Genomic DNA, 45,128 nt, shown 5'->3' on the forward strand with positions numbered 1-45,128 from the left:
CCGACGACTGGGGCTGGACCTCGCCCGCCGTGCTGACCGCCCTCGCCCTCGCCGCGGCCCTCCTCGCCGCCTTCGCGGGCTGGGAGCTGCGGACCCGCGCCCCCGTCCTGCCCCCGGCCCTCTTCCGCGACCGGGGCTTCACCCTGCCCAACCTCGCGGGCATGGTCACCTTCTTCGGCATGTTCGGCGTCCTGCTGTTCCTCTCCGTCCATCTGCAGTCCTTCGAAAGGCTGTCGGCCTACGAGACCGGGCTGCGCTTCCTCCCGCTGACCGCCGCGACCGCGGTCGCCGCGCCCGTCGCCGGGTGGGTCACCGGCCGGTACGGCGCCCGGCTGCCGCTCGCCGCGGGCTGCGCCGTGTCCGCGCTCGGACTGCTGGCGCTGACCCGGGTGCCGATGGACGACGGATACCTGGAGTACGCGGGCCCGTTCGTCCTCATCGGCTTCGGCACGACCCTCGCCGTCACCCCCGGGACCATCGCGGTGCTCGGCGCGGTCATGGCGAACCGCGCGGGCATGGGCGCCGGGGCCGTCCAGACCTCGCGCCAGATCGGCGGCGTCCTCGGCATCGCCGTCCTGGGCACGGTGGTGATCCGGCACTTCCGCGACCGGCTGCCTGGCGCGCTGGCCGCGCTCCCGCTCCCGCCCGCCGAACGCGCCCGCATCGCCGACCGGTTGTCCTCGGGCGGCCGCCCCGACGTCTCCGGGCTGTCCGAGGCGGCGCGCACGGCGATCCTCCACCCGGCCGGCCGGGCCCTGGCCGACAGCATCCAGACGGCGATCGGCATCGCCGCCGTCTGCAACCTCGCCGCCGCGCTGCTGGTGCTCGTCGCCATGCCCCGCCGCCCGACGAACCCCGCGAAGGACAGGACCACATGATCGGACACCTCGGCATCAACGTTCCCGACCTGCGGGCGGCCGTCGCCTACTACGACCGGATCGTGCCCCTGCTGGGCTTCGAGACCTACTTCGGCGACGCGACCCAGCACGCCTACCGGCCCGTGGACGGCAAATCCGGCACCTACCTCTTCCTGTACGGGAGCGCGGACCCGTCCGGCGCGTACTCGCGGCACCGCACCGGGCTCCAGCACCTCGCCTTCAAGGTCCGCACCCGCACCCGGGTCCGGGAGGTCGCCGCCGCCGTGACCGCGCTCGGCGGTGAACTCGTCCATCCGCCACGGGAGTTCCCCGAATACCCGCCGCCCTACTACGCCACCTTCTGGACCGACCCCCACGGCTTCCTGCTCGAAGCCGTCTGCCACTCCGACAAGGAGTGACCGTGCCGGAGCGGGCCGCCCACGACTATGTGATCGTGGGCGCGGGTTCCGCCGGCTGCGTCCTGGCGAACCGGCTCAGCGCGGACCCCGGCACCCGCGTCCTCCTCCTGGAGGCGGGCCGGGACGACGCGGTCCGGGGCATCGCCGTCCCCGCGGCCTTCCCGACGCTCTTCAGGACCGAGGTCGACTGGGACCACCGCACCCGCGCCCAGGCCCGGCTCGACGGCCGCGAACTCTACTGGCCCGCGGGCAAGGTCCTCGGCGGCGGCTCCTCGGTCAACGCCATGGTCTACATCCGCGGCAACCCCGCCGACTACGACGGCTGGGCGGCCCGCGGCCTGCGCGGCTGGGCCCACCACGACGTCCTCCCGTACTTCACGCGCTCCGAGGACAACACCCGCGGAGCCGACGCCCACCACGGCACCGGAGGCCCGCTCGGCGTCGGCGACCTCCGCGACCGGCACCCGCTCAGCGAGGCGTTCCTCGCGGCGGCCGAGGCGGCGGGCCTGCCCGCGAACCCCGACTTCAACGGCGCCACGCAGGACGGCGTCGGCTACTACCAGACCACCGTACGGCGCGGCCGCCGCGACAGCACCGCCCGCGCGTTCCTCCGCCCCGCCGCCCGCCGCCCCAATCTGACGGTGCGTACCCGAACGACCGTCAGGCGCGTCCTGCTCGACCACGGCCGCGCCGTCGGCGTCGCGGCCGAACTCGACGGCCGCGCAACCGAGTTCCGCGCCCGCCGCGAAGTGATCCTGGCGGCCGGGACCATCGGCTCGCCCCGGCTGCTCCTGCTGTCCGGCATCGGCCCCGCCGCCGAGCTCGCCGCCCTCGGCATCGACGTGGCCGCCGACAGCCCGCACGTCGGCCACAACCTCCAGGACCACCTGACCGTCGGCGTCGGCTGGGAGGTACGGGGCATCCGTACGATGGAATCCGCCCTGCGACCCGTCAACGTGCTGCGCTACCTGGGCGCGCGCCGGGGCCCGCTGGCGTCCCACGTGGTCGAGGCGGGCGGCTTCGTCGGCGCGCTGCCGGACCTTCAACTGCACGCAGCCCCCGTCCTGTTCGACAACCACGGGCTGACCCCGCCGCCCTGCCCCGGCTTCACGATCGGGGTGTCCCTGCTGACGCCCCGGAGCCGGGGAACGGTCACCCTCCGCTCCGCCGACCCGGCCGCCGCGCCCGTGATCGACCCGCGCTACGGCACCGCACCGGGCGACCTCGCCCGCCTCGTCGACGGCCTGGAACTCGTCCTCGGCATCGGCGCGAACCGCCCGCTGGCACGGCACTTCGGGGGCCTGTACGAGCTGTCCGGCACGGACCGCGCGGCGCTGGAGCGGTGGACGCGTGCCCGCGCCCAGACGCTCTACCACCCCGTCGGCACCTGCGCCCTGGGCGACGTGGTCGACGACGGGCTCCGGGTCACCGGCGTCGAGGCGCTCCGGGTGTGCGACGCCTCGGTCATGCCGGTGATCCCCCGGGGCAACACCAACGCCCCCACCATCATGATCGCGGAGAAGGCGGCGGACCTGATCCGGGGCTGACGGGTTTTCGGCCTGCGGGCGCACCCTGACGGTGCGCCAGGTTCAGCCAATATCTGATGGTGTGTTACCTGGGGTATCCGCCCGTCCGGGCGGGCGGAGCCATTCCCCTGGTGGCGACTTGGCGCGCCGCGCCGCATGGGCGGAGCCCGATCCGGGCGTCCTGATACCTGCTTCCTCCGGTGTGTCTGCTGTTGCAGTGTTCTGTGGTGGCCAAAGGTGCCACTCCAGTCACTACCAGCCCACCCGGAGCCCCCATGACGAGCAAGGTCCGAATAGCAGCGGCGATATGCGGCACCGTGCTGGCCGGCACGGCCCTGACCGGCACCGCCCACGCGCAGTCCGGCGGCGACCCGAGGACGGTGACGGCCGAGGGCACCTGCTCGACACCGTTCGACAACAACTGGCTCCTCGGCGCGTCCGACCTCCCCGCCAAGGCCCCGCTCGGTCCGCTGCTGAAGGGCTGGACACGGACCGGCAAGGGAAGCCCCGCCCCCGACGTCTTCCTGAAGGAGTGGCGGAAGGCCGACAACTCGGACTGGAAGTGGCCCGGCAACGACGGCTTCGAGAAGGACAAGAAGGTCGTCAAGCTGTCGGCGGGCACCCACGTGGACCGCTTCGGCCAGCCCACGGGCACCTTCCTGGCCCCCACGAACGTCTCCTACGCCGCCCGCGCCATCCCGCCGTCCAACCTCCGCACCTACCCGGGCGGCCCCACCTGCAACTACCATGTCTACAACGTCAAGAAGCCGTTCGGCGTCTACGAGGGCGCCATCGCCCCCTGGTTCAACCAGCCCGGCAAGGGCCTGCAGATCAAGCTCGACACCGCGGCCGACAAGACCCTCCCGAAGGACGTGAACGTCAAGTGGCTGCTGGACAACAAGTACCTGGAAGAGCTGCCCACGACCGCGCCGCGCGCCGCCGCCCGCCCGTCGTTGTCCGCCCGTCCCGCGGCCGGGGCTGACGTGGACCGCCGCACCCTGCGCGCCGAGCTCCGCAAGGCGGGCGTCCCCGACGACTTCTACCGCATCGGCGACATCCACGAACCCGCCGCCCCCGCCTCCGAGTTCTACTCCCTGCACCGTTCGTCCGGGGCGTGGGAGATCTCCTTCACCGAGCGCGGCCAGAAGCGCACCGTGGCCACCTTCACCGACGAGTCGGCCGCGTGCGCCCGGCTGTACGGCGACTTGGTGGAGCTGCTGAAGTACTAGGGTCCGGGCAGGCGCGGCGGGCAGGCGCGGCGGGCAGGGCCGCGGCCCGCCCGTGACGGGCCGCCGGAGATGAGGCGTTACGCGCCCGGCAGACCCTCGGCCGCCGCGAGCCGGTCGAGGACCAGGGCCGTGGCGGCGCTGACGCGGTCGCGATCGCCCGGTGCCAGCCACGCCAGCTCCGCGATCTCGCTCCGAGGAGCCGGCTCACCGGCCCCCTCGGCCGTGAAGCACACCATCCGGACCACCGTGCCGGACGACTTCCCGTCCGCCGCCGCCTCGACGGTCAGGGCGTGCCGGATGCTCCCGGGGACGAGGGCGACGCCGAGTTCCTCCGCGATCTCCCGGACGAGGGCGTCCTCGTGGCCCTCGCCGGCCTCCGGCTTGCCACCTGGCAGGTAGAAGGCGGACTTGCCGTGGGAGCGCGCGGTGAGCACCCGGCCGTCGCCGTCCACCCGGATCCACGCCACCTTTTCGATCGTCCTGCTCAACGTGGACTCCTTCGGGCCGTGCGGGCGCTGTACGGAGCCATGATGCTCCCGGCTCCCGGGGCGCGTGATCGCGGGGGTACGGATACCGCTCCGGTGCGCCCGCCGCGGCATGCCCGGCCAACACCGTCCTGGTGTACGGATTCCGGTCGCCTCGATATGCCATCCCCATATGCCGGGGGCAGCGTAGCCGGGACCGTACCCGCGCCGACTCGTACACCCGTCCCGGTCAGGGAGGGGCGGGCGGCGGTGGGTCGTCCCACCCCCGTCGTGTGCCGCCGGCGCGCCCGCCGTACGGCGGGCCGCTCAACGAGCGGAATCCCCTGCGCCGCAGATGAGCCGCGCCGGGGGCGCGTAGCGCACGGACTAGTGCGGATGCCTATGCAGCACGGTCCGAGTGCGCCGCGTGCCCCAATACACCTATCGAATGTATGGTTTTCGTTTTTACGCTCGCGTCTAGAGGGCACCATCCTGCCAGGGCTCGGGCTGGGGGAGGGGGCGGGTCGTGAAACCACGAACCGCCGCCGGTGACACGGGGGAGGCAGCGGAGAACCAGCCTGGTAGCGACCGACCGTCCGGGGGGACACGGCGCAGTCGCGGCGGCGTTCCCCTTCTTCCGTCCGTAGAAGGCCCGAAGGAGGCCGGCCCCAGATGCCCCAGGACATTGCCCTCGACATACCATTTCCCACCAGGACCAACCCGTTGGTGGACACCGTCGCGGAACGCAACGAACGATGGCTGATCACCGAGGGGTTACTCAGCAGCCAGCAGAACATCGAGCGCTACCGGTCCTGGGGCATCGCCAAGCTCGCGGCCGGTTTCCTGCCGGACGTCAGCGAACGGGAGCTGACCTTCGGCCTCGCCGTCCAGAGCTTCTTCTTCTTTTTCGACGACCTCTTCGACGGTGCCCTCGGGCGCAACCCCGCCGCCACCTACGAGATCTGCCATGAGATGGCGGCCCTCGCCCGGCAGGGTTCCGGGACCTCCCTCGTCTCGCCCTCGTTCCCCCTGGCCCGCCTCTGGGCGAGCCTGTGGAACCGCTGCCAGCAGGGCATGTCGGCCGCCTGGCGGGGGCGCGCGGTACGGCACTGGGAGGAGTACTTCCTCACCTACGTCTCGGAGGCCGTCAACCGCAAGAGCGGCACCGCGCTCGGCATGGACTCCTACATGAAGCTGCGCCGGGACGGCATCGGCAGCCAGGTGGTCCTGGACGTCTCCGAGCGGTGCGGGCACTTCGAGGCACCCCCCGAGATCCACCAGAGCATGTGCATGCTGGAGATCAGGGACATCACCGCCGAAGTCGTCACCCTCACCAACGACCTGCACTCGCTGGAGAAGGACCAGGCGAACGGCGACCCCAACAACGCCGTCCTGCTGCTGGGCAAGGAGCACTCCTGCTCCCAGGAGCAGGCCGTCGTCCATCTCCAGCGCATGGTGCGACGGCGCACCCGCCGCTTCCAGCGGCTGGCCGCCGAGGTGGACCAGCTCTGCGACTCCTTCGGCCTCTCCGCCGACGAGCGGGAGAGCACCCACCGGTTCCTGGACGCCAACCGCGCCTGCATGCGGGGGAACCTCGACTGGAGCGACAGCAGCGGCCGCTACAGCGACATCGGCGTCTGGCACGTCATCCGTTCCCCCCGCATCGAGGACGTGATAGCCCAGACCGTCGACTGAACGGGCCCGCCGTCAGGGACGCGTCAACAGACCGTACGGCAGGGTCAGGAACGCATCAAGAGGCGTTCCCCCGTACAGGTGTGCGGAGCACGCTGGGGCCGCGGCGAACGTGCCGCGTTCTCGGGGGAGAGGCACGAACAGGATGGCGCACACAGCCGTCGGAGAAGAACCGGCCACTCCTGTCGTCCCCTCTCCTCCTCCGGTGCGGCCCCCCGGGCCGCCGACCGCACCGGAGGGCGCGCCGCCGGCCGTCGGCCCCCGGCGGCGCGCCCTCCGGCTCCGGCGTCCCCGCCTCCCCGCGGGGACGCCGACCCTGGTCCGCTGCTCCACCGGCGCCGTGCTGCTCTGCGCCGCCGCGCTCGCCGCCTGTGTGATGGTGTCCGGCGGCACCTCCCGCGACGCCTGGCGGGACATCGCCCACCGCGACGCGCCCCGCGTGGAGAGCGCCACCCAGCTCTACTTCGCGCTCAACGACATGGACGCGCAGGTCGCCAACCAGCTGATGGACGGCTCCTCCCCGGAACAGGCCGCGCATCGTAAGGAGTCCGGCGGCATCTACGACTCCCGGCGCGCCGAGGCGGGCTGGGAACTGGAGCGGCTCGCGGAGGCCGCCGCCGGGGACCCCGGGACGAGCGGGGCGGTGGCCCGGACGATCACCGACGTGGCGGAGTACGAGCGGCGCGCGGCCGCCGCGCTGCTGCTCGGCGACAGATCCGGCGCCCCCACGGGCAGGCCCGCCCGCGAGGCGGTCCTCGCCCACCGGGCGGCCACCGACTACATGACCGAGGTCGTGCTGCCCGAGGCCGACCGCCTCGTCGACACCAACAACCGGGCCTTCGAGGCGCGTTACACCGCCGAGCGGTCCGACCTGTCCGGCACCCGGCTCACCGTCTGCCTGCTCGGCCTGCTGCTGATCGCCGCGCTCGTCGCCCTCCAGGTCCTCCTCGCGATCCGCTTCCGGCGCGTCGTCAACATCCCCCTGGCCGCCGCGACCGTGCTCACCGCCGTCCTCCTCGGCCTCGGCATCGGCTTCCTCGACGGCCAGCGCGAGGACCTGCGCGTGGCCCGCCGGGACTCCTTCGACTCGGTCTTCGCGCTCGGCCGGGCCCGCGCACTGTCGTACGAGGCGAACGCGGACGAGTCCCGCTACCTCCTCGACGCCGACCGCCGCGACCGCTACCAGCAGAGCTTCCTCGACAAGAGCGAGCGCCTGCTGCGGCTGCCCGGAGCGGACGTCCACACGTACGACAACCGGCTCGCCGACGCCCTGGCCGCCTACGACGCCGACCACTCCGACCTGCGCTTCACCGGCTACTACGGCGACGAGTTCCGCAACATCACCTTCCCCGGCGAGCGGGCCGCCGCCGAGCGCACGGTCCGCGCGTACCAGGACTACGAGCGCGACGACCGGCGCATCCGCGCGCTGGTGGAGAGCGGACGGCTGGTGGAGGCCGTCCGGCTGTGCAACAGCTACCAGCAGGGCGGCTCCAACTACCACCTGGAGCTCTACAACAAGGAGCTGGGCAAGCTCATCGAGGTCAACGCGGCGGTCTTCCGGGAGCGCGCCCACGACGGCGCCGGCACCGCCGGGAGCGAGCCCTGGCTGCTCGGCGCGGGCGTTCTCACCGCCGCCGCCCTCGCCGTCCTCGGCGTACGCCCCCGGCTGGCGGAGTTCCGCTGACCCGGCACACCCCTCGGTCCCGGTGCGCGCGCTCGACCGCTTCGATGCTTATGCCGTCGCTTATATCGCCGCGCTGGAACCACGCCCCGATGTACGCCCGGCCGCCGACGGGAAGAAGTCGACGAGCAGCATGTCCCGGACGCCGGACCCGGCGCCCGGAACGGGCCGGATCGGCGAGACGCCGTGCAGCACGCGGCGGTCGTCGAGGATGATCGTCTCCAACGGCGCGGCGAGCAGCGCCCGGTGGACGGGCCGCTCCCGGAGGTCGTAGAGACACGACTCCGCGCCCCGCACGTCCTGACGGCGGATCAGCACCTGGGCGACATAGGCGTGACCGTCCCGGTGGATGCCCTCGGGGGCCGGGTGCCCCTCCGCGTCGGCCGTGGCCGTGACCCGGATCTGGTGGACGCCGCAGGTGTCGATGCCGTCCCGGGGGCCGGGCAGCCGCTCGTGGAGGGCGGACACCAGGGCGCGCAGCGCCTCGCCCGCCGCCACGGCGCCGTCCAGCGGGGCGAAGAGCCGCCCCGTCCCGTGCTGGAAGAACGCGGCGTGGGGGAGGGGCGTCAACCGGCCGCCGCGCACCCGGAAGGAGCCGTAGCGGCGGAAGCGGTACGGCCTCCCCGCGCCGAGGTGGGTGTCGGGCGGCAGGTCGTCCCAGGAAGCGGTGAATTCCGCGACGCCCTCCGCCGGTGCGGCGCGGAGCGCGGCGGTCAGTGGCTCGGGGCCGAAGTGGACGAAAGGGGGAGGTGGGTTCATGGCGTCCCTTGCCTTTTCGTCAGCGGGCCGGGGTGGCGGGTTTTTCCCCAGCCCCGCACCGTCCCGAAACCGGCTGGGGCGGACCACGGTACAACCCGGCGAGGGTGCCGCGGGGAATCACGGGAGCCGTACGACTTGGGCACCCCAGGTGAGGCCGGCGCCAAAGCCGAGGAACAGCGCCAGATCGCCGCTGCCGACGGCCCCCGATTCACGCAGCCGCGCCACGGCGAGCGGAATCGACGCCGCCGACGTATTCCCGGAGTGCACCACATCCCGCGCCACGGCCACATGCGCGGGCAACGACAACCGCTGCACCATCGTCTCGATCATCCGGAGATTCGCCTGGTGCGGCACGAACGCCCCGAGATCCGCCATCCGGATCCCCGCGGCGGCTATTGCCTCCCGGGCAATTTCCGGCATCTCGGCGATCGCCCAGCGGAATACCTCCGGACCCGCCATCCGCATCGTGGGCCAAGCGATTTCGGGGTGGTCGCGGTACTCCAGCCAGTCGGCGGAGTGCGCGATGAGATCGCCCCGACTTCCGTCGGAACCCCAGACGACCGGGCCGATTCCGCCCTCTTCCCGCGGCCCTACGACCACCGCCCCGGCACCGTCGGCGAACAGAATGGCGGTGGACGCGTCCTCGGGATCCACGATGTCCGTCATCTTGTCGGAGCCCACCACGAGCACATGGCGGGCCGACCCGTCGCGCACCAGCGAGGCCGCCAGCGCCAGCGCGTAGCAGAAGCCCGCGCAGGCCGCGTCGAGGTCGAACGCCGCTGCCCTGACGCCCAGCCGGTCCGCGATCCCGGCCGCGCCCCCGGGGGTCTGCCGCAGGCCGGACATGGAGGCCAGGACGACGGTGTCCAGCTTGCCGGGCGTGACCCCGGCGTCCGCCGCCGCCTTCCACGCGGCCTCCACCGCCATGTCGGCGACGGTCTCGTCCGGCGCGGCGTGGCGGCGCTCGACGATGCCCGTACGCCGTTCTATCCACTCGGCGGTACGCCCCGTGCGGGCGGCGATCTCCTCATTGCCCACGACGCGGTGCGGCCGGTACGCGCCGATCCCCAGAATTCCTACGTTCTGTACGGCAGTTCGCTCTATAGGCATGGCAATACCCACCTTCGGTCCCTCCTGGATGCCGGGCCGCGTCCGGTCGACTCCACCGGCCCGCTTTTCCGCGCCGGCCGCGGAGCCGGTCACCGGGGTATCGACGGGACCACCGGCCGGGACGGGCCGCGCCGGACGCCGTCGGGGCCCGCGTCCGGTGTTCCGGCCCCGCTCCGGAAAAGCGCGGGCCGACCGTTCCCGCCTGGGGCGACAATATGGCGCGCGGCTTCCGCCGTGGGGGAGTTGAACCGCAGGGGTGACCGCGGCGCCGCGCATACAGGCCCCCCGAGCCGGATCGTGAGCTCACTCGCCGGGGAGACTATCTCCGGGCGGGTTGGAATCCGCAACCCGCCCGGAGCGGGCCGTAGAGTGTTGAACATCACGCCGTCACCATGATTTACGCGCCCGTGACGCGGGTCACAAAAATTATTGCTTGCTTGGCGACATGGGCCCCTTCTACGGTCACCTGTGTGATCCAACTCATCGCAATGTCTGGCCTGTTGTCGACGATCGAGATCCGCCTCCGTTCGGAGTCCCCCGCGCCCGTCCGAGCCGCGTCAGCGGTGACCGGGACGGTGTGCGCATGACGAACGCTCCTTCGTCCCTGTCACCTGTGGAACTGCTGCGCCGGCCCGTGGGTGAGTGGATCGACGCCGGAACGCATCTGAACGGATTCGGCGGTTTCCACGGCGGACTCACGCTCGCGCTCATGACGGCCGCGATGCGGAGCGAAGTGCCCGACATTCCCCTGCGCAGCGTCACCGCGCGTTTCCAGCGGACGATCGGTGACGAATTCCGGGTGGAGACCTCCCTGGCGCGCGCCGGGCGGACCGTCACGGCGATGACCGCCCGGGCGGTGACGGCCAAGGGGACGCACGTGGAGGCCTCGGCGGTCTTCGGTGCCCCGAAGCCCGCGGAATGGCGGACGTTCGCGCCGACGGCGCCGACGGCACCGCCTCCGGAGGACTGCGAGATCTTCGCCATTCCACCGGAGTTCGTGCCCATTTCCCGCTATCTGGAAATCCGGCCGGTCGGCACCGCGCGGCCCTACGCGGGTGGCCCCGAGCCCGAACTCGTCGCCTGGATCAGGCTGCTGGAGGACGAGCGACCGCCGGACGCGGCCCGGTTCGTCCTGCTGATGGACTCGCTGGCGCCGTCCTACGCGGCCGTGCTGTCGACACTGGCGCTGGTGCCGACCATCGAGCTCACCGTCCGGCCCGGTGAGAACCTGGAACGGGCCGCCTCGCCTTGGATCCTGCTGCGCGCACGGACCCGGACGGCCGGCAGCGACGGCTGGGTGGACGAGGAGATCGACGCCTGGGGCCGGGACGGCGCCCACCTGGGATCGGCACGGCAGTTGCGCATCATCCGCACCGACTGACACGTCACCGCACCACAGCGCAAAAGCACCACAACGCAAAAGCACCACCGCACCACGGCAAGAGCACCACGGCACCACATGAACCACAGCACTACGGCACCACAGCACTACGGCAATCGGCACCACAGGAACGCGGGGCCCGGCATCGCAGGGATGACGGGCCCAGGTCTCGAGAGCGGTAACGGGGGGCGCGGTGGATCACATATCGGGGTGGGCTCGTGAGGAACGGCCCGCATCCTTGCCGGAAATACTCGAATACCGGGCGGGCCTCCCGCCCCGCCTCGCCTTCCGGTTCCTGCCGGACGGCACGGGCGACACGGCCGTCGACTGGACGTACCAGGACCTCGCGGAACACGCCGCCGTCATCGCCGCCGACCTGCTGCGGCGCGAACTCACCGGGCGCCGCGTGGTCCTGGCCCTCGACCCGGGACTCCACTACGTCGCCGCCCTCTTCGGGATCTTCCGGGCCGGCGCCACCGCCGTGCCCTCCTTCCCGCCCGCCGGCAGGAGGGCCCTCGCGCGCTTCGCCTCGATCGTCCAGGACTGTGCTCCCGACGTGATCATCGCGGATGCCAGGCTGGCGGAACGCGTGGCCCAGTTCGAGGACGGACTCCCGGCATCCGCGCCCCGCCCGCAGTGGATGTTCGTCGACGACACCACCTTCCCGAAGACCCCGAAGACCCCGAAGACCCCGAAGACCCCGGCGTCCTCGTCGCCCTCGCCGTCCTCGGCGGACGGCCCCCGCGCGACCCCCGTACGGATCGCCGAACCGGCCCTCCTGCAGTACACCTCCGGCTCGACCGGAGACCCCAAGGGCATCGTGCTCACCCACGACAACCTCGTCAGCAACTGCCGTGTCCTCGAAGAGAACATGGGCTACGAGCCCGACCGCGTCGGCTGCACCTGGCTGCCGCCGTACCACGACATGGGCCTGATGGGCACGATCATGCTCGCGGTGCACGGCGGCTGGCCGCTCGTCCTGATGCCCCCCGCGTACTTCGTGCAGCAGCCGTACCGCTGGCTCAAGGCCGTCACCGACAACAAGGTGACCATTTCGGTCGGCCCGAACTTCGCGTTCGACCTCTGTACGTCGCACATCACCGACGAGGAGCTGGCGACGCTCGAACTCGGCACCCTGCGCCAGGTCTTCTGCGGCTCGGAGCCCGTCTCGCGGGCCACCCTGGACGCCTTCCGCGAGCGCTTCGGCCCGCGCGGCTACGACGAGACCTCGCTCATCCCGTGCTACGGGCTCGCCGAGGCCACCCTCTACGTCTCCGGCAAGCGCACGGGCACCCCCGTCAGGACCGTGTGGCTGGACAGGGCGGAGCTGGAGAACGGCCTCGTACGGCAGCTCGACGCCGGGGACGGCGCGGCGGCCGGGGACGGCCGGGCCACCCGGATCGTCAGCTGCGGCGAGATCGCCGCCGGGCACGAAGTGATCGTCGTCGACCCGGAGAGCCGCCGGCCCGCGGCGCCCGGACACGTCGGCGAGATCTGGGTGCACGGCCCCAACGTCGCCACGGGCTACCTCGGCGAACCGGAGCTCACCGCCGGGACCTTCGCCGCCCACCTGGTGGGTTCGGAAAGTGAACGGACCTATCTGCGCACCGGCGACCTTGGATTCCTGCTCGACGGGGAGCTCTGTGTCACCGGGCGCCTCAAGGATCTCGTCGTCATCGCGGGCCGCAATCTCTATCCGCAGGACATCGAGCACTCCGTACGGCGCTGTCACGACACGCTGCGCGGCGCGGCGGCCTTCTCCGTGCCCGGGGAGAACGGCGAGGAACTGGTGGTGGTCATCGAATTCCGGGGCACCGCCCGGCAATTGGCCGCCGAATTCGACCGGGTGCGGGACGCGGTGGTCGCCGCCGTGACCGCGGAACACGGCGTGGCCCCGGCGGATGTGCACTTCGGGCCCGTCGGCGCCATTCCGATGACGACCAGCGGAAAGGTCCGCCGGGACGCGACGCGGCGGGCCTATGCCCAGGGCACGCTGAGGAGTTTGCGCCCGGCCGCCGACGACATGTCCTTGTCCGCGCGGTGACGGGAGCCTCCCATGACCTCTGTGCCCGAGACCTCCGCCGACGTCTCCGCCGGTCCGTCGCCCGCCGCGGCCGACGGCCCGCCCGCCGCCGACACCGACGCGTCGGCCCGCCGGCTCGCCTATGTCACCGTGGGGGTGCCCACCCTCGGATTCGCCGGGGCGGTGCTGTTCTCCCTCTCCTACGGATTCACCGCCGTCGACCTCGGTCTGCTCGTCGGCATGTACCTGTTGACCTCGCTGGGGGTCGAGGGCGGCTTCCACCGCTTCTTCTCGCACCTCTCCTTCGCGGCCCGGCCCGGCGTCACCGCCTTCTGGGGCATCGCGGGGTCCATGGCCGCCCAGGGCCCGATCGTGTTCTGGGTGGCCACCCACCGGCAGCACCACGCCTTCACCGACCGCGACGGCGACCCGCACTCGCCGCGGCCGGTCGAGGACGGCAGACCGTTCGGCAGGCTCCGCGGCCTGTGGCACGGGCACGTCGGCTGGCTGTTCACGGTCCGCCGGGAGAACTGGAGCAAGCGCGTCCCGGACCTGCTGCGCAACCGGCTGGTCATGAAGATCAACGCGTACTACTTCGGCTGGGTCCTGCTCGGCCTCGCGCTGCCCGCCCTGCTCGGCTGGGCGCTCACCGGCGGCGGCGCCCGGGGGGCCGTCGGCGGCCTCCTCTGGGGCGGGCTCGCCCGGATCTTCCTGCTCGACCACGTGACGTGGAGCGTCAACTCGATCGGCCACACGCTGGGCAGCCGCCCGCACCGCACCCGTGACAACAGCCGCAACGTGGCCTCGCTCGCGCCGTTCTCGGTCGGCGGGTCCTGGCACAACAACCACCACGCGCAGCCGTCCCTGGCGCACAACCGGCACGCGTTCTGGCAGATCGACATCGCGGGGGACTTCATCCGGCTGCTGGACCTGCTGGGTCTGGTGTCCGACGTCCGCTACCCGAAACGCGCACGGCCTTAGGCGGGCGGTGCGCGCGCCTCCGCCGGTCCGCCGGTGCAGCGCACAGTCACCGGCCGTACCGCCGCGCATCCCAGCAGTCGCAGAAACCAGCAGTCGCAGAAAGGAGCACCACGTGTCCGCAACAACCGTCGATCCCCTCGCGGCGGCGATCGTCAAGCTGGACCCCGCGAGCCGCCGCATCAAACGGTTCTCCGCACTGACCACGATGACCCTGCCGCTGCTCGGCACCGCGGCGGCCGGCTACTTCCTGTGGACCGGCAACTTCACGACCACGGACCTGGTCCTGTTCGCCGTGATGTATTTCGTGCACATGGGCGGCATCACCATCGGCTTCCACCGCTACCTCTCGCACAAGGCGTTCAAGACCTCGCCCTTCTTCGAGGGCGTCATGATGGTCACCGGCTCGATGGGCGCCCAGGGCCCGCTGATGTTCTGGGTCACGACCCACCGCCGCCACCACCGGTTCAGCGACCGCGAGGGCGACCCGCACTCGCCCAACCTGCACGGCCGGAGCCTGCGCGCCAGGCTGCGCGGCCTCTGGTACGCGCACATGCCCTGGATGCTGAGCGACGAGACCTCCAAGTGGACGGTCTTCGCCCCGGACGTCCTGCGCGACCGCCGCCTGATGTGGTACCACCGCACCTATCCCACCTGGGTGGTCTCCGGGGTGCTGCTCCCCGCGGTGATCGGCTTCGCCGTCGAGCAGCGGCCGATGGCCGCCCTCACCGGCCTGGTGTTCGGCGGGCTGGCGAGGATCTTCATCGCCAACCAGGCGGCCTGGTGCGTCGGTTCGGTCTGCCACGCCATCGGCACCCGCCCCTTCGACAACTCCGACCGCAGCGCCAACAACTGGCCCGTCGCCGCGTTCACCTTCGGCGAGGGGCTGCAGAACAACCACCACGCGTTCCCGGGCTCGTACCGCCACGGTGTGACCTGGTGGGAGCCGGACCTCAGCGGCTGGCTGCTGTTCGGCCTGGGCAAGGCGGGCGTCGTCTGGGACCTCCGGGAACCGGACGCGGCGACCATCGCCAGGAAACGGGCCGTGAAGGCCGCCGCCTGACCACCGTGCCACCCCCATCCGCGACATCCGACCCCGCATACCGGCAGGAGCCTCACCCACATGTTCGGACGCAAGAAGGACGCACAGCAGATATCCGGTCCGCTGACGGAGGAGTCCCTCCGGCAGTGGCTGATCGACCACCTGGCCAAGCGGATCGAGGTGGCGCCCGCCGACATCGACACCGGGAAGTCGTTCGAGGCGTACGGGCTCGACTCCCGCGTCGCCGTCCAGGTGTCCGGCGCCCTGGAGAAGGTCGTCGAACGACGGCTCTCCCCGGGCCTGCTCTACGAGCACCAGACCATCGACGACCTGAGCGGCTACCTGGCGCGGGAGCTCAGGCTGTCCGACCGGACCGGCTGAAGGGACGGGGGACGGTGGCCGCGTACAACTTCCCCTCGGAACCGGGCGAGCACTTCCGGTCGTTCCTCCGCAAGTCGGAACAGCTCGAAGGTGAGCGGCTCGCGTCGGCGATCCCGAAGGACTACTTCGAACCCCGGGTGGGCCGCGGGCTCCTCGGCTTCGCCGTCAGCTGGGTGCTGTACGCCGGGGCGATCGTGGGCGTGGCCTACGCGCCGCACTGGCTGTTCTGCATCCCGCTGTGGGTGGTGGCGGGCCTCGGCGGCTGGGGGCTGCACTGCATCGCCCACGACTGCGGGCACGGCTCCTTCTCCCGGTCGCGCAAGTTCAACTTCGCGATCGGCCATGTGTCCCTGCTGCCCCTGGTCTACCCCTTCCACGCCTGGCGGCACGTCCACAACCTGCACCACAGCCACACCAACAACCTGGAGCTGGACACGGACTGGCGGCCGGTCCCGGCGGCGCTGTACGACCGCATGCCGTTCCACGAGAAGGTGATCTACCACGGGACGCGCACCTGGGCGTTCTGGGGCGGCACCATCAACTACTGGCGGGAGTCGGGCTTCCGGCCCTCCTTCTTCCCCAAGCGGGAGGCGCGCCGCGACGTCCGCCGGTCGATCGCCTTCGTCCTGGCCGTGTGCGTCCTGTACTTCACCCCGCTGATCTGGTTCACGGGCGTGACGGGCTTCCTGCTGTACTTCGTCGCGCCGTGGCTCGCCACCCACGCCTGGTTCAGCGCGACGACGCTGATGCACCACAGCTCCAGCGACGTGCCCTACCTGACCAACGAGCACTGGACGCGCAACGCCAGCCGGCTGCTGGTGACGACGGACTACGTGTACCCGAAGTGGCTGCTGTTCCTCACCCACAACATCTCCATCCACACGGCCCACCACGTGGCCCCGGTCGTCCCCTTCTACAACCTCCGCAAGGCCCAGGCCGCGCTGAAGGAGGCGTACCCCGGCATGGTCCGCGAGGAGCGGGTGCGGGTGGGCCAACTGGCGCGGATCATCCGGCGGTTGCACTTCTACGACACGGAGTCCGGCTTCTACACCGACTTCTCCCGTACGAAGATCGCGCCGGTGGACGTCGACGCCGCACCCGCGGTGAAGACGCCGTCATGACGCCGCTCGTGACACCGCCCGTGCTGAGGAGGGCCGCCCACGCGGCGGTCGGTGCCCTGCTGCCGGGCGTCGGAGGCCGCTGGGCGACCGACGTGTTCAGCCGGACCCGCCCGCTCGGCGGCAGGCCCGACAACGTCCTGCCCCTGGGCGCCCGCGGATTCACGGTCGACAGTCACCCCGATGTGCGCGGCGGCTATCTGTGGGGCGACGACGACGCGCCGACCGCCCTGCTCGTCCACGGCTGGGGCTCCGACAGCAGCAGCATGTACTCCCTCATCGCGCCTTTGCGTCAACTCGGCTACCGGGTGGCCGCGTTCGACGGCCCCGCCCATGGGGTGCACGAGGGGGTGCGGGCGACGATGACGCAGTACACCACGGCGGTGGGGGCCGCCCTGGACTCGCTCGGCGGGGCACGGGTGGTCGTGGCGCACTCGCTGGGGTCGATCGCCGCGGTCGGCGCCCTGGCCGCGCGCCCGCGGGAGGGCGTCGACTGCCTCGTCCTCGTCGCGCCGACCTGCACGCTGACGGCGGTGCTGGAGGGCTGGGCGAAGGGCGAACTGCGGCTGTCCCGCGGCACCGTCGACCGCGTGTACCGCGAGCTGCACCGCCGCAACGGGGTGCCCGTCAGCCACTGGGACGTCGTCGGCCTGGGCGGCGGCCTCGACCGTCCGGTGCTGGCCCTGCACGACCCCGACGACCCGGTCGTGCCGTTCTGCGAGGCGGAGGCCATCGCCGCCGGTCTGCCCGGCGTACGGCTGGAAAGGGCCCCCGGGCGGGGCCATATGGGCATCCTGATGTCACCCGAAGTGAAGAGCGCCGTCTCCGCGTTCGTCGCGGAGCACGGCACGAGGACTGGAGAGACCATCCCTTGAGTCCCTTGAACGACGAAACCGGCAACAGGGCGTGGATGTGCCTCGTCTGCGGCTGGGTGTACTACGAGGCGCTGGGCCTCCCGGAGGAAGGCATCGCCCCGGGCACGCCCTGGGAAGACGTCCCGGACGACTGGAAGTGCCCCGACTGCGGCACGACGAAGGACGACTTCGTCATGACCCCCATGTGACCCGACCCGCCACCGGAGGCTCCGCCCCGGGCCCAGCAGCGAGAGCGGCCTGCGGCCGCGTCCTCAATCGCCGGACGGGCTGGTTCTGCTGGCGTAGTCCGCAGCCTGCGGGCCGCAAGCCTGCGGGCCGCAGGTCAAAGAGCCACGGTCCGCGAAATCCAGCCCGTCCTGGGGGCACCTCCCAGCGGTAGCTGGGGGAGTTTGAGGACACCGCGCGGAGCGTGGTCGGGGGTCTGGGGGTCTCCCCCAGTTTCGGGAAGGGGCGGGGCTGGGGAAAAGAGAGCCGGCCCGGCGACAACAGTCCGCACCACAACAAGGAGACCCATGCCAACCCCGGTCACAGACCCCGGCACCGCTATGATGACCCTGCTCTCCCCGCAGGGGAAACGCGACCCCTACCCCCTCTACGAGGCCCTCCGCGAGCACGGCCCGCTCATCCCCCTCGGCCCCGGCCAGCTCCTCGTCACCGGCCACCGGGAATGCGCCCGCGCCCTCCGCGAACCCGCCCTGCTGTCCACCGACGGGGCCGTGCAGGACTCGATGATGCCCGGCTGGCGCGACCACTCCTCCTGGCGCTGGCTCACCAAGAACATGCTGTTCAGCAACGACCCCGACCACGAGCGCTACCGGCGCTTCTTCGGTGTCGCCTTCACCCCGCGCCGCATCGCCGAGCTGCGGCCCGTCGTGGCCGGGCGCATCACCGCGCTGGTAGACCGCCTCGCGGCGCTGGGCGCGGACGGAACCCCCGTCGACTTCATGGCGGAGTTCGCGTTCCGGGTGCCCATGGCCGTGGTGGGCGAGCTGCTCGGCATACCCGAGGAGGAGCAGCCCGGCTTCCGCGGTGCCGTCGGGGCGATCACCACCGCCCTGGAACCCGTCCTGGACCTCGGTCAACTCCTCCCGGGTGACGCCGCGATGGACGAGCTGGCCGTGTACTTCACGGACCTGGTGGCCGAACGGCGCGCCCGGCCGGGCACCGACCTCGTGAGCGAGATGGTCCGGCTGCGCGACGAGGGGGGCGAGCTCAGCGACGAGGAGCTCGTCGCCAACTTCATGCTCCTCCTGGTCGCGGGCACCGAGGCGCCCATGGACCTGATCGGCAACGCGCTGCGGCTGGCCGTCGAACACCCCGGGCACGCCGACCGGTTGCGGGCGGACCCCTCGCTGGCACCCGGCTTCGTCGAGGAGACCCTCCGCTTCGACCCGGCGGCGCAGGCCCTCAACCGCATGGCCGTACGGGACTTCGACTTCTTCGGCGTGCCGGTCGCCGCGGGCACCAAGGTCACGCTGCTGATCGCGGCGGGCAACCGCGACCCGCGGCAGTACGCCGACCCCGGCGTCTTCGACCCCGACCGCAAGGGCAACCACGCGCTGACGCTCAGCGGGGGCGCCCACTACTGCCTCGGTGCGGGCCTGGCCCGGATGCAGGCGGAGATCGCGCTGCCCGCCGTGCTGCGCCGCTTCCCCGGCCTGGCGCTCGCGGGCGAACCCACCTTCCGTGACCAGATCGTCCAGCGCGGGTTCGGTCAACTCCCCGTGAAATGCGGGTGAGCGGCGGACATCACATTACGTCGGTTCGGGGTGACGCTGTATGCTCCAGCGAGTTGGAAAAGCCAACCCACTTGCGAGGAGAGCGATGACTCAGACTGCCGCCGACCCGGCGGGCAGTGCGACGAAGCCCCGCTTCGGTCCAGTGTTCGCCGTCGTTGTAGCCGGGGTTGCGATGTCCAACCTCGACATGTTCATCGTGAATGTCGCCCTGCCCGACATCGGCGAACGCTTCTCCGGGTCCTCGCTGGCCTCGCTGTCGTGGATCCTCAACGCCTATGCCGTCGTCTTCGCCGCGCTGCTCGTCCCGGCGGGCAGCCTCGCGGACCGCACCAGCCCGCGCACGGCGTACCTGGCGGGGATCGCCGTCTTCACCGTCGCTTCCGCGGCCTGCGCGGTCGCGCCCGGGGTGTGGGTCCTCGTCGGGGCGCGCGTCGTCCAGGCCGTCGGCGCGGCCATGCTGATCCCGGCCTCCCTGGGGCTGCTGCTCGCCGCGGCCCCGCCCGAGAAGCGGGTCGCCGCGGTGCGCGGCTGGACCGCCATCAGCGGTGTGGCCGCGGCGCTCGGCCCCGTGGCCGGCGGTCTGCTCACCCAGCTCGACTGGCGCTGGGTCTTCCTGGTCAACCTGCCCATCGGCGTCTTCGCGCTGGTCCTCGGTGTCCGGGTGCTGCCCCGCACCCCCGCCCGGGAGACCACCGACCGGCTCGACCTCGTGGGCGCCGCGCTGCTCACCCTCGGCATCGCCGTGCTCGCCCTCGGGCTGGTCAAGAGCGAGGACTGGGGCTGGGGCTCCGCCAGGACCGTCGGCTCGCTGGTGGCCGGGGTGGTCCTGCTGGGCCTCTTCGTCCTGAGCTCGGCGCGCCATCCGTCGCCGATCCTGCCGCTGAACCTGCTGAAGGTGCCCGCCGTCAGCCCCTCCACGCTCGCCAACCTGCTCTTCGCGGTGGCCTTCGGGGCGATGCTGCTGTCCGCCGTGCTCTGGTGCCAGCAGGTGTGGCACTGGTCCCCGCTCCGGACCGGCCTCGCCATCGCCCCCGGCCCGCTGATGGTCCCCGGCTTCGCCATGGGCATCGGCCCGGTGATCCGGCGGATCGGCTCGGCGGCGGTTTCCGCGATCGGCTGCGTGCTCTTCGCCGCGGGCATCGCCTGGTGGATCTACCGCCTCGACACCGGCCACGACTACGCCGCGGGCCTGCTCCCCGGCATGCTGCTCACGGGCGTCGGCGTCGGCCTGGTGGTGCCGACGCTGGTCGGCGCCGCCGTGACCGCCCTGCCGCCGCAGAGCTTCTCCACGGGTTCGGCCGTGGTGACGATGGCCCGCCAGGTCGGCTCGGTGCTGGGCGTCGCCCTGCTGGTCGCCTTCCTCGCCGCGCCGCACGGCGGTGACCCCGTCACCTCCTTCGACCACGGCTGGGAGTTCATCGCCGTGTCGTCGGCGGCCGCCGCGGTGGTATGCCTCTTCATCCCCCGCGCACGGAAGAAGGAAGCGGCGTGACGGTGTACGGACCGGTGGAGTCCGGAGGAGTGCGAGCCCCCGAAGCCTCCTGGCTCACGCGCCCCCATGGCGCGGCCGCGGCCTGACCCGCCGTCGGCACGACGTACACCCGGCCGGGCGGCCCGTGTGCGCGGTGGACACCGCGCCGGGCCGCCCGGCCTTCGCGTACCGGCCCCACGAAGGGGGGTTGGGTCCACCTCCGGCCGGGGGCCTACGGCCATGGCCCGCCGGTGCGCGCCCTGGTGGACTGGATGCCGCGGGAGGGAACGGCCCTCGCCGCGAGGCACCAGGACACAGGGGGACGAGGACGATGCGCGCGTACGGGCGGAAGAGCCGCTGGTCGAAGGCCGTGGTCGTGGCCGCCGCCGTGGCGGCCGGGATCGTGGCGGCGCCGCAGGTGAACGCCGCGGGCCAGGCCACGGGCGACAAGGACAAGGGTGGCTACGGGCGGAGCGCGCTGGAGGCCGATGTCCGCGCGGTGCGGTCCGCCGGGGGAAAGGTGAGCGTCCTCGCCGAGGTCGCCGCCGGCGACGGGTCCGTGCGCGCCCGGTCGGCGACGGGGGAGCGGGCGCCGTGGGACACGCGGTTCCGGGTGGCCAGCACGACGAAGACCTTCGTCGCCACCGTCGCGCTCCAACTGGTGGCCGAGGGGAAGCTGTCGCTCGACGACACGGTCGAGAAGTGGCTGCCCGGCGTCGTGACCGGCAACGGCAACGACGGCACGCGGATCACGGTCCGGGACCTGCTCCAGCAGACCAGCGGTCTCTTCGACTACGTACGCGACCCCGAGCTCACCCGCGCGCTCGCCGGGGACTTCGAGAAGATCCGCCACGACGCGACCCCCGCCGGGCAGTGGGTGGCCGTCGCCATGCGCCACCGGCCGCTGTTCACGCCCGACCACGCCCACCCCCGCTGGGCGTACTCCAACACCAACTACCTCCTCGCGGGCATGATCGTCGAGAAGGCCGGTGGGCTCCCCTGGCGGGAACAGGTCGAGCACCGCGTCATCGCCCCGCTCGGACTGCGCCACACCTCCGTGCCGGGCGCCAACCCCTTCCTGCCCGGCCCCCACGCGCCGGTGTACTTCGACCTGCCCGGCGGGGCGCGTCTGGACGTGACCGACCACAGCCTGCAGCACACCGCCGACTCGGCGGTCGTCAGCACCACCGCGGACCTGAACACCTTCTTCCGCGCCCTGGTCACCGGCAGGCTCCTCCCCGAGGCCCAACTGGCCGAGATGCGGCACACCGTGGCCAGGACCGGCGACAGCGGCGACCTCGCCGAATGGCCGGAGGGCGGCTACGGACTCGGGCTGCGCTGGGTCCCGCTGTCCTGCGGCAGCGGGTACTGGACCCACGAGGGCGACGGGATCGGCTCGTACACCCGCACCGGCGTGACCCCGGACGGCAAGCGGTCCGTCGCCGTCTCGATCACCAGCGCCGGGGACCGCCCCGACCTGGCACGCCTCGGCCCCGCCGCCCGCACGCTCGTCGACAACGCCCTGTGCGCCAGGCCCGGAACGGGCAAATAGCGAAGTTTGTCCTGATTTATTTCGCGTATTGACATGCACCTCGTCGATCCATAATGCTCATTCCACTAGCTGACTAGTTAATTAGCAAGGTGGGCAATGGGTGGGATGAGATCAGCCGACGGCGAGAGCCGCTGGGCGATGGAGGCACGGGGGCTCGGCAAGCGGTACCGGCGGAACTGGGCGTTGCGGGACTGCTCGTTCCGGCTGCCCGTCGGCGCGATCTGCGGGCTCGTGGGCTCCAACGGCGCGGGCAAGAGCACGCTGCTGAGCATCGCGGCCCGGCTGACGCAGCCGACGACCGGCACGCTGCGGCTCTTCGGCACGCCCGTGACGGAGGCCGCCGTACTGGCCCGCTGCGCCTATCTGGCGCAGGACAAGCCGCTGTTCCCGCGGTTCACCGTCGAGGAGACGCTGCGGCTGGGCGCGGAGCTCAACCCCCGGTGGGACCAGGAGGCGGCCGAGCGGATCGTCCGGTCCGGCCGGGTGCCGCTCGGCGCCCGCGTCGGGACGCTCTCCGGCGGCCAGCGCTCCCGGGTGGCGCTCGCCCTCGCCTTCGGCAAGCGGCCCGAACTGCTGCTGCTCGACGAGCCGATGGCCGAACTCGACCCGCTGTCCCAGCACGAGATCGCGAGCCTGCTGATGGCGGAGGCGGCGGAGCAGGGCACGACCGTCGTCATGTCCTCCCACCAGCTCACCGACGTCTCCACCATGTGCGACCACCTGGTGGCCGTCGCCGACGGCCGGGTCCGCCTCGCGGGCGGGATCGACGAGCTGCTCTCCGCCCACCGCCTGGTGACCGGGGCCCACCTCGTGGACGGCGTGCCACCGGAGATCGCCCGGCACACCGTCGTCGAATCCCGCGCCACCGGCCGCCAGTTCACCGCGCTGATCCGGAACCGGGGCCCGGTCGGGGGCGACTGGAAGCTCTCCGAACCCAGCCTGGAGGAGGTGCTGCTGGGCTATCTGCGATCGCCCGGCACCCCCGCCCTGCTGACCGCCGACGCCCGTGTGGAGACCGAGAACGAGGAAGGGACGGCCGCGTGAGCACGACCCTGACGACAGCGACGAAGAGCGAGACGGGCAAGCGGCCGCCGCGCGTCCTGCGCGGCATGGGCTGGCTCGTCTGGCGGCAGCACCGCACCGCCCTCCTGGCCTGCCTGCTCCTCACGGCGGCCGCGACCGTCAACATGCTCTGGCAGCGTGCCGCGACGATGGATTTCGTGGAGCAGGCCAGGGCGGCCGCCACGGCCGTCGACCCCCGCGAGGCCTTCCAGGGCACGTCCTACAGTTCGGCGCTCCAGGACGGGGCCTCGACGATGGCGTGGCTGCCCGCGCTCCTGGGTGCCTTCCTCGGTGCCCCGCTGATCACCGGGGACCTGGAGCGCGGCACCTTCAAGCTGGTGACCACCCAGTCGATGACCCGCCGCCACTGGCTGACGGTCAAGATCGGCACGGCGGCGCTCGTCGCCGTGCTCTGCTCGACGGTGCTCTCCGCCGTCTACACCTCGTGGTGGCGGCCCGTGCGCGACATCACCTCCAGCGAGTGGACCCAAAGCTCCGTCTACGACACCACCGGCCCCGTGCCCGTCGCGATGACGCTGCTCTACCTCGCCGGCGGCATCGCCTGCGGCGTGGCCGTCCGCCGCGTCCTGCCCGCCGTCGTGGCCACCTTCGGCTTCTTCTTCGTGGTCCAGATGGTCTGGGACCGGGTCCGGCTGTGGCCCTTCACCCCCCGGGTGCTCACCAACCCGGTGGAACAGGGCCAGCCGAAGGTGCCCGCCGGAGGCGCGCGTTTCGACAACTGGACCGTCGACGCCCACGGCGGACTCCACGGCTTCGGCACCTGCTTCAACGAGCGCTCGGCCGCCGCCTGCCGGGCCGACAAGGGGATCGTCGCCGAGCGCCTGGAATACTTCGGCTACGACCAGATGAACGCCATGCAGTGGGTGAGCGCCGCGATCCTGCTCGCCGCCGCCGTCGCGATCGCCGGCCTCACCCTGTGGTGGGTCCGCCGGCGTCCGCTGTGAACCGCGAGGCCGTCCGGTCCTCGCGCACACGGACGGGATGAGGGGGCGGCACATGGTCGAGTTCAGGATCGACCGGCACAGCGGGATGGCCGCGTACCTGCAGATCGTCCAGCAGGTCCAGGAAGCGCTGCGGCTGGGCATCCTCGCCGAGGGCGACCAACTGCCCACCGCCGCACGCGTCGCGCGGGACACCAAGCTCAACCCCAACACGACGCTCAAGGCCTACCGCGAGCTCGAACATCTCGGTCTCGTCGAACCCCGCCCCGGCGTGGGCACCTTCGTCAGCGCCGTCCCCGCGCGGACGAGGTCCCTCGCCGACTCCCCGCTGCGCGGGGAACTGTCGGAGTGGATGCGCCGGGCGCGGTCGGCGGGGCTCGCCTGGGAGGACGTCTCCGCGCTCATCACCTCGGCCCGCGCGGAGCACTACCCCACGGCCTGATCCCCCAGCCTCCGCCGGGGGACCCCCATGGCCCGGCGACGGGGCCCCGGCCGACACCGACTGACGAAACGGCATCACCACACCATGAAACCGGTCCCGATACCCCCTTCCCGCACCACACCACCCACCGTCCGGCCCACCTCTCCCGAGCCGCCCGCCATGCCCCTGGCGGAACGTATCCTCCGGCTGGTCTGGCCGTCCCTCGCGGTCTACGCCGCCACCGCGGTGCTGCACCTCGTCCTGCTGTCCGCGATGGACGGACCCGACGGCCCCGGACTCCGCGAGCGACTGCTCTCCTGGGACGGCCTGCTGTACGCGGACATAGCCGCCAACGGCTACCCCGACGGCTACTCCCACACCCCCGACGGCAGCCTCACCGGCAACAACCTCGCCTTCTTCCCGCTCTTCCCGCTGCTGATCCGGGTCGTCCACACGGTCACCGGACTCGACCACGACCTCGCGGGCATCGCCGTCGCCCACCTCGCGCTGATCGCCGCGCTGCTCACCGTGCACACCCTGCTCACCCGGATGTACGGGTGGCGGGCCGCGACCGTCGCGATCGTCCTGCTGGCCGGGGCGCAGCCGATGGCCGTCGTCTTCTTCATGTCCTACAGCGAATCGCTGTTCCTGGCCCTGGCCGCCGGGACCCTCCTCGCCGCGCACGAGCGCGCCTGGCTCACCGCGGGCACCCTCGCGCTGCTCGCCGGTCTCACCCGGCCCGCCGCCGCGGCGGTCGTCGTGGCCCTGGCCGTGGCCGTGGGACTGGAGCTGCTGCGGGAACGCCGATGGCGCGTACGGCCCTTGGCCGCCGTCGCCCTCGCCTGTTCGGGCACCCCCCTGTACCTGTGGTGGGTGGGGGCGCGCGTCGGCGACCCGGACGCGTGGTTCACCATCCAGGAGGCGGGCTGGGGCACCCACTGGGACAACGGCGCGGCGTTCCTGGACTTCCTCGGGGACACGTTCGCCCGGGGCGACGGCTGGGTGCCGGTGAGCACCGCCGTCCTGCTGCTCGGGCTGGTCTGCGCCACGGCGCTGGGCTGGCAGAGCTACGCCTGGCCGCCGCTGCTCGTCTACGGCACCGGCATCCTGGTGCTCACGCTGTGCCAGAGCAACTACTCCCACTCCAAGCTGCGGCTGCTGGCGCCCGCGGTGCTCTTCGTCGTCCCCGCCGCCCGCGCGCTGGCGCGGGCCCGGACGGGCACGAGGGTCGTCACCCTCACGGCGGCGACGGCCTTCGGCTGCTGGTACGGGGCGTACATGCTCACGGTATGGCGTTACGCGATCTGACGATCAGGCCGTCATACGTACCGGCTGACCACCCTATGTCCCGGTTCCGTGATCGCCATTGAGTCATCGCATCGATGCGGAGAGTTAAAATTTTTGACGTGTTGCCGCACAACCGGCTCTGCTTTCCGGTTCATTGGATGCTGAACGCATCACGGCGACGCAGGCCCACACCGCGCGGCGGTACGACGGATCGAGGGATCGGTGACTGGACAGACGGAACCGCGGCTGCCCGTCCGGGCGGCCGGCCGCCGTACGGCCATCGCCTTCGCCGCCTTCCGTGAGCTGCACGCGCGCCGGTGGGGCGCGTACGCCCATGTGCACACCGGTGACCGGGCGGCCGCCGAGGGCATCACCGAAGCGGCCCTGGCCCACCTGCGGGTGCGGTGGACGCACGTGCTGCGCCAGCCCTCCGCCGACTCCTACGCCTGGGCGCTGTTCAAGGCGCACCTGGCCGACTGGCTCGCCGCCCGCGGCCGTGACTCCGCGCTGGCCGCGGCGGCGTTCGACTGTGTCACCCGCCCGCTGCCGCACGCCTGCCGGCGGCGGTTCGAGCTGCTGGAGAACAGGATGGCGCTGTACGCGGCCATCGCCCGGCTGCCGGAGCGGCAGTGCGACGCCCTGGTCCTCACCTACATGATCGGTTACAGCGCGGGGCAGGTCGCGGGCCTTCTCGGGGTCGAGGAGGCCGCGGTGCGGTCGCACATCGGTCACGCGGAGCGCAGGCTGACATCGGTCCTGGCGGCACACTCCTGACGGTCCGTCAGTCGCGGCTCGTCGTCAGCCTCCCACATCTCAATCCCCCGATAGTGGCCGGGATTTCGCCCCGCGCGGGACCGGGTGCGACGATGCGCACTTCCGATCCGACCATCAGAGGAATGGGAGCCTGCATGCAGCGAAGTGGGGGAGCACCGGTCCGCCGCTGGGGAGCGGCCACGGCGGCGTCGGCCGTGGCCGTCGTCCTCGCCGTCCCGGTGACCGCGGCGGACGCCGCGAGCGGCCCGTCCGGAATCGCCGCCAAGGGCGCGTACCTGCTCGACAGCGGCGCCAACCGGCAGCTGTGGGCCAAGGACGCCGACATCCGGCGGCAGATGGCGAGCACCACCAAGATCATGACGGCGGTCGTGGTGCTCGACACCAAGGGCATGAGCCTCGGCTGGCAGATCGAGATCAAGCAGTCCTACCGCGACTACGTCGCCCGCACCGGCGCGAGCACGGCCGACCTCCGCACCGGCGACAGGCTCACGGTCAAGGAACTGCTGTACGCGCTGATGCTCCCGTCCGGCTGCGACGCCGCCTACGCACTCGCCGACGCCTTCGGCAGCGGCAACAGCGAGGAGGAGCGCACCCGTTCCTTCATCTCCAAGATGAACCGGAAGGCGTCGGAACTCGGGCTGAACCGCACCGGCTACGACTCCTTCGACGGCATCTCGTCCCGGGGCGGCAACCTCACCACCCCCCACGACCTCGCCAAGCTCGCCCGGCACGCGCTGGGCAACCGCACCTTCCGCGAGGTCATGGGATCCCTCAGCACCGAGCAGAGGGCGACCAACGTCAACCGCCTCTACACCTGGTACAACACCAACAAGCTGCTCGGCTCCTACAAGGACGTCATCGGCATCAAGACCGGCACCACCTCCGCCGCGGGCCCCTGCCTCGTCTTCGCCGCGCAGCGCGGCGGCCGCACCGTGGTCGGCGTCCTCCTCAACGATGCCGCGAGCCGCTACCCGGACGCCGCCAAGATGCTCGACTACGCCTACGGCAAGCACACCGAGCTGAAGCTCCGCAAGCTCCCCCCGGTGGCCCACGAGGACTGACCCCGCCCGCCGCGCGCGCACGCGAGCCCGGACCCCGCACGGGGTCCGGGCTCCTTTATGTGAGCCCTCGTCAAATTCCAGGAACAAGCACTGTTTTATACCTGAATGAGTGAACTGTCGTACGAGAACTGCCAGTTCGCGAACTCCCCCGCGTTCGAAGGCGGATAGAGTCCTTCCTGTCCGGAAACGGACATCGGGCCGCCGCGTTCGCCGACGGTGTACCGGACCGCATCGCCGTCCGCCGGGGCCCGCACACCCCCGACCCCGACTCCTCGGCACGTCGCCGCCCACCCCCGCGGCCTTCGCATGCCCATGGGCCCTGCCCAAGAACGGGAGCGCCACACTTCGTCCACCGACCCCTGGAGGCGTCATGTCCGCCCGAAACGCGCTACGAGCCCACCGCGCACCGGTCACCTCACCGAAGCCACCGGCCGCCGCGGCGAGTGCCGGGCCGGAGGAACGATGACGATCCTCAGGAAGCGATCACCGCACGCCATCCCCGTCTCCGACAGCGAACTCCTCCTCTTCGGCGGGTCCCTGCGCCACGACAAGCCGTTCGTGACCCACGAACGCCCCCTGCTGCGGCTCACCTTCTGGGAGATGGCACGGCAGTTCCCCGCCATGATCGGCACCGTGGCCAGGGCCGGATGGCGCGAGGACCCCGCCGCGCTGCTCACCCTGCTGGGCGCCGAGCTGGGGCAGGGCACGGCCCGCGCCTTCGGGCTGGTGGCCACCAACCACGCGCTCGTCGCCCTCTTCGCGGCCGGGCCCACCACCGAGCGGCTCCGCCAGGCGCTGCCCGCGCTCCTGGCCGTCACCGCCGTCACCGCCGCGTCCGCGCTGCTCGCCGCGGTCTCCGTGGCCGCCGCCGGCCAACTGGAGCCCAAGGTCGAGCGGGTGTGCACCGCGCGCTTCTACCGGACCGCGGTCCGGGTCGAGCTCGCGACGCTGGAGGACAAGGACTTCCACCGGCGGCTCGACGCCGGCCGCTTCGGCACCGATTCCGTGCGGATGATGCTCGGCTCCTCGGTCCTCGTCGTCAACGCCCTCGTCGGACTGGCCTCGGCCGCCTGCGTGCTGGCGCTGCTCCACCCGTCGCTGGTGGGCATGATGCTGCTCATCGCGGCCCCCAAGGGCTGGGGCGCGGTGGTCTCCGCCCGCAGGCTGTACGCCTCCCGGCACGCCTGGATCGAGCACCGGCGCGCCATCGGCGTCATCACCTCCACCCTCACCGACCAGGCCTGCGCGGCCGAGATCCGCGTCCACGGCGCGGGCCGGATGCTGGTCGACGCCTACGACGACATGTCGGCCACCGTGGAACGGGAGCAGCAACGCCTCGCCCGCGCCCAGGCGGCCACCCAGTGCGCGTCCTCCGCGCTGTCCGGCCTGGCGGCAGTCGCCGCGTACGGGGTGCTGTGGCTGCTGCTGGCCTCGGGCGGGCTGCCGCTGGCCGTCGCCGGCACCGCCGTGATCGCCGTACGGGCCGCGGGCGCGAGCCTCACCTCCCTGGTGATGCAGATCAACCGGCTCTACGAAGAGGCCATGTACCTGAGAGACCTGGAGGACGCCTGCCGGACCGCCGAGCGGCACGCCATCCCCGCCGGGGGCACGCCCCTGCCGCCGGGGGTGCGGGAGATCCGGCTGGAGAAGGTCACGTTCGTCTACCCCGGCGCCACCGTCCCCGCGCTGTACGAGGTGAGCCTGGCCATTCCGCCCGGCAAGGTCGTCGCCCTCGTCGGCGCCAACGGATCCGGCAAGACCACCCTGTCCAAGCTGGTCGCCGGGCTCTATCTGCCTACTTCCGGACTCCTGTCCTGGAACGGCGTCGACATCCGGGAGGCCGACCGCGACCAGCTCTTCGGTCAAGTCGCCGTCCTCTCCCAGGACTTCCCCCGCTGGCCCATGACGGCCCGCGCCAATGTCCACATCGGGCGCTCGGAACAGCCGCTCGACCAGGACCGCGTCGACCGCGCGGCCGCCGAGGCCGACGCCACCGAGGTCGTCAAGTCCCTGCCGCACCAGTGGGACAGCCTGGTGATCAAGGGCTTCGAGCGCGGCACCCAGATCTCCGGCGGCCAGTGGCAGCGGCTGGGCGCCGCCCGCGCCCGCTACCGCCGCGCGCCCCTGCTCATCGTCGACGAGCCCACCTCGGCGCTGGACCCGAAGGCCGAGGTCGAGGCGTTCCAGTCGCTGCGGACCCTGACCGGCGAGGGCACGACCGTCCTGCTGATCACCCACCGGCTGGCCGCCACCGCGACCGCCGACCTCATCTACGTCCTGGACCGCGGCCATCTCGTCGGCGAGGGTACGCACGAGGAGCTGATGGCCGTCGAAGGGGGTCTGTATCGCTCGATGTACGAGCTCCAGGCCGCCCAGTACGGCATCGAGCCCACCCCGCGACCCGTCCCCGACCCCGCCCGGCACAATGGTTCCCCGCATGCACAGCACGCTCAGGCCTGACGACCGTCCCACTGCCTCCGTCCCGGCCCATCACCCCACACCGCCCCCTCCGTCCCTTCCTCCCGTCCGGCCTCCCGCACCACCACAACCCCCGCCGCCCCGCCCGCCCTTGGGGCCGCTGGCGAGCACGCTGCGTGATGTCTTCGGCTGCCTCGGTGTGATCGTCGCCGCCGTCGTCATCTCGTTCCTCTGTGTTCAACTGGGCCACGCCTTTCCTCAACTGTCGGCCAAATAAGCGGAGTCGGAGGCCCCGGTGGGGTGGCCGGATTCCGTGCGTCCGCGCCGTGGCGCGAGCGCGGTTGTCAGGGTGCTCCGAGTGCCCTGACAACTCGCTGACGCACCCTCACCACCGGTGGGGATGAGAGTCATTACCGGCCAAGAGGCGGCACGGACGACGCTATCTCTGGCGGACGGGTGTGCCGCCTCCTACCATTCGAACGCTCCCGTCCCCACGGGTCGCCGGAGGATTGGGTCTGTCATGGTCATGGCTTGAATAGTCCAATCCTCACCCACTCGGTTCCGGCCTCGTCCCCGAATTCCCGGCCGGAACGCGTCCGCTCATTCCAGGGCAATCGATTGGAGAACCATGCCCGCCGGCCTTCTCGCAGGAACCGCTATCGCGGCGCTGTTCGCCTCGCCGTTCTCCACGTACGACCACACGGTGATCGTCAACCCGCCGCCGGACAAGATCGTGATAGAGATAGCGACCGTCAACGGCTCGGGCTGTCCGCAAGGCACCGCCGCGATCGCGGTGTCCCCCGACAACACCGCCTTCACGGTCACCTACAGCGACTACCTCGCCCAGGTCGGTGTGGGCTCCAAGCCGACCGACGGCCGGAAGAACTGTCAGCTCAACCTGATCGTGCATGTGCCGCAGGGGTTCACCTACGCCATCGCCAGCGCGGACTACCGCGGCTACGCGCACCTGGAGTCCGGCGCGACCGGCCAGCAGAAGGCGTCGTACTACTTCCAGGGCCAGTCCCAGACCGTGCCCAGCGCCCATGACTTCAAGGGCGCCTACACGGACAACTGGCAGGCGACGGACAGGGTCGACGTCGCCGCGCTGGTCTGGTCGCCGTGCGGCGAGCAGCGGAACTTCAACATCAACACGGAGCTCAGGGTCAACGCGGGGAGCTCGGACCCGACGAAGACCACCAGCTATATGACCATGGACTCCACGGACGGCGACCTCAACACGATCTACCACCTGGCGTGGAAGGAGTGCCCGAAGTAGGCGCCCCTCTCCGGCGGGCCTGCCGTGCGGCGGGCCCGCCGGCCCTTTTATGGCGGCCATATGTGCCACCACCTGGGGATATCGCGCTGTGCTCATCGAGTGTCACGCAAAGGGTATAGACCTCTGGCGAAAAGCGGGCGAATGTGGGGGGAACCACAGCGCGCCCAGGCGCCACCCCGACCGCACTTGAGTCAGATGCCTCTCATCAGCCGCGACACCGTGAGTCCCGTGCACAAGGCCGACGCATGGGCAGCCACGCCTCCCCACCGCACCGCGGCGTCCTGGACCTCCGGGATTCCCCTGTGCATGCACGGCTCCGCCGCGCGTCGGCAGCCGCACCGTCCGCCGTCCCACCCCTCGCGGACGATCTCCCTCCCGGCGACCGAGCGGTCCGTGGCGGCCGCCCGCCGCTTCTCCGCGGCGCTGCTGGCCGAATGGGGCCTGGACCACCTCGCCGACGACGCCGCCCTCCTGCTCTCCGAGCTGGTCACCAACGCCGTCGTGCACGTGCCCGGTACCGCGGGCGACATCGAGCTGGTCCTCACCAGGGCCCACGGCCACCTGGTCGCCCAGGTCACCGACGCGGGCGGGTGCCTGCCGCGGTGCGGCGAGGCGGGCCCGGACAGCGAGAACGGGCGCGGGATGTGGCTCGTCGAGCAGATCGCCACGCTGTGGGGCCACCACCCCTCCGCCCGGGGCAAGACCGTCTGGTTCACGCTGGCCTGCCCGGCCGCCGCCCGCTGACGCCCTTCCCGCCCCTCCCTTCCCGCCTCCCTCCCCGGGCCCGCTCCGCTTGCGGACGAACGCGCCCTGTGCCGCGGGCTGCGCGGCGAGCGGATTCGGAGAGACCATGGAAGTCGCTGCGGCGACATGGTGGAGCTGCCGGGGGAGACCGGGGAAGAAAGGACCGCCGATCCGGCCCTGACCGACGCGAGGCCGCCGCACCACCCTGCGCGGGCGGAAGGAGGACCTCGATGGGGACGACCGACGCGCACCGGTCGGAACCCGGCCGGCTCACGGGCCCGCCGTACGAGCCGGGCGGCCTGCTCGACGTGCTGAGCGTGGCCGCCGTGGTGCTCGACCAGCGCGGCCGGATCGTCCTCTGGAGCCCGCAGGCGGAGGAGCTGTTCGGCTGGTCCGCCGCCGAGGCTCTCGGGCAGTACGCCGCCCAGCTGCTGGTCGTCGAGGACGACCTCGACTCGGTCCTGGAGCTGTTCGCCAAGGTCATGGGCGGCGGCGAGTCCTGGGCCGGAGTGTTCCCCGCCCGCCACAAGGACGGCACCGCCCGGCTGGTGGAGTTCCGCAACATGCGCCTGGAGGACCGCAGCGGCGATTTCTACGCCCTGGGGATGGCCACCGACCAGGAGATCCTCCGGCACGTCGAGCGGGACCTCGCCCTGTCGCTCCGGCTGGTGGCCCAGTCGCCGATCGGTGTCGCCGTCCTCGACACCGACCTGCGGTTCGTGATGGTCAACCCCGCGCTGGAGCGCATGCACGGACTGTCCGCCGAGGAGCACATCGGCCGCCGGGTCGGCGAGGCCCTGCCGCACGCGGACGTCGACGAGATCGAGTCGGCCATGCGCCAGGTGCTGGCCACCGGTACCCCGCTGCTGGACCGGTTCGCCGTGGGCCGCAAGGGCGGCGCCGCCGCCGAGGAACAGGCGCAGCTGGTCTCGTACTACCGGCTGGAGGACCCCGCAGGGCGCACCCTGGGGGTCGCCACGTCCGTCGTCGACGTCACCGACCGGCACCGGGCGAACAACGAGGCCCGGCGGCGCACGGCCCTGATCGCCGAGGCGTCCGTGCTGATCGGCACCACCCTCGACCTGGACCGCACCGCCCAGGAGCTCGCGCGGGTCGTGGTGCCGGGCCTGGCCGACTTCGCGGCCGTCGACGTGCTCGACACGGTGCTGGCCGGGGGCCGGGCCGTCCCGCCGGACGGGGAACCGGCCGTGTTCCGGGCGCTCGCTGTGGCCTCCACCGGTGACGCCGACGCCGTCCGTGCCGCCGATCCGCCCGGCCAGCTCGCCCAGTACGCGGCGGACCGGCTGGTCACCCGCTGCGTGGCCGCCGGGCGGCCGGTGTGCGTCGCCCGCGTGCGGGACCGGGACCTGCCGCGCATCGCCCGCGACCGGGCGTCCGCCGAGCTGCTGGCCCGCGCGGGGCTGCACTCCTATCTCGCGGTCCCCCTCATCGCCCGGGGCGAGGTGCTCGGCGCCCTGGACCTCAAGCGCATCGGCAACCCCCGGCCCTTCGGCGAGGACGACGTCGCCCTCGCCGGGGAGCTGGCCGCCAGGGCCGCCGTCTGCATCGACAACGCGCGCTGGTACCAGCGCGAGCGCGCCACCGTCCTCACCCTCCAGCGCAATCTGCTGCCGCAGCGGCCCGCGCACCTGGTGGGGCTGGAGATCGCCTACCGCTACCAGCCCGCCGGGGCCGCGAGCAAGGTCGGCGGCGACTGGTTCGACGTCATCCCGCAGGCCGACGAGAAGAGCGCCCTGGTCGTCGGGGACGTGATGGGCAGCGGCATCAACGCCGCCGCGGCCATGGGCCAGCTGCGCACCGCCGCGCGGACCCTCGCCCAGCTCGGGCTCGACCCCGCCCGGGTGCTGCATCACCTCGACCACACCGCCACCGGTCTGGACCAGATGATCGCCACCTGCGTCTACGCGGTGTACGACCCGCGCGCCGGCCGGTGCCAGGTCGCCACCGCGGGCCACCTCCCGCCCGTCCTCGTCCGCCCCGGCCGGTACCCCGAACTCCTCGACCTGCCCGCCGGGGCGCCGCTCGGCGTGGGCGGCGTCCCGTTCGAGAGCGTCGGCCTGGACCTGGCCGTCGGCGATCAACTGGTGCTGTACACCGACGGCCTGGTCGAGACCCGCGACGAGGCGATCGACACCCGCCTCGACGCCCTCCTCGCCGTCCTCGCCGAGGCACCCCACGACCTGGAGGCCACCTGCGACCTTCTGCTGAGCTCCCTGCGCGACGGCAACGACCAGGACGACGTGGCCCTGCTCATCGCCCGTGTCCACGACTGCTGACGGGCAACTCCCGGGGCGCGGACCGCCCGTCAGGGGATCGGACGGCGCCGGTACGGATGCCCGTCCGTACCGGCGCCCGGCGCGGTGGCCGGCCGTGCTCAGCGCAGTTGGATGCGGTAGGACGCCCCGCCCTCGCCGAGGGTGACGCGGGCCTCGCCCGTCGCCCCCGCGTAGCTGCCGGTGCCGCCGGTGATCGCGGCGGTCGTGGGGTAGGGGCCGCGGCCGAAGCGGTCGGTGAGGGAGGTCAGCACCAGCGTGCCCCGGTCCGTGCGCAGCACGCGCTCGCACTGGGTGACCACGCCCTCGTAGCGGGCGAGGACCACGTCGCAGCGGTCGCTCGCGTCGCCGACGCGCTTGCCCGCGGTCTCCTTGCCGCTCTTGTCGGTGGCCGTGGAGTGCAGGTCGTAGTAGGCCACCCAGTGGTCGCCGGTGCGGGGGTTCTCCGGCGTGGTGGCGACCTTCTGCACCGTGGTCAGGCGGAGCTCCTTCTCCCCGCTCGCCGCGGCGGGTTGCAGGGACAGCACGCTGATCGTCACGGCGCCGGCGGCGGCCACCGCGGCGGCGGCCAGGCCCATCGTGCGGCGGGGACGGTCACGGAACATGTCGGGCCTCCAGATCGAGTCGGGGCAGCCCGCCGGGCCCGGGTTCTTCACCCCTGTACCGCCCGGCGCTGCGTTCACCTCGCCGCCGACGCTATCGCGGAGCGACCGTCCGTCGACACTGAGTGACCCACCAGAAGCAGCCAAATGTTCGATAGTTGAAAGGGGGTCACGATAATCGGACGCCCTACGCCAAAGCGCCCTCCTCGGGCGGGAGTTCCGCCCTCGTCGGGTACGAGGGCTGTGCGCCCGCGCGGGTCACCGCCGCCGCGCCCACGCGCACCGCGAACCGCGCCGCGTCCAACAGCGAGGCCCCGGTGGCGAGCCGGCCCGCCAGCGCGCCCGTGAAGGCGTCCCCGGCCCCCGTGGTGTCCACCACCTCGGCGGGCGGCCCCGGCACCCGCACCGGCTCCCCGTCCGTGGCGTCCAGGACCAGCGCCCCCCGCGCGCCGAGGGTGACCACGACCGAGCGGGCGCCCCTGCCCCGCAGGCCGCGGATCCACTCGTGGGGTCCCGCGCAGTGGTACTCGGACAGCCGCCGGGCCTCGTGCTCGTTGACGACCAACGGGTCGGCGGCCTCGTAGAACTCGGTGTCCAGCTCGCCCGGCGGCGGGGGCGAGGGGTTGAGGACGACGCGGGTCCCGGTCTCCCGGGCGACGCGGACCGCGGCCCGCACGGACTCCTCGGGGATCTCCAGTTGCAGCGAGACCACCGCGGCCGCCGCGATCGCCTCCCGGGACGCCCGCACGTCCTCCGGGGAGAAACGGGAGTTGGCGCCGGGGGAGACCACGATGCTGTTGTCGCCGTCCGGGCCGACGACGATCATCGCCGTGCCGGTCCGGGCGCCCTTCTCGACCAGGATGTGCCGCACCTCCGCGCCCGCGGCGCGCTGACCGGCCAGCAGCAGCTCGCCGAACGCGTCGTCACCGACCTTCGCCAGCAGGCCCGTACGGAAGCCCAGCCGGGCCGCGGCGACGGCCTGATTGGCCCCCTTGCCACCGGCCGACTCCACCAGGTCGGAGCCGAACACCGTCTCGCCCGCGCCCGGCCGCCGGTCCACCCGCACGGTCAGGTCCGCGTTCGCGGAACCCACGACCAGTACGTCGTACGTCGTCTTCTTCTCGTTCACGCCGCCCACTCTCCCAGCTCCCTCAGCCACCGAACCCCGCGGCGTTCTCCCGGGTCACCAGGACCACGGGAACCTTCACCTCGCGCGGCAGCGGCTTGCCCGCCGCGGCCCGCATCGCCCAGTCCACGGCCTGCCTGCCGAGCAGCTCGGGCTGCTGGGCGACGGTCGCGGTGAGGGCGCCGTCCTGCACGGCCGCGATGCCGTCCGGCGTGCCGTCGAAGGCCACGACCTTGACGCCTTTGCCGGACGTGGAGCCCAGCGCCTTGGCCGCGCCCAGCGCCATCTCGTCGTTGGCGGCGAAGACCCCGGCGATGTCGCGGTGCGCCTGGAGCATGTTCGCCATCACGTCCATGCCCTTGGTGCGGTCGAAGTCGGCGGGCTGCCGGGCGACGACCTCGACGCCCGGCCAGTCCCGGATGCCCTCGTCGAAGCCCTTGCCGCGCTCACGGGCGGCCGACGTGCCCGGCTGCCCCTCCAGGAAGACGACCTTCCCTTTCCCGCCGACCGCCTCGGCGAGGGTCTTCGCCGCGAGCCGTCCGCCCGCGACGTTGTCCGACGCGATCGTGGACCCGACCCGGCCGCCGTTGACACCGCGGTCGATGGAGATCACCGGGACGTCCGCGCGGTTGGCGACGCCCACCGCGGGCACCGCGGCATCGGAGTCGACCGGGTTGATGACCGCCGCCTTGACGTTCTGACTGGTGAACGTCTCCATCTGGTTGATCTGCTGCGTCGGGTCGTTCTGCGCGTCCGTGATGTTGATCTTCAGGCCGCGGGCCTTCGCCTCCGCCTGCGCGCCCTTCTTGATGCCGACGAAGAACGGGTTGTTCATCGTGGACAGGGCGAGCCCCAGATCCGTGTGACCGCCCCGGTCGCAGCCGGTCAGCGCGAGGGCGCCGGCCAGCACCGCCGCCGCGGCCGCCGCGCGCGCCCTCATCGCGCGCTCCGGCGGCGCAGCGTGTCCAGCAGCACGGCCAGCGCGATGACCAGGCCCGTCGCCACCTGCTGCCAGAAGGCGGACACGGACAGCAGGTTGAGGCCGTTGCGGAGCACCGCCAGGATCAGCGCGCCGATGAGCGTGCCGGACGCCTTGCCCGAGCCGCCGGACAGGCTCGCCCCGCCGATGACGACCGCCGCGATCGCGTCCAGCTCGTAGCCCACGGCGGCCTGTGGCTGCGCCGAGGTCAGCCGGGAGGCCAGCACGATGCCCGCCACCGCGGCGAACAGCCCGGAGAGCGCGTAGATCACCAGCTTGCGGCGCCTGACGTCGATGCCCGACAGCCGGGCCGCCTCCTCGTTCCCGCCGATCGCGAACATCGCCCGGCCCGTGTACGTACGCGCCAGGACCAGCGCCGCCACCGCGCCCATGGCGATCATCACGAGCACCGGCACCGGCAGCCAGCCGCCGAGCGTGTCACCGAGCCGGGCCACCGACGAGGGGAAGGCGATCGGCGAACCGCCCGAGATCACCAGGGCGAGCCCCCGGCCGACGGACAGCATCGCCAGCGTGGCGATGAACGCCGGGAGCCTGCCGTACGCCACGAGGGCACCGGAGACCAGCCCGGCCACCACGCCCACCGCGAGTCCCAGCGGGACCGCCACCCACACGGGCAGCCCCTCGGAGGTCGCCGCCCACGCGACGACGGTCGCCGACAGGGCGGCCACCGAGCCGACGGACAGATCGATGCCCGCCGACACGATCACGAACGTCACGCCGAACGCGAGGATCGCCGTCACCGACGCCTGGACGCCGACGTTGAGGAGGTTCTGCCCGTTGAGGAAGTCCCGCGACAGCACCGCCATCACCACGGTCAGGGCGACGAGACCGCCCAGCGGACCGTTGCGGAGCACCGCCCGCGCGAACCACTGCCCGGGAGTGCTCCCGGGCGCCGCAAGCACCTCAGCCGACATCGGAGCCCTCCATCGCGCTCTCGTTCCTGTCCATGTGCGGCGGCCGGACCGCCAGTTCCATCACCGCGTCCTGCGTGGCCCCGTCGCCCGACAGCTCGCCGGCGATCCGGCCCTGCGCCATCACCAGCACCCGGTCGCTCATCCCGAGCACCTCCGGCAGGTCGCTGGAGATCATCAGGACCGCGCAGCCCGCCGCCGTCAGCTCGTTGACGAGCCGGTAGATCTCGACCTTCGCGCCGACGTCGACCCCGCGCGTCGGCTCGTCGAGGATCAGCAGCCGGGCGCCTGCCAGCAGCCACTTGCCGATGACGACCTTCTGCTGGTTGCCGCCGGACAGGGTGCGCGCCGACTGGTCGAGGCCGCTCATCCGCACCTTCAGCCGCTCCGCCACCGCCGCCGCGTCCCGGTGCTGCGCGCCCCGGTCCACGAACCCGGCCCGGGTGTCCCGGTCGAGCCGGGCCAGGGTGAGGTTGTCGCGCAGCGAGGCGTCCAGGAGCAGCCCCTGACCCTTGCGGTCCTCCGGCACGAGCCCGAGCCCGGCCCGCATCGCGGCCCGTACGTCACCGCCGGCCAGCACCTCGCCGGCCACCTCGACCGTCCCGGCGTCGTACCGGTCCACGCCGAACAGCGCCCGCGCCACCTCGGTGCGGCCCGCGCCCACCAGCCCGGCCAGGCCCACGACCTCCCCGCCGCGCACCTCGAAGCCGACGTCGGCGAACGCCCCCGCGCGGGTCAGCCCGCGCACCCGCAGCAGGGGCGCGCCCGGCTCCTCGGGGCGCTGCCGCGGATACTGCTCGGCGATGTCGCGGCCGACCATCAGCCGGATCAGCTCGTCCTCGCCCGCCGAGGCGGGCACCTCCGCCACCGAGCGGCCGTCGCGCAGGACCGTCACCCGGTCCCCGAGCGCGGCGATCTCGTCCAGGTGGTGGGTGATGAAGATGACGCCGACGCCGCTCTCCCGCAGCTCGCGGACGATGCCGAAAAGGGTGGCCACCTCCTCGGAGGTGAGGACGGCGGTCGGCTCGTCCATGATCAGGACCCGGGCGTCCAGGCTGAGCGCCTTGGCTATCTCCACCATCTGGAGCCGGGCGATGCCCAGTTCGGCCACGGGCGTGGCGGGGGAGACGTCGAGGCGCACCCGGCGCAGCAGCTCCGCGGCCCGTTCCCGCATGGCGCGCCGGTCGACGAGGCCGAACCGGGTGCGCGGCTGCCGTCCCAGGAAGACGTTCTCCGCGACAGTGAGGCCCGGGACGAGGTTGAACTCCTGGTGGATGGTGGCGATGCCGAGCCGCTCCGCGTCCTGCGCGGAGCGGATGACGACCTCACGGCCGTCGGCCAGGATGCGGCCCGTGTCGGGGCGGTGGGCGCCGGAGAGCATCTTGATCAGCGTGCTCTTGCCCGCCCCGTTCTCCCCGAGCAGCACGTGCACCTCACCGGCGCGCAGGCTCAGGTCCACGCCGTCCAGGGCCCTGACGCCCGGGAAGGACTTCGTGACCCCTTCCACACGCAGCAGTTCGCGGCCGCCGGCCGGTACGCCGTCGTCGACGCCGGTCATGCGCTGCCCCTCTCTCAGTGGTCTTGTCGAAGTCCGGTGCGGCACGGGGAACCGCGCGACCAGCCCTCACCGGCCCGCGGACTCCGGCTGTTCACCGTGGTCGGCCCTTTCGCCGCAGGAGCGGCGCCGCACGAGCCGCGCCGGCAGCAGTACGGACGGCGTCTCGCGCCCCTCGATCCGTTCCAGCAGCGCGTGCACGGCGGCCCTGCCCAGCTCGCGCGTCGGCTGGGCGACGGCGGTGAGCGGCGGATCGGTGTGCGCGAACCACGGCACGTCGTCGAAGGCCACGAGCGCCACGTCGGCGGGGATGCGCAGACCGCGTGCCCGTACCTCGTCCAGGGCGCCCAGCGCCATCAGGTTGTCCGTGGCCAGCACCGCGTCGGGCGGTTCCGGGAGGTCCAGCAGGGCCCGCATCATCCGCCGCCCGCCGGTGGGGGAGAGGTCGGGCGAGGACGCGACGCGCTCCGCGGGCACGGTGATGCCGTGCCCGGCGAGGGCCGTGCGGAACAGCTCCAGCCGCTCCTCGCCGATGGGCGTGCCCGCGGGGGCGACGATGACCGCGGGCCTGCGCCGCCCCAACGCCGCCAGGTGCGCGGCCAGTTCGGTCAGGGCCTGCCGCCCCTCCGCCCGTACGCAGGGCGCGGCGACACCCGGGACCGTGCGGTCGACGAGGACCAGCGGGGTGCCCGCGGCCACGGTCTCGCGGAGCACGGCGGACCCGGTGCCCGCGGAGCTGACCATCAGGCCGTCGATACGCCGGTCCAGGAGCGTACGGATGTGGTCGTCCTGCTGCCGCGGGCTCTCCCCGGCGTTGCCGAGGATCAGGCTGTACCCCAGCCGCCGGGCCTCCTGCTCGACGGCGTCGGCGAGTTCGGTGAAGAAGGGGTTGCGGAGGTCGCTGATGACCAGCCCCAGCGTGCGGGTGCGGGCGGTGCGCAGCGCGCGGGCGACCACGTTCGGCCGGTAGCCGAGCTCCGCCACGGCCGCGAGGACCCGGTCGCGGGTCCCGGCCACGGGGGAGCGGCCGTTGAGGACCCGGGAGACGGTGGCGACGGACACCCCGGCCCGCTCGGCCACGTCCTTGATGTTCGCCATGCGCTCCGCCCCGGGCTGTGTAATCGATTTCGCGTGGGCACAGGTAATCGATTACACACACGTGCCGTCAAGGCGTCGCACATGTGACGAGGGTCATGCCGGGAGGAGGAGGGGCCGCCGCCGTGGCCACCCCGGGGGTCACCGGCCGGGTCGCACCGCGCCCAACTGCCGTGCCAGCCGCAGCAGGTCGTACGTCCACCAGCCCTCGGTGATCCGCCCGTCGTCGAAGCGGAAGATCGTGACGCCTGTCATCTCCACGTCGCGTCCCGTCGGTGCGAGGCCCATGAACTCGCCGGTGTGCGTACCCCGCCACGTCCACCGCGTGACGACCTGGTCGCCCTCCGCCAGCTGGTCCTGCCGGGTGAAGTGGAAGTCGAACGCCTTGCGCCAGCGGGTGACGTCCTCCTTGAAGGCGCGGGACCCGACGGTGGTGTCCGTCTCCTTGCCGATGTCGTGGTCGTGGTAGTCGGCGGTGAACAACGTGTCGATCAGGTCGAGGTTCCCGCCGACGGCGATGTCCTCGAAGAAGCGGCGGGCGGTGGCCTTCTCGAGCTGGTCGTCGCGGACCTCGTCGAGGTCGGTGAAGGTCGGCATCCCGTCGCAGAGCGCCACCATCTCCTCGAAGATGCGATTGGTCTCCGGAAGGCCGGAGTTCCGCATCGCGTCCTCGTACGACGGGAATTCGATGATCTCCACGTAATGGTCGCGGTCGGCGCGGTCGCGGCCGACGACCGCGTGGGTGGCGGTGCGCTTGCCCTCGGTCGCGTCGATCCAGTCGTCGAGGAGCCGGTCCATGTCGTCATATCTGCGGGTCTTGCAGTCGACTATCTGCCTGAATGCCATGACGACCTCACCTCCCGGGTGATATGTCCAGGTTAGCCCCGGTCACGCGCCGTGGAGTAGAGGTGGCTGTCCGGGAACTGCTCCGCCGCCAGGGCGCGGCCGACGATGATGACCGCCGTGCGGACCACGCCCGCCTCCTTCACCTGCCCGGCGATGTCGGCGAGCGTGCCGCGCAGCACGAGTTCGTCGGGGCGGCTGGCCATCGCGACGACGGCGGCGGGGCAGTCGGGGCCGTAGTGCGGCAGGAGTTCGGCCACGACGCGGTCGGCGTAGCGGGCCACGAGGTGCAGCACGATCAGGGCGCCGCCGCGGCCGAGGGTGGCCAGGTCCTCACCGGGCGGCATGGGGGTGGCCTGCTGGGCGACGCGGGTGAGGATCACGGTCTGGCCGACGGTGGGCACGGTCAGTTCGCGCCCGAGCGCCGCGGCGGCCGCGGCGAAGGAGGGCACGCCGGGGACGATCTCGTAGGGGATGCCCTCCGCGTCGAGGCGGCGCATCTGCTCGGCGACGGCGCTGAAGACGGCCGGGTCGCCGGAGTGCAGCCGGGCCACGTCGTGACCGGCCTCGTGGGCGCGGACGAACTCGTCCGTGATCCGGTCCAGGTCCAGCCGCGCGGTGTCGACGAGGCGCGCGTCCGGCGGGCACTCGGCGAGGAGTTCGCGCGGCACGAGGCTGCCCGCGTAGAGGCAGACGCCGCAGCGGGCGAGGGTCCGCGCGCCGCGCACCGTGATCAGGTCGGCGGCACCGGGCCCGGCGCCGATGAAGTACACGGTCATGACTGGCTCTCCTCGGAGGGGTTCGGACGCTGTGGTGCGGCGTTGTCCGGCGGGACGCTCCTGACCACGGACCACTGGGTGACCGGCATCGCCTGCCGCCAGCCCGTGAAGCCGCCGACGGGCACGGCGCGGGCGACGGCGAGGCGGGTCAGCTCACCGCCGTGGCGCCGGTACCACTCGGTGAGCAGCGCCTCGGACTCCAGGGTGACCGTGTTGGCGACGAGCCGCCCGCCCTCGGGCAGCGCCTCCCAGCAGGCGGTGAGCAGACCGGGCGCGGTGAGCCCGCCGCCGATGAACACGGCGTCGGGCACGGGCAGTCCGGCGAGCGCGGCCGGCGCCGCGCCGGTGACGACGCGCAGCGCGGGCACGCCGAGCGCCTCCGCGTTGCGGGCGACGCGCGCGGCCCGTACGGGATCGCGCTCGACGCTGACGGCCCGGCAGGAGCGGTGGGCGCGCATCCACTCGATGCCGATGGAACCGGAGCCGCCGCCCACGTCCCACAACAGCTCGCCGGGGGCGGGCGCGAGCGCGGCCAGCGTCACGGCCCGTACGTGGCGCTTCGTCAACTGGCCGTCGTGCTCGAAGACTTCATCCGGAAGCCCCGGGGTGAGCGGCAGCCGAGGCGCGCCGGGGGCGCGGCGGCAGTCCACGGCGATCACGTTGAGCGCGTCGCCGGGCGGCCGGGACCAGCTGTCGGCCGTCCCCTCGGCACGGTGCTCCCGCTCGCCGCCGAGCTGTTCGAGCACGGTCATCCGGCTCGGCCCGAAGCCCCGGGCGGCCAGGAACGCGGCCACCTCCGCGGGCGTACCGGCGCCCGCGCCCAGGAGCAGCAGCCGACGGCCGTGGTGCAGGGCGGCGGCGAGCGCGGCGAGCGGCCTGCCGACCAGGCTGAGCACCTCGGTGCCGTCCAGCGGCCAGCCGAGCCGGGCGCAGGCGTACGACACGGAGGAGGGGTGGGGGAGCACCCGCAGTCGGCCGGGGTCGCCGAGGACGTCCGCGAGCGTGGTGCCGATGCCGAAGAACATGGGGTCGCCGCTGGCGAGGACGCACACGCGCCGCCCGGCGTGCTCCGCCAGCAGCCCCGGAACGGCGGGGCGCAGCGGCGAGGGCCAGCGGACGCGTTCCCCCGCGCACTCCGGGGGCAGCAGGCCGAGCTGGCGGGGGCCGCCGATCAGGACCTCGGCCCGGCGCAGCTCCTCCCGCGCGGTCGGGGCGAGGCCGGGCCAGCCGTCGGCACCGATGCCGACGACGGTCACGGGGGTGTGGCTCACGGGGGCGTACCTCGGGATCTGCGGCGGTCGGGGGCATCGGAACTCTACTGACCTGGGGTGACGGCGGAACAGCCGGGATCCGCACCTCACCTTGTTGCATAAGATGTGCATTTACTTATCGAGGGCAGGAGGCGCGACGTGGTGCGTTCACCGGTGGTGCTGGGGATCGAGTCGTCCTGCGACGAGACCGGCGCCGGTCTCGTCCGGGACGGCAGGCTGCTGGGTCACGCGGTGGCCTCCAGCATGGACGAGCACGCGCGCTTCGGCGGCGTCGTGCCGGAGATCGCGGCCCGCGCGCACGTGCACGCGGCGGCGCCCGTGGTGCACGCCGCGCTCGCCGACGCGGGGCTGTCGATGCGCGACATCGATGCGGTCGCCGTGACCACGGGCCCGGGGCTGTCCGGCGCCCTCCAGGTGGGTGTCGCGGCCGCGAAGGGCTTCGCGTACTCGCTGGGCGTCCCGCTCTACGGAGTGCACCACCTCGCCGGGCACGTCGCGGCCGACACCCTGGAGCACGGGCCGCTGCCGAACCCCTGCATGGTGCTGATCGTCTCCGGCGGCCATACGTCGCTGCTGCTCGTACGGGACCTGGCGCGGGACCCGATCACGCACCTCGGCGACACGCTCGACGACGCCGCGGGCGAGTGCTTCGACAAGGTGGCCCGGGTCTTCGGCTTGCCGTATCCCGGCGGGCCCGCCGTGGACCGGGCGGCGCGCGAGGGCGACCCGCGCGCGGTGGCGTTCCCCCGCCCGCTCACCGGGCCCCGGGACGACCGCTACGCCTTCTCGTTCTCCGGCCTGAAGACGGCCGCCGCCCGCTGGGCGGAACAGCACCGGCAGGCGGGCCTGCCGCTGCCCGTCGCGGACGGCGCGGCCTCCCTCCAGGAGGCGGTGGCCGACGTGCTGACCCGCAAGGCCGTCGCCGCCTGCCGGGAACACGGCGTGGGCACGCTCGTGGTGGTCGGCGGGGTTGCCGCGAACTCGCGCGTGCGCTCCCTGGCGGAGCAGCGGTGCGCCGCCGAGGGCATCGAGCTGCGGGTGCCGCCGCTGCGGCTGTGCACGGACAACGGCGCGATGATCGCGGCGGTGGGCGATCTGCTGGTACGGGCCGGGGCCGAGCCCGCGCCGCTGGACGTGTCGATCGACCCGTCCGCGCCGCTGGAGTACGCGGCGCTGCACCCCCGCGCGGCGGCGCGGGCCGCGTAGCCGCGGCGGGTGCGAAGAACGCCGGGGGGGGCGGAAGAAACGGCCCCCCCCGCCGTGGACGTGTTGCTGCTAAACACTTCGACTAGCCGGTGTCCGTCAAGAATCAGCCGCAGACGTGCTCGCCCGCCACGCCGCCGTCGATAC

At 72.6% G+C, this 45,128-nt stretch carries 38 protein-coding genes and 1 pseudogene (1 of these 39 cut by a window edge); 28 read left to right on the forward strand and 11 right to left on the reverse strand.

Translation table 11 applies throughout. The annotated features are described in order from the left end of the window. From ACWD4A_RS13190 to ACWD4A_RS13205, 4 genes are all read left to right on the forward strand, one after another. Nucleotides 1-878, forward strand: partial view of an MFS transporter gene (locus ACWD4A_RS13190; RefSeq protein ID WP_451193131.1) — the 3' portion only. 712 nt of this gene lie to the left of the window's left edge; 878 of the gene's 1,590 nt are visible here — the last part of the coding sequence; its start codon lies off the left edge, out of view; its stop codon occupies nucleotides 876-878. After that, nucleotides 875-1,276: a VOC family protein gene (locus ACWD4A_RS13195; RefSeq protein ID WP_451193132.1), complete on the forward strand. Its 402-nt coding sequence runs from the start codon at nucleotides 875-877 to the stop codon at nucleotides 1,274-1,276. Before ACWD4A_RS13190 ends, ACWD4A_RS13195 begins: the two co-directional genes overlap by 4 nt. Nucleotides 1,277-1,278: 2 nt before the next feature. After that, nucleotides 1,279-2,823 (forward strand): GMC family oxidoreductase, encoded by a 1,545-nt coding sequence (locus tag ACWD4A_RS13200; RefSeq protein WP_451193134.1) that lies wholly within the window; start codon nucleotides 1,279-1,281, stop codon nucleotides 2,821-2,823. A gap of 254 nt (nucleotides 2,824-3,077) precedes the next feature. Further along, nucleotides 3,078-4,031: a TNT domain-containing protein gene (locus tag ACWD4A_RS13205; protein ID WP_451193137.1), complete on the forward strand. Its 954-nt coding sequence runs from the start codon at nucleotides 3,078-3,080 to the stop codon at nucleotides 4,029-4,031. Nucleotides 4,032-4,108: 77 nt separating this feature from the next. On the opposite strand, the gene ACWD4A_RS13210 is transcribed toward ACWD4A_RS13205, so the two are convergent. Then, nucleotides 4,109-4,519, reverse strand: a complete 411-nt coding sequence (locus ACWD4A_RS13210) for an NUDIX hydrolase (protein WP_451193140.1) — start codon at nucleotides 4,517-4,519, stop codon at nucleotides 4,109-4,111. Between the two features lie 648 nt (nucleotides 4,520-5,167). On the opposite strand from ACWD4A_RS13210, the gene ACWD4A_RS13215 reads away from it, so the two are divergent. Both ACWD4A_RS13215 and ACWD4A_RS13220 read left to right on the forward strand, forming a co-directional pair. After that, nucleotides 5,168-6,190, forward strand: coding sequence for a terpene synthase family protein (locus ACWD4A_RS13215; RefSeq protein ID WP_451193142.1), 1,023 nt, complete (start codon nucleotides 5,168-5,170; stop codon nucleotides 6,188-6,190). A 202-nt stretch (nucleotides 6,191-6,392) separates the two neighbouring features. Continuing rightward, entirely contained in the window at nucleotides 6,393-7,871 is a 1,479-nt protein-coding gene (locus ACWD4A_RS13220; RefSeq protein WP_451193143.1) for a hypothetical protein, read from the forward strand. A gap of 60 nt (nucleotides 7,872-7,931) precedes the next feature. Here ACWD4A_RS13220 and ACWD4A_RS13225 read toward each other — a convergent pair whose 3' ends face one another. Together ACWD4A_RS13225 and ACWD4A_RS13230 are read right to left on the reverse strand one after the other, a co-directional pair. After that, on the reverse strand, nucleotides 7,932-8,627 hold the full coding sequence (locus ACWD4A_RS13225; protein WP_451193145.1) for a 2OG-Fe dioxygenase family protein: 696 nt from the start codon (nucleotides 8,625-8,627) through the stop codon (nucleotides 7,932-7,934). A 117-nt stretch (nucleotides 8,628-8,744) separates the two neighbouring features. Further along, entirely contained in the window at nucleotides 8,745-9,737 is a 993-nt protein-coding gene (locus tag ACWD4A_RS13230) for a beta-ketoacyl-ACP synthase 3 (RefSeq protein ID WP_451193147.1), read from the reverse strand. A gap of 583 nt (nucleotides 9,738-10,320) precedes the next feature. Here ACWD4A_RS13230 and ACWD4A_RS13235 point away from each other — a divergent pair. From ACWD4A_RS13235 to ACWD4A_RS13335, 21 genes are all read left to right on the forward strand, one after another. Continuing rightward, entirely contained in the window at nucleotides 10,321-11,118 is a 798-nt protein-coding gene (locus tag ACWD4A_RS13235; protein WP_451193148.1) for a thioesterase family protein, read from the forward strand. Nucleotides 11,119-11,356: 238 nt separating this feature from the next. After that, complete coding sequence (locus tag ACWD4A_RS13240; protein ID WP_451193150.1) at nucleotides 11,357-13,162, forward strand: fatty acyl-AMP ligase; 1,806 nt, start codon at nucleotides 11,357-11,359, stop codon at nucleotides 13,160-13,162. A 12-nt stretch (nucleotides 13,163-13,174) separates the two neighbouring features. Further along, on the forward strand, nucleotides 13,175-14,122 hold the full coding sequence (locus tag ACWD4A_RS13245) for an acyl-CoA desaturase (protein ID WP_451193152.1): 948 nt from the start codon (nucleotides 13,175-13,177) through the stop codon (nucleotides 14,120-14,122). A gap of 112 nt (nucleotides 14,123-14,234) precedes the next feature. Then, on the forward strand, nucleotides 14,235-15,182 hold the full coding sequence (locus tag ACWD4A_RS13250) for an acyl-CoA desaturase (protein ID WP_451193154.1): 948 nt from the start codon (nucleotides 14,235-14,237) through the stop codon (nucleotides 15,180-15,182). A gap of 60 nt (nucleotides 15,183-15,242) precedes the next feature. After that, the gene (locus tag ACWD4A_RS13255; protein WP_451193157.1) at nucleotides 15,243-15,542 is read left to right on the forward strand and encodes an acyl carrier protein; all 300 of its coding nucleotides are present in this window, start codon (nucleotides 15,243-15,245) and stop codon (nucleotides 15,540-15,542) included. 14 nt (nucleotides 15,543-15,556) lie between these two features. Continuing rightward, nucleotides 15,557-16,663: a fatty acid desaturase gene (locus ACWD4A_RS13260; protein ID WP_451193159.1), complete on the forward strand. Its 1,107-nt coding sequence runs from the start codon at nucleotides 15,557-15,559 to the stop codon at nucleotides 16,661-16,663. Beyond that, entirely contained in the window at nucleotides 16,660-17,535 is an 876-nt protein-coding gene (locus ACWD4A_RS13265) for an alpha/beta fold hydrolase (protein WP_451193160.1), read from the forward strand. Before ACWD4A_RS13260 ends, ACWD4A_RS13265 begins: the two co-directional genes overlap by 4 nt. Before the next feature lie 5 nt (nucleotides 17,536-17,540). Then, entirely contained in the window at nucleotides 17,541-17,723 is a 183-nt protein-coding gene (locus ACWD4A_RS13270; RefSeq protein WP_451193162.1) for a rubredoxin, read from the forward strand. A gap of 324 nt (nucleotides 17,724-18,047) precedes the next feature. Beyond that, the gene (locus ACWD4A_RS13275) at nucleotides 18,048-19,274 is read left to right on the forward strand and encodes a cytochrome P450 (protein ID WP_451193164.1); all 1,227 of its coding nucleotides are present in this window, start codon (nucleotides 18,048-18,050) and stop codon (nucleotides 19,272-19,274) included. An 85-nt stretch (nucleotides 19,275-19,359) separates the two neighbouring features. Continuing rightward, on the forward strand, nucleotides 19,360-20,766 hold the full coding sequence (locus ACWD4A_RS13280) for a DHA2 family efflux MFS transporter permease subunit (RefSeq protein WP_451193167.1): 1,407 nt from the start codon (nucleotides 19,360-19,362) through the stop codon (nucleotides 20,764-20,766). Nucleotides 20,767-21,076: 310 nt separating this feature from the next. Continuing rightward, nucleotides 21,077-22,297, forward strand: a complete 1,221-nt coding sequence (locus tag ACWD4A_RS13285) for a serine hydrolase domain-containing protein (RefSeq protein WP_451193170.1) — start codon at nucleotides 21,077-21,079, stop codon at nucleotides 22,295-22,297. Nucleotides 22,298-22,402: 105 nt separating this feature from the next. Further along, entirely contained in the window at nucleotides 22,403-23,341 is a 939-nt protein-coding gene (locus tag ACWD4A_RS13290; protein WP_451193173.1) for an ABC transporter ATP-binding protein, read from the forward strand. Further along, nucleotides 23,338-24,324 (forward strand): ABC transporter permease, encoded by a 987-nt coding sequence (locus tag ACWD4A_RS13295; protein WP_451193175.1) that lies wholly within the window; start codon nucleotides 23,338-23,340, stop codon nucleotides 24,322-24,324. The genes ACWD4A_RS13290 and ACWD4A_RS13295 overlap by 4 nt, the downstream gene beginning before the upstream one ends. 52 nt (nucleotides 24,325-24,376) lie before the next feature. Continuing rightward, the gene (locus ACWD4A_RS13300) at nucleotides 24,377-24,763 is read left to right on the forward strand and encodes a GntR family transcriptional regulator (protein WP_451193177.1); all 387 of its coding nucleotides are present in this window, start codon (nucleotides 24,377-24,379) and stop codon (nucleotides 24,761-24,763) included. A gap of 84 nt (nucleotides 24,764-24,847) precedes the next feature. Beyond that, the gene (locus ACWD4A_RS13305) at nucleotides 24,848-26,050 is read left to right on the forward strand and encodes a hypothetical protein (protein ID WP_451193180.1); all 1,203 of its coding nucleotides are present in this window, start codon (nucleotides 24,848-24,850) and stop codon (nucleotides 26,048-26,050) included. Nucleotides 26,051-26,251: 201 nt separating this feature from the next. After that, nucleotides 26,252-26,803 (forward strand): RNA polymerase sigma factor, encoded by a 552-nt coding sequence (locus ACWD4A_RS13310; protein WP_451193182.1) that lies wholly within the window; start codon nucleotides 26,252-26,254, stop codon nucleotides 26,801-26,803. Between the two features lie 134 nt (nucleotides 26,804-26,937). After that, complete coding sequence (locus ACWD4A_RS13315) at nucleotides 26,938-27,864, forward strand: D-alanyl-D-alanine carboxypeptidase family protein (RefSeq protein ID WP_451193184.1); 927 nt, start codon at nucleotides 26,938-26,940, stop codon at nucleotides 27,862-27,864. A 462-nt stretch (nucleotides 27,865-28,326) separates the two neighbouring features. Beyond that, nucleotides 28,327-30,324 carry an ABC transporter ATP-binding protein gene (locus ACWD4A_RS13320; protein WP_451193187.1) on the forward strand — a complete coding sequence of 666 codons (1,998 nt, stop codon included), beginning with the start codon at nucleotides 28,327-28,329 and terminating at the stop codon, nucleotides 30,322-30,324. Between the two features lie 586 nt (nucleotides 30,325-30,910). Next, entirely contained in the window at nucleotides 30,911-31,558 is a 648-nt protein-coding gene (locus tag ACWD4A_RS13325) for a DUF4360 domain-containing protein (protein ID WP_451193190.1), read from the forward strand. A 228-nt stretch (nucleotides 31,559-31,786) separates the two neighbouring features. Then, nucleotides 31,787-32,302: an ATP-binding protein gene (locus ACWD4A_RS13330; protein ID WP_451193192.1), complete on the forward strand. Its 516-nt coding sequence runs from the start codon at nucleotides 31,787-31,789 to the stop codon at nucleotides 32,300-32,302. Between the two features lie 230 nt (nucleotides 32,303-32,532). Beyond that, nucleotides 32,533-34,599, forward strand: a complete 2,067-nt coding sequence (locus ACWD4A_RS13335; RefSeq protein WP_451193194.1) for a SpoIIE family protein phosphatase — start codon at nucleotides 32,533-32,535, stop codon at nucleotides 34,597-34,599. Between the two features lie 98 nt (nucleotides 34,600-34,697). Here ACWD4A_RS13335 and ACWD4A_RS13340 read toward each other — a convergent pair whose 3' ends face one another. From ACWD4A_RS13340 to cbiE, 8 genes and pseudogenes are all read right to left on the reverse strand, one after another. Further along, nucleotides 34,698-35,201, reverse strand: coding sequence for a hypothetical protein (locus ACWD4A_RS13340; RefSeq protein WP_451193196.1), 504 nt, complete (start codon nucleotides 35,199-35,201; stop codon nucleotides 34,698-34,700). A gap of 184 nt (nucleotides 35,202-35,385) precedes the next feature. Continuing rightward, nucleotides 35,386-36,327 (reverse strand): ribokinase, encoded by a 942-nt coding sequence (locus ACWD4A_RS13345; protein ID WP_451193198.1) that lies wholly within the window; start codon nucleotides 36,325-36,327, stop codon nucleotides 35,386-35,388. A gap of 22 nt (nucleotides 36,328-36,349) precedes the next feature. Next, nucleotides 36,350-38,238 (reverse strand): annotated as a pseudogene (locus ACWD4A_RS13350) (ABC transporter permease/substrate-binding protein). Then, nucleotides 38,228-39,793, reverse strand: coding sequence for a sugar ABC transporter ATP-binding protein (locus tag ACWD4A_RS13355; protein ID WP_451193201.1), 1,566 nt, complete (start codon nucleotides 39,791-39,793; stop codon nucleotides 38,228-38,230). Before ACWD4A_RS13355 ends, ACWD4A_RS13350 begins: the two are co-directional and overlap by 11 nt. 66 nt (nucleotides 39,794-39,859) lie before the next feature. Continuing rightward, entirely contained in the window at nucleotides 39,860-40,888 is a 1,029-nt protein-coding gene (locus tag ACWD4A_RS13360) for a LacI family DNA-binding transcriptional regulator (RefSeq protein WP_451193204.1), read from the reverse strand. Between the two features lie 138 nt (nucleotides 40,889-41,026). Continuing rightward, the gene (locus tag ACWD4A_RS13365; protein ID WP_451193206.1) at nucleotides 41,027-41,731 is read right to left on the reverse strand and encodes an ester cyclase; all 705 of its coding nucleotides are present in this window, start codon (nucleotides 41,729-41,731) and stop codon (nucleotides 41,027-41,029) included. Between the two features lie 32 nt (nucleotides 41,732-41,763). Further along, complete coding sequence (gene cobM, locus ACWD4A_RS13370; protein ID WP_451193207.1) at nucleotides 41,764-42,507, reverse strand: precorrin-4 C(11)-methyltransferase; 744 nt, start codon at nucleotides 42,505-42,507, stop codon at nucleotides 41,764-41,766. After that, complete coding sequence (cbiE, locus tag ACWD4A_RS13375) at nucleotides 42,504-43,778, reverse strand: precorrin-6y C5,15-methyltransferase (decarboxylating) subunit CbiE (RefSeq protein ID WP_451193209.1); 1,275 nt, start codon at nucleotides 43,776-43,778, stop codon at nucleotides 42,504-42,506. Before cbiE ends, cobM begins: the two co-directional genes overlap by 4 nt. Before the next feature lie 141 nt (nucleotides 43,779-43,919). Here cbiE and tsaD point away from each other — a divergent pair, with 141 nt between their 5' ends. Next, nucleotides 43,920-44,984 carry a tRNA (adenosine(37)-N6)-threonylcarbamoyltransferase complex transferase subunit TsaD gene (gene tsaD, locus ACWD4A_RS13380; protein WP_451193212.1) on the forward strand — a complete coding sequence of 355 codons (1,065 nt, stop codon included), beginning with the start codon at nucleotides 43,920-43,922 and terminating at the stop codon, nucleotides 44,982-44,984. Nucleotides 44,985-45,128: the final 144 nt, after the last annotated feature.

It is taken from the genome of Streptomyces sp. NPDC002537 (genome assembly GCF_053594975.1).

Excerpts from the sequence above, each read along its gene's own strand:
- ACWD4A_RS13230 (WP_451193147.1), bottom strand. The coding sequence starts at position 9,737 with ATGCCTATAGAGCGAACTGCCGTACAGAACGTAGGAATTCTGGGGATC.
- ACWD4A_RS13305 (WP_451193180.1), top strand. The coding sequence starts at position 24,848 with ATGAAACCGGTCCCGATACCCCCTTCCCGCACCACACCACCCACCGTC.
- ACWD4A_RS13365 (WP_451193206.1), bottom strand. The coding sequence starts at position 41,731 with ATGGCATTCAGGCAGATAGTCGACTGCAAGACCCGCAGATATGACGAC.
- ACWD4A_RS13215 (WP_451193142.1), top strand. The coding sequence starts at position 5,168 with ATGCCCCAGGACATTGCCCTCGACATACCATTTCCCACCAGGACCAAC.
- ACWD4A_RS13360 (WP_451193204.1), bottom strand. The coding sequence starts at position 40,888 with ATGGCGAACATCAAGGACGTGGCCGAGCGGGCCGGGGTGTCCGTCGCC.
- ACWD4A_RS13300 (WP_451193177.1), top strand. The coding sequence starts at position 24,377 with ATGGTCGAGTTCAGGATCGACCGGCACAGCGGGATGGCCGCGTACCTG.
- ACWD4A_RS13335 (WP_451193194.1), top strand. The coding sequence starts at position 32,533 with ATGGGGACGACCGACGCGCACCGGTCGGAACCCGGCCGGCTCACGGGC.
- ACWD4A_RS13280 (WP_451193167.1), top strand. The coding sequence starts at position 19,360 with ATGACTCAGACTGCCGCCGACCCGGCGGGCAGTGCGACGAAGCCCCGC.
- ACWD4A_RS13325 (WP_451193190.1), top strand. The coding sequence starts at position 30,911 with ATGCCCGCCGGCCTTCTCGCAGGAACCGCTATCGCGGCGCTGTTCGCC.
- ACWD4A_RS13205 (WP_451193137.1), top strand. The coding sequence starts at position 3,078 with ATGACGAGCAAGGTCCGAATAGCAGCGGCGATATGCGGCACCGTGCTG.
- ACWD4A_RS13235 (WP_451193148.1), top strand. The coding sequence starts at position 10,321 with ATGACGAACGCTCCTTCGTCCCTGTCACCTGTGGAACTGCTGCGCCGG.
- ACWD4A_RS13245 (WP_451193152.1), top strand. The coding sequence starts at position 13,175 with ATGACCTCTGTGCCCGAGACCTCCGCCGACGTCTCCGCCGGTCCGTCG.
- ACWD4A_RS13225 (WP_451193145.1), bottom strand. The coding sequence starts at position 8,627 with ATGAACCCACCTCCCCCTTTCGTCCACTTCGGCCCCGAGCCACTGACC.
- ACWD4A_RS13265 (WP_451193160.1), top strand. The coding sequence starts at position 16,660 with ATGACGCCGCTCGTGACACCGCCCGTGCTGAGGAGGGCCGCCCACGCG.
- ACWD4A_RS13315 (WP_451193184.1), top strand. The coding sequence starts at position 26,938 with ATGCAGCGAAGTGGGGGAGCACCGGTCCGCCGCTGGGGAGCGGCCACG.
- ACWD4A_RS13340 (WP_451193196.1), bottom strand. The coding sequence starts at position 35,201 with ATGTTCCGTGACCGTCCCCGCCGCACGATGGGCCTGGCCGCCGCCGCG.
- ACWD4A_RS13355 (WP_451193201.1), bottom strand. The coding sequence starts at position 39,793 with ATGACCGGCGTCGACGACGGCGTACCGGCCGGCGGCCGCGAACTGCTG.
- ACWD4A_RS13195 (WP_451193132.1), top strand. The coding sequence starts at position 875 with ATGATCGGACACCTCGGCATCAACGTTCCCGACCTGCGGGCGGCCGTC.
- ACWD4A_RS13275 (WP_451193164.1), top strand. The coding sequence starts at position 18,048 with ATGCCAACCCCGGTCACAGACCCCGGCACCGCTATGATGACCCTGCTC.
- ACWD4A_RS13290 (WP_451193173.1), top strand. The coding sequence starts at position 22,403 with ATGAGATCAGCCGACGGCGAGAGCCGCTGGGCGATGGAGGCACGGGGG.
- ACWD4A_RS13255 (WP_451193157.1), top strand. The coding sequence starts at position 15,243 with ATGTTCGGACGCAAGAAGGACGCACAGCAGATATCCGGTCCGCTGACG.
- ACWD4A_RS13285 (WP_451193170.1), top strand. The coding sequence starts at position 21,077 with ATGCGCGCGTACGGGCGGAAGAGCCGCTGGTCGAAGGCCGTGGTCGTG.
- ACWD4A_RS13320 (WP_451193187.1), top strand. The coding sequence starts at position 28,327 with ATGACGATCCTCAGGAAGCGATCACCGCACGCCATCCCCGTCTCCGAC.
- cobM (WP_451193207.1), bottom strand. The coding sequence starts at position 42,507 with ATGACCGTGTACTTCATCGGCGCCGGGCCCGGTGCCGCCGACCTGATC.